The sequence below is a fragment of the Oerskovia sp. USHLN155 genome (assembly GCF_037145535.1).
Lineage (GTDB): Bacteria > Actinomycetota > Actinomycetes > Actinomycetales > Cellulomonadaceae > Oerskovia > Oerskovia rustica.
In genome coordinates this window covers 55902-113195 of the sequence record NZ_JBBCXG010000002.1, presented here as the reverse complement: position 1 = coordinate 113195, position 57294 = coordinate 55902, and the positions used below count along the sequence as shown (strand labels likewise).

Annotated in this window: 48 protein-coding genes and 1 other RNA gene (1 of these 49 cut by a window edge); 32 read left to right on the top strand and 17 right to left on the bottom strand. The window is 72.8% G+C overall.

What is annotated here, in order from left to right:
• The first annotated feature begins 5 nt into the window (after nt 1–5).
• The 5 genes from WFH32_RS03430 to WFH32_RS03410 all read left to right on the top strand — a co-directional run bounded on the left by WFH32_RS03430 (nt 6) and on the right by WFH32_RS03410 (nt 9136).
• Complete coding sequence (locus WFH32_RS03430; RefSeq protein WP_336706244.1) at nt 6–2621, top strand: DUF5682 family protein; 2616 nt, start codon at nt 6–8, stop codon at nt 2619–2621.
• A complete protein-coding gene (locus WFH32_RS03425; protein ID WP_191795431.1) occupies nt 2618–3784 on the top strand; it encodes a VWA domain-containing protein in 1167 nt (388 codons plus the stop codon). The genes WFH32_RS03430 and WFH32_RS03425 overlap by 4 nt, the downstream gene beginning before the upstream one ends.
• A complete protein-coding gene (locus WFH32_RS03420) occupies nt 3781–5988 on the top strand; it encodes a hypothetical protein (RefSeq protein ID WP_336706243.1) in 2208 nt (735 codons plus the stop codon). Before WFH32_RS03425 ends, WFH32_RS03420 begins: the two co-directional genes overlap by 4 nt.
• 286 nt (nt 5989–6274) lie before the next feature.
• Nucleotides 6275–7129, top strand: coding sequence for a carbonic anhydrase (locus WFH32_RS03415; RefSeq protein WP_336706242.1), 855 nt, complete (start codon nt 6275–6277; stop codon nt 7127–7129).
• A 393-nt stretch (nt 7130–7522) separates the two neighbouring features.
• Complete coding sequence (locus tag WFH32_RS03410; protein ID WP_442946302.1) at nt 7523–9136, top strand: bifunctional 3'-5' exonuclease/DNA polymerase; 1614 nt, start codon at nt 7523–7525, stop codon at nt 9134–9136.
• A gap of 9 nt (nt 9137–9145) precedes the next feature.
• On the opposite strand, the gene WFH32_RS03405 is transcribed toward WFH32_RS03410, so the two are convergent.
• Both WFH32_RS03405 and WFH32_RS03400 read right to left on the bottom strand, forming a co-directional pair.
• Nucleotides 9146–9568: a VOC family protein gene (locus tag WFH32_RS03405; protein WP_336706240.1), complete on the bottom strand. Its 423-nt coding sequence runs from the start codon at nt 9566–9568 to the stop codon at nt 9146–9148.
• Nucleotides 9569–9572: 4 nt separating this feature from the next.
• A complete protein-coding gene (locus WFH32_RS03400; RefSeq protein ID WP_191795435.1) occupies nt 9573–10421 on the bottom strand; it encodes a helix-turn-helix domain-containing protein in 849 nt (282 codons plus the stop codon).
• Nucleotides 10422–10491: 70 nt separating this feature from the next.
• Here WFH32_RS03400 and WFH32_RS03395 point away from each other — a divergent pair, with 70 nt between their 5' ends.
• The 5 genes from WFH32_RS03395 to WFH32_RS03375 all read left to right on the top strand — a co-directional run bounded on the left by WFH32_RS03395 (nt 10492) and on the right by WFH32_RS03375 (nt 16013).
• A complete protein-coding gene (locus WFH32_RS03395) occupies nt 10492–11367 on the top strand; it encodes a Nif3-like dinuclear metal center hexameric protein (protein WP_336706239.1) in 876 nt (291 codons plus the stop codon).
• A 38-nt stretch (nt 11368–11405) separates the two neighbouring features.
• Complete coding sequence (locus tag WFH32_RS03390; protein WP_336706238.1) at nt 11406–12140, top strand: zinc ribbon domain-containing protein; 735 nt, start codon at nt 11406–11408, stop codon at nt 12138–12140.
• A gap of 750 nt (nt 12141–12890) precedes the next feature.
• Nucleotides 12891–13460, top strand: a complete 570-nt coding sequence (locus WFH32_RS03385; RefSeq protein ID WP_336706362.1) for a DUF6318 family protein — start codon at nt 12891–12893, stop codon at nt 13458–13460.
• A complete protein-coding gene (locus tag WFH32_RS03380) occupies nt 13457–14422 on the top strand; it encodes a hypothetical protein (protein ID WP_336706237.1) in 966 nt (321 codons plus the stop codon). Before WFH32_RS03385 ends, WFH32_RS03380 begins: the two co-directional genes overlap by 4 nt.
• A 361-nt stretch (nt 14423–14783) precedes the next feature.
• Entirely contained in the window at nt 14784–16013 is a 1230-nt protein-coding gene (locus WFH32_RS03375) for a bifunctional RNase H/acid phosphatase (RefSeq protein ID WP_336706236.1), read from the top strand.
• Nucleotides 16014–16120: 107 nt separating this feature from the next.
• Here the strand turns inward: WFH32_RS03375 and WFH32_RS03370 are convergent, their stop codons facing one another.
• Entirely contained in the window at nt 16121–16894 is a 774-nt protein-coding gene (locus tag WFH32_RS03370; RefSeq protein WP_191795441.1) for a YaaA family protein, read from the bottom strand.
• A gap of 99 nt (nt 16895–16993) precedes the next feature.
• On the opposite strand from WFH32_RS03370, the gene WFH32_RS03365 reads away from it, so the two are divergent.
• From WFH32_RS03365 to WFH32_RS03355, 3 genes are all read left to right on the top strand, one after another.
• Complete coding sequence (locus WFH32_RS03365; protein WP_336706235.1) at nt 16994–17380, top strand: tautomerase family protein; 387 nt, start codon at nt 16994–16996, stop codon at nt 17378–17380.
• Between the two features lie 14 nt (nt 17381–17394).
• Nucleotides 17395–17796: RNase P RNA component class A (gene rnpB, locus WFH32_RS03360), an RNA gene on the top strand.
• A 38-nt stretch (nt 17797–17834) separates the two neighbouring features.
• Nucleotides 17835–18296 (top strand): DUF1579 family protein, encoded by a 462-nt coding sequence (locus WFH32_RS03355; protein ID WP_336706234.1) that lies wholly within the window; start codon nt 17835–17837, stop codon nt 18294–18296.
• A 13-nt stretch (nt 18297–18309) separates the two neighbouring features.
• Here the strand turns inward: WFH32_RS03355 and WFH32_RS03350 are convergent, their stop codons facing one another.
• Nucleotides 18310–18882: a DUF6328 family protein gene (locus tag WFH32_RS03350; protein ID WP_336706233.1), complete on the bottom strand. Its 573-nt coding sequence runs from the start codon at nt 18880–18882 to the stop codon at nt 18310–18312.
• A gap of 13 nt (nt 18883–18895) precedes the next feature.
• Nucleotides 18896–19165, bottom strand: a complete 270-nt coding sequence (locus WFH32_RS03345; RefSeq protein WP_336706232.1) for a DUF7218 family protein — start codon at nt 19163–19165, stop codon at nt 18896–18898.
• A gap of 271 nt (nt 19166–19436) precedes the next feature.
• Between WFH32_RS03345 and WFH32_RS03340 the strand changes: the two genes are divergently transcribed.
• Nucleotides 19437–19814 (top strand): STAS domain-containing protein, encoded by a 378-nt coding sequence (locus tag WFH32_RS03340; protein ID WP_191795445.1) that lies wholly within the window; start codon nt 19437–19439, stop codon nt 19812–19814.
• Nucleotides 19815–19883: 69 nt separating this feature from the next.
• Here WFH32_RS03340 and ppgK read toward each other — a convergent pair whose 3' ends face one another.
• Both ppgK and map read right to left on the bottom strand, forming a co-directional pair.
• Nucleotides 19884–20663 carry a polyphosphate--glucose phosphotransferase gene (ppgK, locus tag WFH32_RS03335; RefSeq protein ID WP_138824164.1) on the bottom strand — a complete coding sequence of 260 codons (780 nt, stop codon included), beginning with the start codon at nt 20661–20663 and terminating at the stop codon, nt 19884–19886.
• Nucleotides 20660–21541 (bottom strand): type I methionyl aminopeptidase, encoded by an 882-nt coding sequence (map, locus tag WFH32_RS03330; protein WP_336706231.1) that lies wholly within the window; start codon nt 21539–21541, stop codon nt 20660–20662. The genes ppgK and map overlap by 4 nt, the downstream gene beginning before the upstream one ends.
• 99 nt (nt 21542–21640) lie before the next feature.
• On the opposite strand from map, the gene WFH32_RS03325 reads away from it, so the two are divergent.
• Together WFH32_RS03325 and WFH32_RS03320 are read left to right on the top strand one after the other, a co-directional pair.
• Complete coding sequence (locus WFH32_RS03325) at nt 21641–21862, top strand: SPOR domain-containing protein (RefSeq protein ID WP_191795447.1); 222 nt, start codon at nt 21641–21643, stop codon at nt 21860–21862.
• Entirely contained in the window at nt 21859–22779 is a 921-nt protein-coding gene (locus tag WFH32_RS03320; protein ID WP_336706230.1) for an N-acetylmuramoyl-L-alanine amidase, read from the top strand. The genes WFH32_RS03325 and WFH32_RS03320 overlap by 4 nt, the downstream gene beginning before the upstream one ends.
• Before the next feature lie 91 nt (nt 22780–22870).
• On the opposite strand, the gene panB is transcribed toward WFH32_RS03320, so the two are convergent.
• Nucleotides 22871–23713, bottom strand: coding sequence for a 3-methyl-2-oxobutanoate hydroxymethyltransferase (gene panB, locus WFH32_RS03315; protein ID WP_138824168.1), 843 nt, complete (start codon nt 23711–23713; stop codon nt 22871–22873).
• A 104-nt stretch (nt 23714–23817) separates the two neighbouring features.
• Nucleotides 23818–25560 carry an NAD+ synthase gene (locus WFH32_RS03310; RefSeq protein ID WP_336706229.1) on the bottom strand — a complete coding sequence of 581 codons (1743 nt, stop codon included), beginning with the start codon at nt 25558–25560 and terminating at the stop codon, nt 23818–23820.
• Between the two features lie 141 nt (nt 25561–25701).
• Between WFH32_RS03310 and WFH32_RS03305 the strand changes: the two genes are divergently transcribed.
• Together WFH32_RS03305 and WFH32_RS03300 are read left to right on the top strand one after the other, a co-directional pair.
• On the top strand, nt 25702–27039 hold the full coding sequence (locus WFH32_RS03305) for a glutamine synthetase family protein (protein WP_138824170.1): 1338 nt from the start codon (nt 25702–25704) through the stop codon (nt 27037–27039).
• A gap of 40 nt (nt 27040–27079) precedes the next feature.
• Nucleotides 27080–30268: a bifunctional [glutamine synthetase] adenylyltransferase/[glutamine synthetase]-adenylyl-L-tyrosine phosphorylase gene (locus WFH32_RS03300; RefSeq protein ID WP_336706228.1), complete on the top strand. Its 3189-nt coding sequence runs from the start codon at nt 27080–27082 to the stop codon at nt 30266–30268.
• On the opposite strand, the gene WFH32_RS03295 is transcribed toward WFH32_RS03300, so the two are convergent.
• From WFH32_RS03295 to WFH32_RS03275, 5 genes are read right to left on the bottom strand one after another with little or no spacing between them, the layout of a single operon-like run.
• Nucleotides 30253–31086 (bottom strand): bestrophin-like domain, encoded by an 834-nt coding sequence (locus WFH32_RS03295; RefSeq protein ID WP_336706227.1) that lies wholly within the window; start codon nt 31084–31086, stop codon nt 30253–30255. The two genes, WFH32_RS03300 and WFH32_RS03295, sit on opposite strands and share 16 nt — an antisense overlap.
• Nucleotides 31087–31090: 4 nt before the next feature.
• Complete coding sequence (locus WFH32_RS03290) at nt 31091–31822, bottom strand: hypothetical protein (RefSeq protein ID WP_191795451.1); 732 nt, start codon at nt 31820–31822, stop codon at nt 31091–31093.
• Between the two features lie 37 nt (nt 31823–31859).
• Entirely contained in the window at nt 31860–32243 is a 384-nt protein-coding gene (locus WFH32_RS03285; RefSeq protein WP_191795452.1) for an SHOCT domain-containing protein, read from the bottom strand.
• 27 nt (nt 32244–32270) lie between these two features.
• Nucleotides 32271–32564: an SHOCT domain-containing protein gene (locus WFH32_RS03280; RefSeq protein WP_191795453.1), complete on the bottom strand. Its 294-nt coding sequence runs from the start codon at nt 32562–32564 to the stop codon at nt 32271–32273.
• Nucleotides 32565–32591: 27 nt separating this feature from the next.
• On the bottom strand, nt 32592–33041 hold the full coding sequence (locus WFH32_RS03275) for a DUF6325 family protein (protein ID WP_191795454.1): 450 nt from the start codon (nt 33039–33041) through the stop codon (nt 32592–32594).
• A 259-nt stretch (nt 33042–33300) separates the two neighbouring features.
• Here WFH32_RS03275 and WFH32_RS03270 point away from each other — a divergent pair, with 259 nt between their 5' ends.
• A complete protein-coding gene (locus WFH32_RS03270) occupies nt 33301–33621 on the top strand; it encodes a carboxymuconolactone decarboxylase family protein (RefSeq protein WP_030153209.1) in 321 nt (106 codons plus the stop codon).
• A gap of 4 nt (nt 33622–33625) precedes the next feature.
• Here WFH32_RS03270 and WFH32_RS03265 read toward each other — a convergent pair whose 3' ends face one another.
• Nucleotides 33626–35881, bottom strand: coding sequence for a LuxR C-terminal-related transcriptional regulator (locus WFH32_RS03265; RefSeq protein WP_336706226.1), 2256 nt, complete (start codon nt 35879–35881; stop codon nt 33626–33628).
• A gap of 138 nt (nt 35882–36019) precedes the next feature.
• Here WFH32_RS03265 and WFH32_RS03260 point away from each other — a divergent pair, with 138 nt between their 5' ends.
• From WFH32_RS03260 to WFH32_RS03220, 9 genes are all read left to right on the top strand, one after another.
• Nucleotides 36020–38386: an arylsulfatase gene (locus WFH32_RS03260; protein WP_336706225.1), complete on the top strand. Its 2367-nt coding sequence runs from the start codon at nt 36020–36022 to the stop codon at nt 38384–38386.
• A gap of 244 nt (nt 38387–38630) precedes the next feature.
• Nucleotides 38631–39464 carry an alpha/beta hydrolase gene (locus tag WFH32_RS03255; protein ID WP_336706224.1) on the top strand — a complete coding sequence of 278 codons (834 nt, stop codon included), beginning with the start codon at nt 38631–38633 and terminating at the stop codon, nt 39462–39464.
• 1 nt (nt 39465) lies between these two features.
• Nucleotides 39466–40287, top strand: coding sequence for an alpha/beta fold hydrolase (locus tag WFH32_RS03250; protein WP_191796468.1), 822 nt, complete (start codon nt 39466–39468; stop codon nt 40285–40287).
• A gap of 260 nt (nt 40288–40547) precedes the next feature.
• Complete coding sequence (locus WFH32_RS03245) at nt 40548–40883, top strand: carboxymuconolactone decarboxylase family protein (protein WP_191796469.1); 336 nt, start codon at nt 40548–40550, stop codon at nt 40881–40883.
• Nucleotides 40884–40994: 111 nt separating this feature from the next.
• Nucleotides 40995–41603 (top strand): potassium channel family protein, encoded by a 609-nt coding sequence (locus tag WFH32_RS03240; RefSeq protein WP_336706223.1) that lies wholly within the window; start codon nt 40995–40997, stop codon nt 41601–41603.
• Between the two features lie 123 nt (nt 41604–41726).
• Nucleotides 41727–42239, top strand: coding sequence for a histidine kinase (locus WFH32_RS03235; RefSeq protein WP_336706222.1), 513 nt, complete (start codon nt 41727–41729; stop codon nt 42237–42239).
• A 79-nt stretch (nt 42240–42318) separates the two neighbouring features.
• On the top strand, nt 42319–43167 hold the full coding sequence (locus WFH32_RS03230; RefSeq protein WP_336706221.1) for a DUF4097 family beta strand repeat-containing protein: 849 nt from the start codon (nt 42319–42321) through the stop codon (nt 43165–43167).
• Nucleotides 43168–43257: 90 nt separating this feature from the next.
• Entirely contained in the window at nt 43258–44082 is an 825-nt protein-coding gene (locus WFH32_RS03225) for an ABC transporter ATP-binding protein (RefSeq protein WP_336706220.1), read from the top strand.
• On the top strand, nt 44079–44918 hold the full coding sequence (locus WFH32_RS03220) for an ABC transporter permease (RefSeq protein ID WP_191796473.1): 840 nt from the start codon (nt 44079–44081) through the stop codon (nt 44916–44918). The genes WFH32_RS03225 and WFH32_RS03220 overlap by 4 nt, the downstream gene beginning before the upstream one ends.
• Before the next feature lie 117 nt (nt 44919–45035).
• Here WFH32_RS03220 and WFH32_RS03215 read toward each other — a convergent pair whose 3' ends face one another.
• A complete protein-coding gene (locus tag WFH32_RS03215; RefSeq protein WP_336706219.1) occupies nt 45036–45533 on the bottom strand; it encodes a GNAT family N-acetyltransferase in 498 nt (165 codons plus the stop codon).
• A 107-nt stretch (nt 45534–45640) separates the two neighbouring features.
• Between WFH32_RS03215 and WFH32_RS03210 the strand changes: the two genes are divergently transcribed.
• Nucleotides 45641–46582 (top strand): 1-phosphofructokinase family hexose kinase, encoded by a 942-nt coding sequence (locus tag WFH32_RS03210; protein ID WP_138824187.1) that lies wholly within the window; start codon nt 45641–45643, stop codon nt 46580–46582.
• A 27-nt stretch (nt 46583–46609) separates the two neighbouring features.
• On the top strand, nt 46610–47368 hold the full coding sequence (gene surE / locus WFH32_RS03205; RefSeq protein ID WP_336706218.1) for a 5'/3'-nucleotidase SurE: 759 nt from the start codon (nt 46610–46612) through the stop codon (nt 47366–47368).
• 9 nt (nt 47369–47377) lie between these two features.
• On the opposite strand, the gene WFH32_RS03200 is transcribed toward surE, so the two are convergent.
• Entirely contained in the window at nt 47378–49150 is a 1773-nt protein-coding gene (locus WFH32_RS03200) for a SulP family inorganic anion transporter (protein WP_336706217.1), read from the bottom strand.
• A 198-nt stretch (nt 49151–49348) separates the two neighbouring features.
• Here WFH32_RS03200 and WFH32_RS03195 point away from each other — a divergent pair, with 198 nt between their 5' ends.
• Nucleotides 49349–51238 carry an alkyl/aryl-sulfatase gene (locus WFH32_RS03195; protein ID WP_336706216.1) on the top strand — a complete coding sequence of 630 codons (1890 nt, stop codon included), beginning with the start codon at nt 49349–49351 and terminating at the stop codon, nt 51236–51238.
• Nucleotides 51239–51434: 196 nt separating this feature from the next.
• Nucleotides 51435–57294 carry the 5' portion of a DUF5979 domain-containing protein gene (locus tag WFH32_RS03190; protein ID WP_336706215.1) on the top strand. It continues 1652 nt past the right edge of the window, so 5860 of the gene's 7512 nt are visible here — the first part of the coding sequence; the start codon lies at nt 51435–51437; the stop codon falls past the right edge of the window.

Here is a 57294-nt window from a genome sequence, read left to right as displayed (position 1 = left end):
CGCGCATGCAACGTGCCGCCGCTGCGGTCGAGCGCCTGCGGGCCGACGGGATCTACCTCGCGCCGGTCCGCCACCACAGCCCGGCGTGCGCGCTCGCGGTCGGGGCGCTCGTCGAGGAGGTGCGGCCCGCCGTCGTGCTCGTCGAGGGGCCCGAGGAGTACGGGCGACTGCTGCCCGCGCTGCTCGACCCCCGCACGCGCCCGCCCGTCGCGGTCCTGAGCCTGGGCACCGAGGGCGGCGGCGCGGGCTTCTACCCGCTCGCCGAGTTCTCGCCCGAGTGGGTGGCCCTGCGCACCGGGTCCCGTCTGGGCGCGGAGGTCGCGTTCGTCGACCGGTCGTGGGTCGCGCGTGCGGGCGACGAGCGGTCCGGCGACGCGCCCGGACGAGGTGTGCCCGACGACGGCGCGAGCGTCGAGGACGCGCCCGGCGGAGCCGACGACGCCCCGGGAGCCGACGACGACGCGTTCGCCCGTACGCTCCAGTCCGAGCGCAACCTCGCGCACTCGCGGACGATCGCCGCGGTCGCCGAGCGCCTGGGGTGCCGCGACCACGACGAGGTGTGGGACCACCTCTTCGAGGCGCGCACGAGCGAGCGGCTCGCGGACTGGCGCGAGCTCTTCGACGACGTGTTCGCATGGGCGGGGCTCGCACGCCTCGACTACGAGGAGGAGGTGCTCGACGCCGACGGGTCGCTCGCGCGCGAGGCCCTCATGTCGGCCCGGGTCGCCGAGCACCGGGCCCGGGTCGAGGGGCCCGTGGTCGTGGTGACCGGCGCGTTCCACACGCTCGCGCTCGTCGAGGCGCTCACGGGCGCGCCCGAGGGCGAGGCGGTCGTGCGCCGCCGTCCCGCCGGGGGCTACGGCCCGCCGACGTCGGCCGACGCCTGGCTCATCCGCTACGACCACGAGCGGCTCGACGGGCTGCGGGGCTACGGGGCGGGCATGCCGTCGCCCGGCTTCTACGAGCGTCTCTGGGCCGCGCACCGGGAGCCGGGTGGGCCGAGCGCGCTGGGTACGTCGCTGCTGGTCGACGTCGCCGCGGAGGCCACCGCGCGGGGGGCGCAGGTGAGCCTGGCCGAGATCGCGTCGGCGGCCGAGCAGGCGACCAGGCTCGCGGACCTGCGCGAGCGCCCGTGGCCTGGACGCACGGACCTCCTCGACGCGCTCACGTCGTGCTTCGTCAAGGACGACGGCGGGCTCGACGTGGGCATCGGGCGCCCGCTCGGGCAGGCGGTCGCCGAGGTGTTCGGAGGGCGTGCGCTCGGCGAGGTACCGCCCGGCACCGCGTCACCGCCGCTCGTGCAGCGCGCGAGGGAACGGGCCGAGGAGCTGCGTCTCGTGGTGACGGACTCGACGCCGCGTCGCACGCGTCTCGACGCCCGCCGCACGCCCCGCCACCGGGAGCGCCGGGCGTTCCTGGCGCTCATGGACTTCGTCGGGAGCGGGTTCGCGCACCAGGTCTCGGGGCCCGACCACGTCGCGGGGCGCGGCATGGGCCTCCTGATCGAGGAGTGGGAGTACGCCTGGACCCCCCTCGTCGAGGCGTCGCTGGTCGAGCTGTCGCACCAGGGTGCGACCCTCGAGGCCGTCGCGGTGCACCGCCTCCACCGCCTCGAGCACGAGCTCGCGACGACGGGTCGCTCGGCGCTCGGCGTGGCCCGCCTCGTGGCCCAGGCCGTCGTCGCGGGACTGTCGGAGCATCTCGACCGCCTGGTAGCGCTCCTGCGCTCGACGCTCGACGTCGACCCGTCGCTCGAGTCCGTCGTGGGCGGGCTGCACCGCCTCGTGGACCTGTGGGACGCGCGCGTCGAGCTGGGCCTGGAGGATCACGCGGACGACCTGCTGGACCTGCTCGACCACGGCCTCGCAACGGTCGCCTACCTCGTCCCGGGCCTCGGTGCGGTCGACGCGGACGCGGAACCTGCCGCCGTCGGGACGCTCGTCGCCCTGCGCGACCTCCTGCGGGAGGCGGGCCGCGCCACGCCCGCACCCGTGCCCGACGGCGGTGCACACCCCCGCGGGGACGCGCCCCCGCCCGGCGGCGCCCTCACGCGCACGACGGGTCGGGCCGAACCCGTGCTCCGCGAGCTCGCCCGGCTCCGCGAGGACCGCGGCGCGGCCCCCGGCGTCCGGGGTGCGCTCGTGGCGCTCGCTGCGACCGAGGACGCTCTCGACGACGACGTCCTGGTCGCCGAGGTGCGTGCCCAGCTCAGCCCGGGCGCTGACCCGGTCGCCGTCGTCCGCTTCCTGGGCGGCCTGCTGCGCGTCGCCCCGGACCTCCTGCTGCACACCCCCGAGCTCTTCGACGCCGTCCACACCGGTCTCCGTGACCTCGACGGGGACGCGTTCCTGGCCGTGCTGCCGGACCTGCGCCGCGCGTTCACGTGGCTCAAGCCCGCCGAGACGCACCGGCTCGCGCAGCAGGTCGCGACGCGCACCGGCTCCCGGGCAGAGAGGATCGACGTGCACCTGGCCGCGACCGAGCAGGACCTCCGTGCGGGGCTCGCGCTCGAACGCGAGCTCGCCGCGATGCTCACGCGCGACGGGCTGGGCGCCTGGGGCTTCGGCGCGTCGCGGCACACCCCTGCCAACCCTCTGTCGGACCAGGAGAACCAGCCGTGACCGTCCCGACCGCCCGCCCGGCGGCGACCGCCGATGAGCTCGAGGCCGCACGCCGCTGGCGGCTCGTCCTGGGCCGCTACGCCGCGCAGGAGCTTCCGCAGGACCCGTCCGACGCCGGAGTCGAGCGCGCGCTGCAGTACCTCTACGACCGCGAGTACGTCGAGCGCGGGCACCGCCTGGGCAAGGGGCCGGGCGGGCGTGGTGGTGGCGGGAGCCTCGACCCGTCGGCGCTCAAGGCGCTCGACTGGCTCGGCCAGGCTCGCACGCTGTTCCCGCGCGAGACGTTCGAGCGCATGCAGGTCGACGCCGTCAGCCGGTACCAGCTCACGGACCTGCTCGCCGACCCGGAAGCGGCCGAGGCCCTCGAACCCAGCCGGGAGCTCGCGACCGCGCTGCTGCAGGTGCGCGGTCGCCTCGACGAGCGTGCCGCCGCCGGTCTCCGCACGGTCATCGCGCGCGTCGTGGAGGACATCGTGCGACGGCTGCGCCCGCAGTTCGCGACCGCGCTCACCGGCCGCAAGGACAGGTCGCGACGCTCGATGCACAAGGTCAGCCAGAACTTCGACGGCAAGCGCACCCTCCGGGCCAACCTCTCGCGCTACGACCCGGAGTCCGGGCGACTGATCGTGCAGGACGTGCGGTTCGTGTCGCGGGCGCGGCGCACGCTCACCTGGGAGGTCGTCCTGCTCGTCGACCAGTCGGGCTCCATGGCAGCCTCGCTGCTCTACAGCGCGGTGTGTGCGGGGATCATGTCGGCGCTGCCGGGGATCACGGTCCGGCTCGCGGTCTTCGACACGAACGTCGTCGACCTCTCGCACCTCGCGCACGACCCGGTCGCGGTCCTGCTGACGGCACAGCTGGGCGGAGGCACCGACATCGCGAAGGCGGTGCGCTACGCCGAGCAGCAGGTCACGAACCCGAGCCGCACGGTCGTGGTGCTCGTGAGCGACTTCGAGGAGGGCGGCTCGGTCACCCAGCTCCTCGCGGGCGTTCGCCGCCTCGCGGAGTCGGGCGTCCGGATGCTGGGGCTGGCGGCGCTCGACGAGGCCGCCGAGCCCGTCTACGACCACGGGACGGCCCGCCGCCTCGCCGAGTGCGGCATGCACGTCGCAGCCCTCACGCCCGACCGGTTCGCCGAGTGGCTCGGGGAGGTGCTCGTATGACGCCGGGCTGGCTCGCGGTCTTCGCGGGATACGACGACGCCGCGCTCGTCGCGCTCGCCAACACCGGTCTGCTGCGGCGCGCCCGCAAGGACCTTGCGGCAGGCGACGTGTCGCTCACGTCGGAGTCCACGGTCGAGGTCGTGGTCGCGTGCGGGAGCGCGGTGGTGCGGCTCGGGCCCAAGGGGCCGGTGGCGGCGTCGTGCTCGTGCCCGACGGCGGGCGTGTGCCAGCACGTCGTCGCGGCGTGCCTGTGGGCCCGTGAGCGGGTGACGGGCGGGACGTCGGGGGAGCCGGGATCGACCGCTGCGGTCGTGGACGGGCCGCACTCCACGACCGCAGGCCGCGGTGCCGAGGACGCGGGCCCGCGCGACCCCGCCGGCCCGCACGGGCCCGCCAAGCCCGCGCCGACCAGTGCCGACGCCGGTCGCGCCGTGGGCCCCGGCGCCACCGATCGTGCGACTGCCCCGGACGTCCTGGCCGACCTCCTCGCGCTCGAACCCGTCGCCGTGTGCCGGGCCGCGGGCAGGCCCGCGCTGCGCCGGGTCGTCGAACGGCTCCCGGCCGCGCTGCTCGCCGGGCTCGCGCAGGAAGGCCCGGTGGCACCGACCGCGTGCGAGGTCACGGCCGACGGCGCGCGGCTCACGATCATGTGGACCGACGGCAGCGGCACCCCGACCCACGTCGTGTTCGTGGCCCCCGCGGGGTTCGCGGGCATGGTCGTCGCCGGTGCGCGCTCGGCCGGCGACCAGGCCGCAGCACGGCTCGAGGCCGTCGTCCGGGTCTTCGCCCGCGAGGGCAGGCCGTGGACGTGGCCCCACGAGATCGAGGTCGAACGCTCGGGCGAGCTGACCACCGCCCAGCGCGCGGGGATCGAAGAGGTGAGCGCCGTCGTCGGGCACGTGGTCGACGCCGGGCTGTCCCACCTCGGTGCCGACGCCGCAGACACGCTGCGCGGGGCCGCGGCCCGCGCGCGGCTCGTCGGCCTGCTGCTGCTCCACCGGCTGCTGCTCGTCGCCGCAGGCCTCGTCGCGGGTCTCGCGTCGCGCGACGACGACGTGAGCGAGGCCGACGCGCTCGGTGCCCTCGCCGAGGCGTGGGCGCTCGCGGCGGCGCTGCGGGACGCTCCCGTCGGGGCGCTCCCCGCCCTCCTGGGGGCACCGGTGCGCCGGACCACCGACGCGGAACCCGGCGACGACCTTCCCGGCCGCCTCGTCCCGCTCGGCGTGCGGTGGTGGCGGGCACCGAGCGGCGCCCGCGGCCTGACGCTCACGGCCTGGGACACGCGTCACGGGACGCTGAGGACCGCGACGGTCGCGCGGCCCTCGGGCGCGGACCCGACCTTCCGCCGCGACGTCGACCTGCCGCTGCTCTGGAAGGCGTCGGTCGCCGCGGCGTGCGCGGGTCCGTTCGAGCTCGCCGACGCCGAGATGCGGCCCGACGGGTCGATCAGCACGACCGCGCGCACGAGCCTCGTCCCCGGCGGGGGCTTCGACGTCGGTGAGCTGCGGGAGATCGCGCAGCACCTGGACGGGGTGACCACCGGGACGGTCGGGTTCGGACGGGCTCGGCGTCGCGTCCGGCTCGTGATGGTGCGCGAGACCGGGGCCGTCGGGGTCGACGAGGTCCGCCGCGACGTCACCTGGCCGGTCACGGCCGCCGACGGCGTCACGCACGTCCTGCGCGTGGGCGTCGAGCACGAGCGCAGCGTCGAGGCGCTGCTGTCGGTCGTGGCGTCGCGCAAGCAGGTGGTCGCGGTCCTCGTCGAGCGCGACGCCTCGACGGGGGCGGACGAGCCCGTCGGAGTGTTCCTGCGGACGGGCCAGGGGAGCGTCGAGCTCTTCTCGCCGTCGATGTCCCCCGTGTTCCGCGCGGTGAGCTGGACCGCGCTGCGCCGACTGAGGGCCCGGATCGCGGCGCTGCACCGGGGCTCGACCGTCCATGTGGCCGAACCGGTCGCCCGTGGCCCGGTGGCACGCGTGTGCGAACCCGCGCTCGAGGTCGTGGACTCGCTCGGCGCGACCGGACGCCGCAGGCTCACCGCGCACCAGCAGAGCGTGCTCGGCGACCGTGCGCGGCTCGCCCACGACCTCGGGATGGCGACCGTGGGCCGCACGATCGAGGCGCTGACGACGGACGTGTCGACCTTCACGCTCCTGCGCGCACGTTTCGTGCTCGGACGAGCGGCGGCGCTCGCGGACGCCTAGCGCAGGGCGGTCACCGTCAGGGGCGAGGGTGGTGAATCCGCACCTCGCAGAGTTCTGGTCATTTTCGTCACAGCATTTTCGGTGCCGTGAAGTGCATTCTTCGTTGCCCGAGGCGATGTGAAGATGGCGTGGTGGACCTGTCGATGTTCTGTTTGCACCTCAAAGGTCGACGAATTGTGCGCATAGTGTCCTGCGGGCCGGACGGGGGAAGACGTATCCGGCCGGGAGGATTCGGTACGCCGATTCTTCTGCCATGTGTGACCGATACCTGTGATCGGAGTTCCGTATGACGAAGTACGCAGCTTTCTACGTTCCCTTGACCGCCGCGGCGCTCGCCCTGACGGGCGGCGTCTCCGCGTGGGCGGCGCCCGCGAGCGCACCCACGAGCGCGATCGCCGCGGCGAGCATCTCGACGGGCGCTCTCGAGCTCGCGGCGCCCGGTGGCGGATGGTCCTACGAAGGGGCCACCGGCCCTGAGCACTGGGGCGAGATCGCCTCGACGTGCGCCTCGACGCCGACGAGCAAGCAGTCGCCCGTCGACATCCCGCTGCGCTCCCTCACGGAGAGCCGCAAGGTCAAGGCTCCCGTGCTCGACTACGAGCGCGCCGCGTTCACGGTCCGCGACACCGGGGAGACCATCCAGGCCGACCTGACCACGGTCGGCCCCAACGCCATCACGCTCGACGGGACCCGCTACGAGCTCCGGCAGTTCCACCTGCATACCCCGAGCGAGCACACGATCGACGGCGAGCCGGCTGCGATGGAGCTCCATCTGGTGCACCAGAGCGCGGAGGGCAAGCTTGCGGCGCTCGGGGTGCTGTTCGAGCTCGGCCGGGAGAACGCGGCTCTCGCCGGCTTCTTCGACGCGATCCCGGCGGCCGCCGGGGCGACGTCGTCGGTCGCGCCCCAGCCGGTCCAGATCAACCCGGCTCACCTGGTGCCCGCGTGGTCGGACCTGATCCGCTACGACGGGTCGCTGACGACGCCGCCGTGCAGCGAGGGCGTGCTCTGGAGCGTCTACGAGCGTCCTCGGACGATCTCGAAGTCGCAGCTCGGCGCCTTCACCGCGGTGCACCCGGAGAACAGTCGTCCGGTGCAGCCGCTCAACGGCAGGAGCCTGTTCGAGGTCGACGTGGACTGACGCCTCGTCCGGCTGAGAAGGCGTCCGGTCTCCGACTTCTTGTCGGCGGCCGGACGCTTTTTTCGTCGGATCCGAAGGTGGAGATGAGAGCTCTCTCGTGAGGGGGCCGGATTTCTGGTTCCGCCGTTCAGGAATTGCCGACAATACCTGTGATGATGACGGCGCGTATCGGTGGCCCCGGCAGGCGGGCTGCGAGACGCCCCGATGTCAGACCCTCACGGCAGACTCCGGGGCGTGTACTCGGTCCCGCTCCGCACGTCGTCCGCCGACCCTGGCGTCGTCGACGTCGAGGACCTCGACCCCCACGGCAGTCGGCTGCACCCCGCCTCGCGCCGCACGACCTGGCCGGGTGCCGTCCTCGAGCAGCCCGTCCCCCCGGACCCGAGCCCCGCGGTGGACACGGCCACCCCCGGCGCACCGCAGGTCGCGACGCCCACGACCCGCTGGGTGCTCGACGACACCAACCTCTGGTACCCGGCCGCCCTCGCAGGGGGCCTGCGCGTCGAGCGCGCGCACGACCTGCGCCTGACCCGGGCCATCCTGCGGCGATCGGTCCTCACGACGGGCACGCGCCTGGCGCAGGGGCCGCGCGACGCCTGGGACGACATGCACCCGGTCCCCACGGCCCCCGTCCCGGGCATCGAACGCCCGGACGCGCTCTTCGACCTCGGCGACCGGCGGGCCGTCACCCCACCCGACCCCGTGGGGGAGCTGCGCCGACAGCTCGAGGCGGTCGCGACGTCGTCGGGCCCGGGGCGGCTGCGGCTGCTGATCGCCGCCGAGTCCGCGGGCGCACTCGTGGCCGCCGAGATGAGCCACGCCGGACTGCCCTGGCGCGAGGACCTCCACGACGCGATGCTCACCGGCATCCTGGGCGCGCGGCCGCCGCTCGGGCTGAGGCCCGCGCGGCTCGAGGCCCTCGCCGAGCGCGTGCGGTCGGCGCTCGACGCGCCTGCGCTCAACCCCGACTCGGCCCCCGAGCTCCTCAAGGCCCTCGAGTACGCGGGCGTCGGCGTGAAGTCGACCCGCAAGTGGGACCTCGAACGCGTCGACCACCCCGTCGTCGCGCCGCTTCTCGAGTACAAGAAGCTCAGCCGCCTCCTGACCGCCAACGGCTGGAACTGGCTCGACACGTGGGTGCGGGACGGCCGCTTCCGGCCCGAGTACGTCGTCGGGGGAGTCGTGACCGGGCGCTGGGCCGCGAACGGCGGGGGAGCGCTCCAGCTCCCGCACCAGGTCCGCTCCGCCGTGGTCGCGGACCCCGGGTGGAAGCTCGTCGTCGCCGACGCCGCACAGCTCGAGCCCCGCGTGCTCGCAGGGCTCTCGGGCGACCTCGTCATGGCCGAGGCGGGGCGCGGGGGTGACATGTACCAGGGCATCGTCGACACGGGTGCGGTCGAGACGCGTGCCCAGGCCAAGATCGGCATGCTCGGCGCCATGTACGGCGGGACGACGGGCGAGAGCGGGCGCATGCTCCCACGGCTCGCGAAGGCGTTCCCACGCGCGCTCGACCTCGTCGAGCAGGCCGCACGGGCGGGCGAGCGCGGAGAGATCGTCACCACGCGCCTCGGCCGGAGCTCGCCCCCGCCCGGATCAGGCTGGGACGAGACGCAGGGCAGCGCGTACGACGAGTCCGCGTCGAGCGACGCACAGTCCCGCGCCCGCAGCCAGACCCGTGCCTGGGGCCGGTTCACCCGGAACTTCGTGGTGCAGGGGACGGCCGCCGAGTGGGCGCTGTGCTGGATGGCGTCGCTGCGCGGGCGCCTCGCCGCGATGCCCCGGGCGGCGACACCCGGGCTGGCCCCCGCCCCTTTCACCGAGCAGCCGCACATGGTCTTCTTCCTGCACGACGAGATCATCGTGCACGCTCCCACCGAGCTCGCCGAGCAGGTCGCGGGCGAGATCCGGGCCGCGGGCACCGAGGCCGGGAAGCTCCTCTTCGGCGACTTCCCGGTCGACTTCCCGCTCACGGTCGCGATCGTCGACGACTACTCGCAGGCGAAGTAGCGCGGTCGGTCACGCGTCCCGTGGCTCGCCGCGGTAGGTCCCCACCGACCAGAGGTTTCCCTCGGGGTCCGCCAGCACCAGCTCACGACTGCCGTAGTCGGTCTCGTGCAGCGGAGCGACGACCGCGCCGACGTGCTCCGCCCGGTCCGCGATCTCCTCGATCCCGGTCCCGCTGCCGGGCTCGCCGGCGACCACATACCCGCCGAACGTGCCCGGCGGACGCGACCACTCGCCGTCGGGCTTGAACGAGCCCAGCATGATGCCGCCGCCCGGCGGCCAGTCGAGCTGCGCGTGCGCGACGCCTCCGTCACTCGTCATGACGGTGTTGCGCCGGAAGCCCACCACGTCGACGAGGAAGTCGATCAGCCCGGACGCGTCCTGCGCCTGGAGGGTGGGCCAGACCTGTGCCTGGGGAGTCGTGTGCGTGTCCATGACCTCAGCCTGCGCGCGGTGCACCGCCCCCAGCTTGGATGTTTGCGCGCTCCTCGGCGAGCCACGCCGTCGGGCTCACGCCCGCGAACGCATGGAAGTCGCGCACCAGGTGGGAGTGGTCGGCGTAGCCGGTGCGGGCCGCGACGTCCGCGAGGTTCGGCCCCGACGGTGCCAGGGACCTCGCGCGCACCGCGTACCGAGCGGCGTCGAAACGGGCCAGGCGACAGGCCGCGCCCGGACTCAGACCGAGCTCGGCCGAGAAGAGCGACGTGAGCTGGCGAGGGCTGAGCCAGACGTGCGCGGCGACGTCGGGCACGGTCACCCTGCCGTTGCTGCGGAGGATGTGGCGCCAGGCTTCGGCGACCTCGACCCGGACCCGTCCGAGGCCAGGCCTGCGGCCCTCGGCCTGGCGTCGCAACGCCTCGGCGACGAGCGTGAGTCGCTCGTCCCACGACGTCGCCTCACCGACCCGCTCCCGCAGGTCGCGCGAGAGAGGGCCGAGCACGTCGTCGGCGTCGGTCACCATGCCCAGCTCGCCGGGTGGGACGCCGAGCAGCTCGCGGCTCGCGAGCGGGTCGAGCGCGAGCTGGACGCCCTCCTGGTGCGCGGGCTGATGGATGTACGCGGGGGACGTGTGCAGACCCCCGACGAGCGACGCGTACCGGTGCAGGGGCGCGTCCCCGGGCCCCGTCGCCGTGGGTACAGGGCCGTCGAGGCTGATGACGACGGTCAGCCACGGTGACGGCAGCCCGCGGTGCACCGAGGGGGAGCCCGTGATCTCGTAGCCCAGGACCGAGCCGACCGCAGACTCCAGCGGTCCGGTCGGGAAGGCGCGCACGTAGTGCTGTCCCATGTCTCCACGGTAGGTCGCGGGAGTCACTCGGCGCGCGTCGTCGCCGGCCCGCGGCGGATAGCCTGGTCCCGTGACCGCACACCCCACGCTCGCCGACGTCGTCCGGACCCTCGAGGCGCTCTACCCGCCGTCGACTGCGGAGGGGTGGGACGCCGTCGGGCTGGTCACCGGGGACCCTGCCCAGCCCGTGCGCAAGGTCCTCTTCGCGGTCGACCCCGTCGCGACCGTCGCCGACGAGGCGATCGAGTGGGGCGCCGACCTGATCGTGACCCACCACCCGCTCTTCCTGCGGCCCGTGCACTCGATCGCCGCGACGACGTTCAAGGGCTCGCTCGTGCACCGCCTCGTGCGGGCCGGGATCGGGTTGTACGTCGCGCACACCAACGCCGACGCCGCGCCGCGCGGTGTCGCCGACGCGCTCGCGGACGCGATCGGCCTCGTGGACCGGACGCCCCTCGTCCCGTCCGCACCCGACGGCGCCGCGCACCTCGCGGAGACCGGCATCGGCCGTGTGGGCCGCCTCGAGGAGCCCACGACGTTGCGCGCCTTCGCCGAGCGCGTCGCCGCCGCGCTGCCCGCGACCGAGCAGGGAGTACGTGTCGCAGGCGACCTGGAGGTGACCGTGAGCACCGTGGCCGTCGTCGGCGGCTCGGGCGACTCGTTGTTCGACGCCGTCCGCAGCGCGGGTGCCGACGTCTACGTCACCGCGGACCTGCGCCACCACCCCGCCTCCGAGCTGCGCGAGCGCGCCGAGTTCGAGGGCGGCACCGCGGGAGGTCCATTCCTCGTGGACGTCGCACACTTCGCGAGCGAGTGGCCCTGGCTGCACTACGCGGCCGCCGACCTGACCGGGCGGCTCGCAGATACGGGTACGGTGGATACCCGCGTGAGCGTCCGCCGGACCGACCCCTGGACCGCCCGGATCGGCTCCGCGCACCGCGCCTGACACGGCGCCCCACAACTGCATCGAAAGGAACGCACCCTGTGAGCACTGCACCCCCCGAGGACCAGCGACGACTGCTGGAGGTCCAGGCACTCGACACCCGCCTGCAGCAGCTCACGCACAAGCGCGCCTCCCTGCCCTCGATCGCCCGCATCGCGGAGCTCGACGCGCAGATCTCCGACCTCAGCACCTCCCTCGTCGCGTCCCGCACCGCCGTGAGCGACCTCAAGCGAGAGCTCACCAAGGCCGAGGGTGACGTCGAGCAGGTCCGCAACCGTGCGGCACGCGACCAGACCCGCCTCGACTCCGGCCAGGTCGGCGCCAAGGACGCCCAGGCGCTCGTCGGCGAGCTCGAGTCGCTGTCCCGTCGCCAGGAGGTCCTCGAGGAGATCGAGCTCGGTGTCATGGAGCGCCTCGAAGCCCACGAGGAGGCCCTCGCCAAGCTCGACGCCGCCAACGACGAGCTCGTCGCCGCCAAGCGCGAGGTCGAGGCCGAGCGCGACGCCCAGCTCGCCGAGATCGACGCCGAGGTCGAGTCCGTGACCGCCGCACGCGCCAAGGCCGTCGACGGGATCGACGCCGGTCTCGTCACCCTCTACGACCGCCTGCGCAACCAGCTCGGAGGCCTGGGCGCCGCCGTGCTCAACGGCCGCCGTTGCGAAGGCTGCCGCCTCGAGCTCAACCCGTCCGACGTCGCAGCGATCAAGGCCAAGGGGCCCGAGCAGGTCGCGCGCTGCGAGGAGTGCTCGCGCATCCTGGTGCGGCTCGACGCCTGACGTCGTCCTTTCCTGGCCCGAGGCCCTGCTCCCGACCGTTCGGGGGTGGGGCCTCGGTGGTTTCCGGGGCGGGGTCGGTGCCGAGAACGAGGTTGAGGTCGTCTGGGGGTCGTTGGCGGCCTCAAGGTCGTGCTCGACGGCGCGGAAGGTCGTGGTCGGGGTTTCCCGTTCCAGGGGTCCTGGTGCTGCGCGGGCGGTGGGTCGATGGGTGGTGCGGTGGCTGCGGGGTGGCGTCGTGGCGTCGAGGCGCCGAGTGTGCAGTTTGGGCGGTCGGGATGGGGGTATGGACGACCCGAACTGCACACTCGGCGATCGCGATCGCGATCGCGATCGCGATCGTGATCGTGGACGTGTCCGGTCTCGGGTCCGTGGGTCCTTGGTGCCGAGGATGCGGTGGCGTCGGTTTTCGGGGGGATCAGGACGCCAACCGCATGGTCGTGCGGCGGTAACCGCATGTTCGGCGCGTGCTGGGTGCTGGTCCGTGGGATGCGGGTGTCGGGTATGGGCGGGTGATGTTGGTGGTTGTCCACAGCCTGGGACGAGGGGTTCCGGTGGGGTGGTTTGACCCGTTAGGTTCCTGGGGAGGTAGGGGGCGGTGTGGCCCTGTGCCGGGTACCTACCGAGGGGGCAGGGATGGGTTCGCAGGGGTTGGTCGGGCGGGGTGCCGCACGGGGCGTCGGTTGGGAGAGGCCGGGAAGCAGTCCTGTCTCTGGTTCAGGTGCACGACGGCGTAAGGGTGCGCTGGTGCTGATGGCGTGGGCGGTGCTTGTGGGTGTGGTGGTGGGGTGTTCGCCGACGGAGCCGGTGGTCGAGTCTCCGTCGCCGGTGGTGAGCGAGGAACCGAGCCCGACGCCTGTTCCGACTCCGACGCCGACGGGCCCGGTCAAGCCTGAGCGGCCGGCTGACATGGACCGCACCGATGAGGTCGGAGCCGCTGCGGCGGCGACGTACTTCCTGGAGCTGTACCCCTACGTCATGGCTACCGGAGACCTGACAGAATGGGACGCCATGACCTGGGCGGAGACGTGCGATTTCTGCTCCAAATCGAGGGAGAGCGCGCTGGCCTTCGATTCGCCCGACTTTGAGTACGTCGGTGGGGCGGTGAAGGCGGAACTCCTGAAGGCATACGCGCTGGACACGCTAATCGGTGGCTACCCGCTCGACTTCCGCCTGTCCCAGGAGGAGGCGGCCACTATCGGTCTCGGGGGTGAGGTCCTCGAGTCGCTGCCTGCGGAATCAGACGAGTTGCGTGTCGAGATGATGCACGACGGGTCCACCTGGCGCGTGATCGCAGTCGCTGTCCTCAAGGAGGTCCAATGAATGCGCGGAGTGGTCGACAGGCTTTGGCGTTCTGCGCTCTGGCGGGACTCCTGGGTACCTTGACCCTGTTGGCTTCTCCAGGCTTCGCGTTCGGAGTTGAACAACCGAAGCCGACCCCCAAGCCCACCTCAACAACGCCACCAAAACTGTCGGGTGTGGTCGGGCAGGCAGTAGGGAGCGGGATCAACCTCCAGGCAATCGACGTCTCGGCCGACGGGTCGGTGCATCGGCCGCGGAATGCGGATGGGTCGCCGGCGTCGGTCGAGTTTCGGCGGATGCCCGCGTCGATCTGTTTCACGCAGGACTTCCCCACGACCAAGGGGCAGGTGGGGGCGTGCGGGCCGGGGGAGCGCGAGGGGGCACTGGTCGTGGCGTGTGAGGCAGAGCAGGTCGCGTTGGACCCGATCTTCAAGCAGACCTGGGTCAACAACCCGGACGGCACGATCAGCGATCTGTCCCGGTGGGAGCTGCAGAACCCGGCCAGTCCCGGCGACTGTCTGGCCGCCGTTGACCTGGCGCCCCTGGCCGAGGCCGAGTTCCAGCGTCTGACGATTACCCCGTCTCCCGTGACGATCCAACCGCCCGACGGGTGGACCCTGGTCAACGTCGACACGATCACCTACACCAGCCCCGCGCCCCAGACGTTCACGACCACTCTGCTGGGCATCCCCGTCACGATCGAGGCGACCCCGGACACCTTCACCTGGGACTACGACGACGGCACGACCCCCATGACCACCACGGACCCGGGCCGGGCATACCCGCACCACACCGTCGCGCACGTCTACGAGGAAGAGGCGGTCGCGACCATCACCTTGGCCACGACCTGGCAGGGCCGCTTCCAGATCACCGGCACTGCCACGTGGACCCCCATCACCGGCACCGCCACGACCACCACCGCCGCCCCACCCCTGACCATCCACGAAGCCCGGGCCCGCCTCGTCACCGAACCCCTCGACTGAAGACGCTGCCCGATGTCGCCCGGTCGCACCCACGAGCGACAACGAGCAGCATCTCGGTGCCAGCCAGCGTCCCAGCCGCCGCAGGGAGCGCCATGAACGCCGTCGGTTCGACGCCGGCAGCCCGCGCGAGGAACACTGAGGCGACCGCGCGGTGCGGGCCCCGGCCCTGATCTGGGACGCAACGGGGATCCGGAGAGCGACGTTCGCTCGGGACGGACGACCGGGCAGACCGAACGACCGGGCAGACCGAACGACCGGGCAGACCGAACGACCGGGCAGACCGGACGACCGGGCAGATCGGACGACCGGGCAGACCGATCGAGCGGATCGACAGGACGATGGCAGACGTGGAGGACGAGGCATGGGTAGGACGTTGATCGTCGAGGCCGACGGCGGATCGCGCGGCAACCCCGGACCTGCGGGCTACGGCGCACTCGTGCGCGACGCCGCGACGGGGACGGTGTTGGCCGAACGCGCTCGGTACCTCGGCGTCGTGTCGAACAACGTCGCCGAGTACTCGGGGCTCGTCGCGGGGCTCGAGGCCGCGCGGTCGATCGACCCCGAGGCGCGCGTGCTCGTCCGCATGGACTCCAAGCTCGTCGTCGAGCAGATGTCGGGGCGCTGGAAGATCAAGCACGAGGACATGCGCCGGCTCGCGGCCGAGGCGGCGCAGGTGCTGCCGCCGTCACAGGTCACCTACGAGTGGGTGCCGCGTGCCGACAACTCCGCGGCCGACGCCCTCGCGAACCAGGTCATGGACTCGCGCGGCGAGATCGCCCACGACCACTGGGCGGCCGACATCACACCTGTGACCGACCAGGGGCAGGCGGACACGGACCCGGCAGCCGACGAGCCGGCCGACCCGAGCGGTGCGCCCGGCGCCGACGCCGCCGGCCCTGGTTTCGACACACCCACGCGCCCCTCGGGCGCCCGTGCCCGGTTCGACGGTGCCGAGCCGTTGACCGTCGTCCTGGTCCGGCACGGCCAGACGCCGCTCACCGTCGCGGGCGCGTACTCGGGCTCGTCGGTCCCTGGCCCGTCGCTCACCGCGCGGGGCCGGGTGCAGGCCGCCCAGGCCGCCGACCTGGTCTACCGTATCGGCCGGGACCGCTGGACCGACGTGCCGAGGCCGACCGAGATCGTCGCGTCGCCCATGGTCCGTGCGCAGGAGACCGCGCGGGCCGTGAGCCGCCGTCTGGGTCTGCACGTCGCGACCGACGAGCGCTTCGCGGAGGTCCACTTCGGCGAGTGGGAGGGGCTGACGGCCGACCAGATCGCCGAGCGCTGGGACGGGCATCCCGAGCAGTGGCTCGTCTCGGGCACCGAGGCCGCCCCGGGCGGTGAGTCGATGGCCGACGTCGGCGACCGCGTCTGGGCCGGGCTGCAGGACCTTCTCGCGCAGGGCACCGGCCGGACCGTCGTCGTGGTGGGTCATGCGGTGCAGGTGCGTGCCGCCGTCGGGCGGGCCATCGAGGCGCCGCCCTCGCGCTGGGCTGGCTTTCGCGTGCCGCCGGGGTCGGTGAGCATCGTGCGGTTGTGGGCCGACGGGGCGACCGAGCTGACCGTCGTCGGGTGCCCGAGCGAGCCCTGATCCCGCCGTTCACCAGTGCCCGCTCGGCGCCGAGAAAGACCTTGAGGCCGCCAGGAGGTCCCAGACGACCTCCACCTCGTTCTCGACCGCCGGGCTTCGAGAGAACGTCAGGAGACGACGAGCTCCAGCGTCGACGCACCGCGTGCCCCGGGCAGCAGCGTCGCGTCGAGCAGCGCGGTCCCGACGAGCTCGTACGCGGCCTTGAGCAGCTCCTCGGCCGTGTGCACGGGTTCGGCGCGAGTCAGCAGGTGTCCGGTGAGGACGCCGCGCGTGTGCTTGGCGTTGTGCGACACGACGCTGCGCTTGCCGTCGAGCTCGCGGAGCACGCGCACCGCGACGTGCTCGGCCCCGGCGGGCACCTTCCACGCGGCCGCGTAGGGCGCCGAGCGGCAGTCGATCACGACGTCACCGGTCGCCCGCACGTCCAGGGCTGCGGCGAGGTGGGGCCGCCACGACGGGGCGAGCGCCCCGAGCGGCGGGAGCTGGGTGCCCATCGACAGCCGGTAGGCGGGGATGGGGTCGGCGGGGGAGACCGCGCCCCACAGCGCCGACACGATCCGTACCGAGTCCTCGGCCCGGGCCGCAGCGGCCGGCGGCAGGTCGGCCAGGCCGGCGGCGGCGTACAGCACCCCGCTGTAGATCTCCGCGGCGGGAGCCGTCGGTGCCGTGGCCAGCGACACGTTGCGCGCCACCTCGTCGGCGAGCCCGCTGCTGACACCCAGGACGTCGAGCGCATCTCGTCGCCTGCTCGCGGCGACGAGCGCCTTGAGCACGGCCTTGCGGTGTCGGGTGAGCGACGGCGAGCTGAGGGACGCGAGGTCGAGGGGAGCGCCGTCGTCGGGCACGGACTTTCCCTCGGAGGGCGGCAGGAGCAGAAGCACACCGCCACTCTAGGACGGTGCGGCGGCCGTCCCGCCCGTCGCCCGCGTGGCGATGGTCACCCGTGGCACACCCCCGGCTGCGGCACTAGGTTGTGCCGCATGGTCCAGGTCAAGATCTACGGCACCCGCACGGTCTGGGAGATGAAGCGCGAGGACATCTCCGACGCGATCCACCGGGCGGTCGTCGGCGCCTGGGGGCTGCCCGAGGACAAGCGGTTCCACCGCTTCCTCCTCATGGAGGACGGCGACCTGGTCGCGCCGCAGCGCAGCGACGCGTACCTCGTGATCGAGGTCGTGTGCTTCACGGGCCGCTCGCGCGAGGCCAAGCGGGCGCTCATCGCCGCGATGTTCGACGACGTCGCTCCCTTCCTGGGGCTGACGGCCGACGACCTCGAGGTCGTCATCCTGGAGAGCCCGCCCGAGAGCTGGGGCATCCGCGGCAGGAGCGGCGACGAGCTCGCGCTGGGCTACCGCGTGGACGTGTAGGCTGCGGGAGCGGATGAGTCGGTCAGACGGCCGCGTCGGCGCCCTCGTGGCGTCGCCGAGGAACGTCCGGGCTCCACAGGGCAAGGTGGTGGGTAACGCCCACCCGGGGTGACCCGCGGGACAGTGCCACAGAGAACAGACCGCCTCCCACGACTCCGGTCGTGGGCGGTAAGGGTGAAACGGTGGTGTAAGAGACCACCAGCGGGCCAGGTGACTGGTCCGGCTAGGTAAACCCCACCTGGAGCAAGGTCAGACAGACTGTGTTGGAGGGCGGCCCGCCCGATTCTCTGGTGAGAAGCACAGTCGGGTAGACCGCTGGAGGCGTGCGGCAACGTACGTCGTAGATGGATGGCCGTCACCCGCGCGGGGGCAACCGCGCGCGGGGACAGAACCCGGCGTACCGACCGACTCATCCGCCCTGTCGTCCGTCCCGTCCCCTGCGTAGGCTGGCGGGATGAGGATCGTCGAGTGCTTGGCCCCCCTCGTGGGGCAGTGGCAGGGCGTCCACCGGCAGCGCCTCCTCCCGACCGACGAGTTCGTCGCGTCGGCCGCGACCGCGTCGGTCACGGTCACCGCGGGCGAGTTCGTGTCCCTCGCCTACACGTGGTCCGACGGCGACGCGCCCCAGGAGGGTCTCCTCCTTCTGAGCGGCGGCTCGGGCGACGAAGGGGTGTCGGCGGTGTGGCTCGACTCGTGGCACTCGTCGCCGGCGTGGATGCTCTTCGACGGGACGGTGGGGGACGACGGTGTCGTGCGGCTCACTGGGAGCTACGCGGCACCGGAGGGCCCCGACTGGGGCTGGCAGATCTTCGTCGCACCGGTCGAGGGCGGCGGTGGGCGCATGACCATGCTCAACCTGGTGCCGGGCGAGGCCGCGTACGAGGCGGTCGAGGCCGTCTACGACCACCGGGTCTGAATGCCGCGGCCGACTACTCGCCGCCCGCCCGCGCCCGCCGCATCAGCCCGAGCGGCAGCGCGACCCACAGCAGCGCGAACAGCACGAGCGCGCCGACCGCCGCGATCACCGCGGCCGTCCACCCGACGACGACGTCGAAGATCAGCAGCACCGTGCCCGTGACGACGAGGGCGAGGACCACGAGCCCTACTCGCGCCAACCGGTCGGCCGACGTCACGAGCCGCGCCTTGAGGTGCTTGCGGAACAGCATGCGGTGCAGCGACACGGGCGCCACGAGCAGCCCGGTCGCGATGACGGAGAGCACCACGAGGCACAGGTAGACGTTGCGCTGCGCGGTGTCGAGCTCCCCGAACCGCTGCTGGAAGGGCAGGGTCAGCAGGAAGCCGGTGAGGATCTGCACGCCCATCTGTGTGACGCGCAGCTCCTGGAGGAGCTCGGCCCAGTTCCGGTCGGCCCTCTCGTCGGCGCTCTCGTCCCGCGAGTCGTCGATCGGTCCGTCCTGCGCGCCGTCGGGCTGCCGGTTGCCGGCCCCGTCGCCCGACGAGCTCGATCCCGCGGGGCCGCCGGCGTCGGCGCCCTTGTTCATCCGGCTGCCCCGCTCAGTGGTTCCGCAGCGCGGAGATGAGCTCGCCCTTGCGCATGGTCGAGCGGCCCTCGATGCCGACCTCGCGGGCGCGCTGCCGCAGCTCGGCGACGCTCCACTCCTCGTAGGCCGGCGACGAGCCGCCCTTGGCCCCGACCTCGCTCCGGGACGAGGCCGCGGCCGCGTTCGCGATCCGCGCCGACTTCTCCTTCGAGTTCCCCTCGTCGCGCAGCGACTCGTACAGCTCCTTGTCCTTGACGGACGGGCCGGGGTCTCGCCTGGGCATGGTGACCACCTCTCGGGTCGTGTCTCGGTAGGTGGTCCGACCGTACGACGGCGTCGCGCCACTCGCGCGAGAAAGTGCACCCAGGTGGTGCAGACCCGGTCGAAGCACCACGAGCACGAGGAGGATTCGCCCTAAAATGCACCTGATGGCCGCCCCAGGTAAAGCAATCCCCAGAATGCTGTCATGCGGGCGCCTGTTGGGGGTACCCTTGCTCTGTTGGCGGCACTGCAGGCGTCGGGTGCCGAGAACGCGACGAGCGGGGGCTCACGTCATGACTGCGAGCAGGACGACGACGACAGGCGGGATCACGCTCTTCGAGCTGCCCGACACGAGCGTGGTGGACATGTGGGGCGAGATCGACGTCGCCCTTCGTAGCGAGGCGAGTGCGGCCCTGGCGAATGCCCTGGACCGCGACGTCCCCGTGGTGATCGACACCTCGAAGGTGACGTTCATGGACTCGACCGGGATCGCGTTCCTGGTGCAGTTCTACACGATCGGCAGCGAGGAAGGGCTCCAGGTGAGCCTGCGCAACCCGCCGACCGTCGTGACCGACGTCCTGGAGATGCTGGGCGTGATCGACATCTTCCCGTCGCTGCCGCACCACCAGATCGAGCATCCGGTCGAGGACAGGCATCCCAGCGCGGTCTGAGCCCGGACGACCGGTCGGCCTGGCCCGCCGCGGCGGGCCAGGCCGAGCCCGCCCCGCGCGCGACGACGACTACGCGAGCCCGGCCCCTTCGGCGGCCAGCGCCGCGGCTCCGACGATCCCGGCTGCGTTGCGCAGCTTCGCGGGGATGATCGGTGCCTTGAGGTCGAGCAGCGGCAGGAAGTTCTCGTGGTGCTTGGAGATGCCCCCACCGACCACGATGAGGTCGGGAGAGAACAGCATCTCGACGACGTCGAAGTAGCGCTGGAGCCGCGCGGCCCACTCCTCCCACGAGAGGTCCTCACGGCTGCGCGCCGACTCCGCGGCCCGGGACTCGGCGTCGAACCCGTCGATCTCGAGGTGACCCAGCTCGGTGTTGGGCACGAGGACCCCGTCGACGACGAGCGCGCTGCCGATGCCCGTCCCGAGCGTCGCGAGCAGCACGGTGCCGCGTGCGTCCTTCGCGGCGCCGTAACGGACCTCGCCGATCCCGGCGGCGTCGGCGTCGTTGACGGCGACGACGTGCCGCCCGGTCTCCTTCTTGATCAGCGCCGGCAGGTCGACGCCCTTCCACGACTTGTCGAGGTTCGCGATGAACCCGATCACGCCGTGGCGGATGGGCCCGGGGAACGCGACCCCGATGGGCACGTCGTGGGGCAGGTCGTACTCGTCGACGAGCTCGGCGATGACCGTGGCGACGGCCTCGGGGGTCGAGGGCTGCGGCGTCGGGATGCGGTGGCGCTCCTGGGCGAACTCGCCCGTCGAGAGGTCGACCGGCGCGCCCTTGATGCCGCTGCCGCCGACGTCGATCCCGAACGCGAGGCCGTGGTGGTGGTGTGAGTGCTTGCTCATGGCAGGGTCAGGATCTCCGCTCCGTCTTCGGTGACGACAAGGGTGTGCTCGAACTGGGCGGTCAGTGACCGGTCCGCGGTGACTACGGTCCACCCGTCGTCCCACATCTGCCACTCGGGGCCGCCCAGCGTCAGCATGGGTTCGATGGTGAAGACCATCCCTGGTTCGATGATGGTGTCGTGGTCGGGGGCCGCGTCGTAGTGCGGGATCACGAGGCCCGAGTGGAAGGCCTCCCCGACGCCGTGACCGGTGTACTCGCGCACCACGCCGTACCCGTGGCGGTGCGCGTACTTCTCGACGACGCGGCCCAGGACGTTGACCTCGCGCCCGGGGCGCACGGCCTTGATGGCGCGGTCGAGGGACTCGCGCGTGCGCTGGACGAGCAGCGCGGCCTCCTCGCTGATCTCGCCGACCGCGAAGGTCGCGTTGTTGTCGCCGTGGACACCGCCGACGTAGGCGGTGATGTCGACGTTGACGATGTCGCCCTCGACCATCTCGGTCGAGTCGGGGATCCCGTGGCACACGACCTCGTTGAGGGACGTGCACAACGACTTGGGAAACCCGCGGTAGCCGAGCGTCGACGGGTAGGCGCCGTGGTCGAGGAGGAACTCGTGCCCGATCCGGTCGAGCTCGTCGGTGGTCACCCCGGGGGCGACGTGCATCCCGACCTCGGCGAGGGCCTGGGCGGCGATGCGGCTCGCGACGCGGATCCGCTCGATCGTCTCGGGGTCCACGACGTCGTCGCCCGTGAAGGGCTGCGGGCCGGGCCGCCCGACGTACTCGGGCCGCGCGATCGAGCGCGGCACGGCGCGTGGCGGTGAGATCGTCCCGGGGACCAGAGGTCCGCGCGGGGCGGTCAGGACGGGTGAACCGGGCATCCTGCCAGTCTACGGAGGTGAGCGCCGCCGAGACGTCCATCGGCCCCGCGCGCGTCCGCCGTCGCGCGCGGGGACGCGTCGGTACGGCAGGATCGACCCATGACGAAGGAACGATTCTCCGACGACGGTGACCCGGCCACCGAGGACCAGTACTACTTCGACACGCGCACGGGCGAGGTGTCGAGGGGCCCGCAGTCGACGTGGTCGTCGCGCATGGGTCCGTACCCGACGCGTGAGGCGGCGGCCAAGGCGCTCGAGCTCGCTCGTGCCCGCTCCGAGGCGTGGGACGAGGAGGAGCGCGAGCGCGAGCAGGACCGGTGACTCCTCCCACCGGGCGGGCCGGGCGGTGGGTCGCGGTCCTCGCGGTCCTGCTGGCGGGCCTGACGGTGGGCTGGTTGTCGTGGCTCGCGTTCGGCAGCGGCGACGCCCGCCCGGGCTCCTCGGCGAGCCCGACGGCGGCGCTCACCCCGGGTGCGCCCGGCAGGTCGTCGCCGCCCGACCCCGCGGTGCCCGGGGGACCCTCGGCCGCGTCGACGGCACCAGGCGGCACCCCGCTCGCCGGCCTCACGGTCGCGCTCGACCCGGGGCACAACGGTGCCAACGCGACCGCCCCGCGCCAGGTCGGGGCTCCGGTCCCGGACGGGCGGGGTGGGACCAAGGCGTGCAACACGGCGGGGACGTCGACCGACGACGGCTACCCGGAGCACGCGTTCGCGTGGGACGTCGCGGCACGCACGGCCGCCTCGCTCGAGGCGTTGGGGGCTCGCGTCGTGCTGACGCGGCCCGACGACGAGGGCGTGGGCCCGTGCGTCGACGTGCGCGGGGCGTTCGCCCAGGAGGCGGGGGCGGACGTCCTGGTGTCGGTGCACGCCAACGGCACGGAGGACCGGTCGGTCCGGGGGTTCTTCGTGATCGTCGCGGACCCGCCGCCCGTGGTCGAGCAGGACCCCGCGGCGCGGGAGGCGAACGCCGCCGAGAGCGACGCCCTGGCCGGTGACATGGTCGAGGCGTTGGTCGCGGCGGGCTTCGCGCCCTCGCCGCTCTTCCCGGACGGGGTCTCGCGGCGTGCAGACCTCGCGACGCTCAACCTCGCGGAGCGTCCCGCGGTGCTGCTCGAGCTGGGAGAGATGCGCAACGCCGAGGAGGCGGCGGTCATGACGAGCGACGAGGGGCGTCAGCGGTACGCGGACGCGGTCGCCGCGGGACTCGTCGCGTGGGTCGCGGGCGCGGCCCGGTAGCGCGAGCGCCTCGCGACCGGTGCCCGACGACGCCACGCGCCCGGGTGCACCAGGGCACCCGGGCGCGCGACGCCGTCGGGGCGGGGGAGCGCTACTTCTCGAAGCTGTGCGCGGCGTCCGGGAACGTCCCGCCCTTGACCTCGGCCGCGTAGTCCTGCGCGGCCCGGCCCAGGGCCTCGCCGATCTCGGCGAATCGCTTGGCGAAGCGCGGCGACCACTCGGTCATGCCCGCGAGGTCGGTCCAGACGAGGACCTGGCCGTCACAGTCAGGGCCGGCGCCGATGCCGATGGTCGGGATGCGCACGATCTCGGTGACGCGTGCGGCGACCTCGACCGGGACCATCTCCAGGACGAGGGCCACTGCCCCGGCGTCCGTGACCGCGAGGGCGTCCTCGCACAGGATCTCCGCGGCCTCGTCCCCGCGGCCCTGCACGCGCGGCCCGCCCAGGATGTTCTCCGACTGGGGCGTGAAGCCCAGGTGCGCGACGACGGGGATGCCCGCGTCGGTCAGCGCACGGATCTGGGCGGCCGAGCGGCGCCCGCCCTCGAGCTTGACCGCGTGCGCGCCGGTCTCCTTCATGATGCGCACGCCGGTCGCGAGGGCTTGCTCGGGCCCGGCCTCGTACGACCCGAACGGCAGGTCGACGATCACGAGGGCACGACGGGCGGCCCGGGCGACGCCGCGCGCGGCCGGGATCATGTCGTCGACCGTGACGGGCAGCGTGGTCTGGTGACCGTGCATCGTGTTCCCGATCGAGTCCCCGACGAGGAGCATGTCGATGCCCGCCTCGTCGAAGATGCGGGCGGTCACCGCGTCGTACGCGGTGAGCATGGTCAGCTTCTCGTGCCGCGCCTTGGCCTCCGCGAGGTGGTGGACGCGGAAGCGCTTGACGGGCGTGGCCGGGGTCTGGCCGGGCTGGGTGTGTGCGGACATGCTCTCGTCTCTCCAGGTCGTGCGGCCCGTCGATGGTCGGTGGGCCGGTCGTTCGGGAAGCGGGTGGGTGGCGTGCGGCGGGAGCGCGGGCACGCCGGTCGGAGCTACTCGACCGGCTCGCGCCAGCGCGACGTGACGGGCAGGCGCCGGTCGCGGCCGAAGGCCAGCGACGTGACCTTGGGGCCGAGCGGGTACTGGCGTCGCTTCCACTCGGCGCGGTCGACGAGCGTCACGACCTTGTCGACGACCTCCGGGTCGAACCCGCGCGCGAGCAGCTCGGCGCGCCCCTCGGCGTGCTCGATGTACGCGTCGAGGACCTCGTCGAGCAGGTCGTAGGGCGGCAGGGAGTCCTGGTCGGTCTGGCCGGGGCGCAGCTCGGCCGAGGGCGGCTTGGTGATCGAGGACTCGGGGATCGGGGGGATCTCGCCCGCGTCGAGGGCGGCGTTGTTGCGCCAGCGGGCGAGGGCCCACACGCGCGACTTGTCGACGTCCTTGAGCGGGGCGTACCCGCCGATGCTGCCCGCGTCGTAGATGGTCGCGTACCCGACGGCGAGCTCGGACTTGTTGCCCGGCGCGATGACGAGGTGGCCCTCGCGGTTGGAGATCCCCATGAGGACCACGCCGCGCACGCGCGCCTGGAGGTTCTCCTCGGCGACGCCCTCGAGCGCGAGCTCGCCCTGGAAGGCGTCCACCATGGGGGCGATGGGCTGCACGCGGTAGTCGGCGCCGAGCCGCTTGGCGAGGTCGGCGGCGTCGTCCTTGCTGTGCTCCGAGGAGTACGTCGAGGGCATCGAGACGCCCACGACGTTCTGCCCGCCGATCGCGTCGGCCGCGATCGTCGCGGACAGCGCCGAGTCGATCCCGCCCGACAGCCCCAGGACGATCGACCGGAAGCCGTTCTTGCGCACGTACCCGGCCAGGCCCGTGACGCACGCCCGGTACACCTCCTCGTCGGGGTGCAGCGGGGCGGCGACGCGGCCCGTCGGGTAGGTGGTCGCCACGGCGTCGCCGGCCGCGGACGAGGTCCGCTCGGGCAGGTCCCAGACCAGCAGGTCCTCGACGAACTGCGGCGCCGAGGTGAGCACCGCCCCGTCGGGCCCGACGACGAACGAGCCCCCGTCGAACACCAGGTCGTCCTGGCCGCCGACCATGTTGACGTACGCGACCGGGGCGGCCGTCTCGCGCGCCCTGCGCGCGGCGAGGTCGGTGCGGACGTGCCCCTTGCCCTCCTCGTAGGGCGAGCCGTTGAGCACGAGGAGCAGGTCGATCCCGTGCCCCGCCTCGTCGAGCGCGCCGAGCGTCGCGACGGGGCCGCCGTCCTGCCAGATGTCCTCGCAGATCACGATGCCCACCGAGCGGCCCGCGATCTCCAGGACGAGGGGCTCGGTGCCGGGCGCGAAGATGCGGAACTCGTCGAACACGCCGTAGTTCGGCAGGTGGTGCTTGTCGTAGGACGCGACGACCTTCCCGTGCTGGATCGCGACCGCACGGTTGGTCGGGAGGTCGGCGGGAGACCCCGACGCAGCACGCTCGGCGGCGCCCGCACCGCGCGGGAGCGCGGTCTCGGAGGTGCCCACGGTGCCCAGGACGACCGTCACGTGACCGAGGCCCTCGCGCTCGAGCTGCGCGGCGACGTCGGCCGCCGCGTCCCAGGCCGCGCGGCGGAACGAGGCCCGCAGCGCGAGGTCCTCGATGGGGTAGCCAGTGAGTGTCATCTCGGGGAAGGCCACGAGGTCGGCGCCCTCGCCGGCCGCACGCCTGGTCCACTCGAGGATCGCCGCCGTGTTCTGGTCGATCGCTCCCACGCACGTGTCGATCTGTGCGAGGGCGATCCGCAGGTCTGCCATGCCCGCCAGCCTATGCGAACCCGCCGGTCAGGTGCCCACCCGCCCCCGACCGACGCCTCGTCGTGGCAGGCTGGTGACACGTCGGCCGCGTCAGGACGCGACGTAACCCGCTCGTCACACTCTTCAGGCAGGATGTAGCCCATGGACAGGCAGCAGGAGTTCGTGCTCCGCACGGTCGAGGAGCGCGACATCCGCTTCATCCGTCTCTGGTTCACCGACGTGCTGGGGATGCTCAAGTCGGTCGCCGTGGCTCCCGCGGAGCTCGAGTCCGCGTTCGCGGAGGGCATCGGCTTCGACGGCAGCTCGATCGAGGGCCTCACTCGTGTCTACGAGGCCGACATGATCGCGCGCCCCGACCCCACCACGTTCCAGGTGCTCCCGTGGCGCGGGGAGCGGCACGGGACAGCGCGGATGTTCTGCGACATCCTCACCCCGGACGGCGAGCCCTCGCTCGCGGACTCGCGCAACGTGCTCAAGCGCGCGCTCGCGAAGGCGAGCGACAAGGGCTTCACGTTCTACACGCACCCCGAGGTCGAGTTCTACCTCTTCAACCACCCGGCCGACGCCTCGGCGCCGCTCGTGCCGGTCGACCAGGGCGGGTACTTCGACCACCTGGCCCGGGGGTCGACGCACGACTTCCGCCGCGCCGCGATCACGATGCTCGAGTCGATGGGCATCTCGGTCGAGTTCTCCCACCACGAGGCGGGCCCCGGCCAGAACGAGATCGACCTGCGCTACGCCGACGCCCTGACGACGGCCGACAACCTCATGACGTTCCGCACGGTCGTCAAGGAGGTCGCCCTGGAGCAGGGGGTCTTCGCGTCGTTCATGCCCAAGCCCATGGCGGACCAGCCCGGCTCCGGGATGCACACGCACCTGTCGCTGTTCGAGGGCGACCGCAACGCGTTCCACGAGCCCGGCGCGCAGTTCGAGCTGTCGAAGACGGCGCGCTCGTTCATCGCGGGCCTGCTGGTCCACGCGGCGGAGATCACCGCGATCACGAACCAGTACGTCAACTCGTACAAGCGCCTGTGGGGCGGGGCCGAGGCCCCGAGCTACGTGTGCTGGGGCCACAACAACCGCTCGGCGCTCGTGCGCGTGCCCATGTACAAGCCGGGCAAGGGCAACTCGAGCCGCATCGAGTACCGCGCGCTCGACTCCGCGACCAACCCGTACCTCGCGTACGCGGTGATCCTCGCGGCGGGCCTCAAGGGCATCGAGGAGGGCTACGAGCTCCCCGAGGCGACCGAGGACGACGTGTGGGAGCTGACCGACGCCGAGCGCCGCGCGCTCGGCATCAAGCCGCTGCCGCAGTCGCTCGACGCCGCGATCCAGATCATGGAGACGTCCGAGCTCGTCGCCGAGACCCTGGGCGAGCACGTGTTCGACTTCGTGCTGCGCAACAAGCGCCAGGAGTGGGACGCCTACCGGTCCCAGGTGACGCCGTTCGAGCTGAAGCGGTTCCTCCAGGTCCTGTGAGCCAGTCCTCCCGTCGGTCGGTCGGGTCCCGGTGGTCGTCATGACCTCGGGGCCCGACGACGTCACGCCCCTCGGGCGCATCGGCGCACCCAACGGGTCGCGCCGCCCGACCCTGACCTCGCGCCTGCGCCGGCTCGGGTTCGCCGACGTGACCCGCTCGGCGTCGCTGCTCGACGACAAGGACCTCGTGGGCGTCCTCGGGCCGCTGCCCGAGGACGTGCTGGTCGCGCTCGGCGCGACCGCGGACCCCGACCTGGCCCTGCTCCAGCTCGCGCGGCTGTCGTCCGCTGCGGCCGGGGACGAGGCGTCGTGCCGGACGTTCCGCGACCTGCTCACGGGGGCAGGGGAGCGGGCGGTGACGGAGGCCGCCGTGGTCGAGGACGGGGGCACCAGCGCCGGTGGGTCCGGCACGTCCAGCACCAAGGACGCCCCCGTCCCCTCGGGCCGCGACCGCCTGCTCGCGGTGCTCGGCGCGTCGGTCGCGCTGGGCGACGAGCTCGTGTCCCACCCGGACCTGCTGGCCGTCGTCGCCGACCCGGCGTCCAGGACGGGGGTCGACGCGGGCGCCGTCCGCGCCGAGCTGCTGCGCGCGGTCGAGGCAGACCCCGAGGCGCACCAGCCCGTCGCGGCGCTGCCGGCCCCCGTCGCGACCGACGCCATGCGCCGCGCCTACCGGTCCCGCCTCCTGCGCATCGCCGCGACCGACCTCACGTCGAGCGAACCGCTCACGCGGTTGCCGGCCGTCGCGGCGGCGCTCGCCGACCTCGCGGCCGCCGCGCTCGAGGCCTCGCTCGCGATCGCGCGCTCCGAGCTCGACGACCACGGGGCGGGCGTGCGGCTCGCGGTCATGGGCATGGGCAAGTGCGGCGGCCGTGAGCTCAACTACGTCTCGGACGTCGACGTGATCTACGTGGCCGAGCCGGCCGAGGGGTACGACGAGGCCTACGCGACGAGCGTCGGCGCGCGGCTCGCGACGGGCCTCGCACGCGCCTGCCAGGGGACGTCGTCGGAGCCGCCGCTGTGGCCCGTCGACGCGGCGCTGCGCCCCGAGGGCAAGAACGGCCCGCTCGTGCGCACGCTCGCGAGCCACCTCGCGTACTACGAGCGCTGGGCCAAGACGTGGGAGTTCCAGGCGCTGCTCAAGGCGCGCCTGGTCGCGGGCGACCGCGAGCTCGGGGCGGCGTACCACGACGCGATCAACCCGTTCGTGTGGTCGGCCGTGACGCGTGAGAACTTCGTCGAGGACTCCCAGGCGATGCGCCGCCGGGTCGAGGACCACGTGCCCGCCGCCGAGGCCGACCGCCAGCTCAAGCTCGGCAAGGGTGGCCTGCGCGACGTCGAGTTCACGGTGCAGCTCCTGCAGCTCGTGCACGGGCGGGCCGACGACTCGATCCGCAGCCCCAGCACCCTCACGGCGCTCGCGTCCCTGGCGGCGGGCGGCTACGTCGGGCGCGAGCACGCAGCGCGTCTCGCGGTCTGCTACCGCTTCCTGCGCTCGCTCGAGCACCGCATCCAGCTCTTCCGGCTGCGCCGCACGCACCTGGTGCCGACGGGCGAGGACGACCTGCGTCGTCTGGCACGGTCGTTGGGCATGCGGGCCGAGGGCGCCGAGGGCCTGCTCGACCGGTGGCGCTCCACGCGCCGCGAGGTGCGCGCGCTGCACGAGGAGCTCTTCTACCGGCCCCTGCTCCCGGCCACGGCCCAGCTCTCGGCCGAGGAGGCGAGCCTCGCGCCCGAGGCGGCCAAGGCGCGCTTCCAGGCGATCGGCTACCGGGACCCGGCGGGCGCGATGCGGCACGTGCTCGCGCTGACCGAGGGCGTGAGCCGCCGTGCCGCGATCCAGCGCCAGCTCCTGCCGGTCATGCTCGGCTGGTTCGCCGAGGGCGCGGACCCGGACGCGGGGCTGCTCAACTTCCGCAAGCTGTCCGAGGAGCTCGGCTCGACGCACTGGTACCTCAAGCTGCTGCGGGACTCGGGCTCGGCCGCGTACCGGCTCGCGACGCTCCTCTCGAGCTCGCGGTACATGGCCGACGCGCTGTCCCGTTCGCCCGAGTCGGTGGCCTGGCTCGCCGACGACGCCGACCTCGTCCCGCGCGGGGCCGAGCGTCTCGCGAAGGAGGCCGACGCGATCCTCACGCGCGCCGACGTCGCTGCCCCTGCCGCCACGGCGCTGCGGGCCGTGCGCCGTCGCGAGCTCGCACGCACCGGGGCCGCGGAGATCCTCGGCGTCGTGGACCCGGTCGACGCCGCGCGCGCGATCTCCGACGCCGCAGACCTCGCCCTCGTGGGCGGGCTGCGGGTCGCGCAGTTCGTCGCCCGGGGAGAGCTCGGCGTCGCGGGCCCGGACGACGACCCGGCACGGTGCGCGATCATCGCCATGGGTCGCTTGGGCGGGCGCGAGATGGGCTACGGCTCGGACGCCGACGTCATGTTCGTGCACGAGCCCACCGAGGGCGCGAGCGACCGCGACGCACAGGCGTTCGCGCTCGTCGTCGCGACCCGGTTGCGCTCGCTGCTCGGCGACATGGGCCCCGAGCCCGGGCTGCCCGTCGACGCCGACCTGCGCCCCGAGGGACGCAACGGCCCGCTCGTGCGCTCGTTCGACTCCTACGCCGAGTACTACGACCGCTGGTCGGCCGCGTGGGAGTCCCAGGCGCTGCTGCGCGCCCGACCGGCCGCGGGCGACGCGGGGCTCGGCGAGCGGTTCATGATGCTCGTCGACCCGCTGCGCTACCCGGCGGGCGGGCTCGACGCCGCGACCGTGCGCGAGGTGCGGCGCATCAAGGCCCGTGTCGAGTCGGAGCGGCTGCCGCGCGGCGTCGACCCGTCGCGGCACCTCAAGCTCGGCCGGGGCGGCGTCTCGGACGTCGAGTGGACGGTCCAGCTCCTGCAGCTCCAGCACGCTCACGAGGTCGCCGGCCTGCGCACGACGTCGACCATCGACGCGCTCGAGGCCGCGGCGCACGCGGGCATCGTCACGCCCGACGACGCCGCGACCCTGGGGGAGTCGTGGCACCTCGCGTCGCGGCTGCGCAGCGCCCTCGTGCTCTGGTCCGGTCGCTCGGGCGGCCCGACGGCCGACGTCCTGCCGCACGAGATCCGGGCGCTGTCCGGGCTCGCGCGCGTCATCGGCGACGAGGAGTCCGGGGCCGAGCTCGAGGAGCGCTACCTGCGGACCGCGCGACGGGCCCGGGCCGTCATGGAACGCGTGTTCTACGGCGAGGACTGAGCCCCGCCCTGCTCGTCGCACGGCGCGTCGACCGTCAGGCCCGCCGCGCTCACCTGCTGGTCGATCAGCACGAGCGTGCGCTGCATCGCGACCGGCTGCAGCTTGCCCACCTGGTGCCCGTGCGGATGGTCGAAGAACACGAGCAGGCTCAGCATCAGGGCGATCACGAGCGTCACGCTGCCCATGAGGACCGACTGCGTGACGGCGCCCTCGCCCGAGTCGGCGAAGAACAGCATGAACACGAAGATCGTCGCCGAGATGACGAACAGGACGAGCCACAAGGGCAGCGGGATCAGGCCCTCGGCGCCGTGGACACGCGCTTGGCGCGCCTGCTCCCGGTCGGAGGTCTGGTCCATCCACCGGTCGTACGCGGACTGCTCGGTGTCGGTCGCGGGCTCGACGCCGCGGATCGTGCGGAACATCTCGACGCCCCACGGGTTCACGGCCTCCCCGAGCCTGCCGTCGGCCATGGCCTCCCACTCGGTCGTCGCGACCGACCGGGCGTAGCAGACGAGCTGCCCCGAGAGCTCGGCCGCGGCGTCGGGCGGGAGGAACTGCGCGGTCTGGAACTGCTGCGCGACGACCTGGGCCTCCTCCTCGGCACCGCTGCGGGCGTCGTCGTAGGACTCGAAGGCCAGGAAGATGATGAAGCCGAGCAGCACCGAGAAGCCCGTCGCGAGCACCCCGAAGACCCCCGACGCCCGGTCACCGTCGTGGAACCGGCTGCCCTCGGGCGCCCGGGAGCGCACGAGCAGCATCGCGGTGACGGTGATCGCGGTCGCGCCGACCGTGACCAGGGTGGCGATCAGGATGTTCATGGCCTCACACCTTGATCGGGTAGGCGAGGAGGACTCCGAGCGTGGCCAGCAGCACCACCGTGCCGAGCCCGACCATGGCGAGCCGCAGCCGGGGGGACGAGAGCTTGGCGCCGATCCCGCCGAAGAAGAGCACCGACGCGCACATGACCGTGGCCAGGACGTAGTTGTCCTTGACGCCGTTCGCCTGGTGCGCTCGTGCGGCCAGCACGTCGGCCTTCTTCTCGAGCCGTTGCGACTCCTGTGACGAGGCCAGGACGTACTCGTCCATCGCGAACGGGCTGGGCGGTGCGGCCGGGTTGGTCGAGGGGTCCTGCGCGACCCACGCCTCGACCGCGGGCTGGAACTCCTCGCGGAAGCGCGCGTAGAGGAACCCCGAGTAGGTCGACGGGTCCGGCTCGTAGCCGGGGGCCGGGCCGACCCTGCCCTGCTCGGCGTCGAGCGCGCTGAGCCAGTCGGTGAAGAGCTGGACGTCGATGATCGTCTCCTGACCGGCGCGCGTCGAGGCCCGGTTGCTCTCGGTGCGCGCCGCGCCGGCCGCGCTGTACGCCGTCGCCATCTCACCGCCCCAGCGGGCGCTCTGGAACGCCGACCACGCCGTCATGACGGTCGCGATCGCGAGCAGCACCGCGGCGACGAGCTCGAGGTGCCGATGCACCGACGCCGCCGGGCCGCGGGAGTCGCTGCTCCCGCGGTCGGCGGCGTCGGTCGGGCCGTCCGGGGCGGCCGTGCCGGTCACGTCGGTCCTGCGACGTGGTCCTGTGGTGTTCCGCCCCTCAGGCCAGGGCTTTCGCCTTGAGCGTGGCGAACTCGTTCTCGTCGATCACACCTGAGTCGAGCAGGGCCTTGGCGTCGGCGATCTGTGTGACCGGCGAGGAGTCGGTGCCTGCGACACCCCTGATGTAGGCGTCGGTCTGCACCTTGGCCTGCGACATGTCCTGCATCTGGCGCTCGGCCATCCCGCGCCCGCGGGCGATGATGTAGATCAGCGCGGAGACGAACGGGACGACGATGAGGGCGACGACCCACAGCGCCTTCCACCAGCCGTTCAGCGTGTGGTCACGGAAGAGGTCGGCGAGGATCCGGAACAGGATCATCAGGTACATGAAGAAGAAGAACCACCAGACCATCAGCCAGAACCAGTCCATGAAGCTGTCCATGCGAATTCCTCCTCAGGTGGGTGCCGGTCATCCGGCGAGGATCTGAGCCTTCTGCGCCTCGAACTCGGCAGGGCTCAGCACACCCTGGTCGCGCAGCGCGGCGAGCTGCGTGAGCTGGGCGATCTTGGCGTCCATGCCGGCCGGTGCGGGTGCGGGGGCAGGCGGCGGCGCGGCGTAGGTCGGCTGCGGCGCCTGCTGCGGAGGCGGTTCCTCCTGGGCGGCCCAGCGGCCTGCCTGTCGGCGGGAGACGCGGTTGGAGACGGCGGTCGCGGTACCGGCGACGACGGCGGTTCGCGCGACGCCTCGGATCAGTCCGGGCATGGTGTTCCTCCTCTGTCGGGACGTGGGTCAGGTGGCGTTCTCGGCGGCGTCGAGCGCGGCGAGCACGGCCTGCACCGGGATGCGCCCGCTCGCGACGAGCTGGGCGCCGCCGCGGCGCAGGGCGGACGCGAAGGGTGCCGCCCAGACGTTCTCGTAGACCAGGACCGCCGCCGTCCGCCCGGGCTCGACCGCCTCGGCGGCCTCGGTCAGGTCCTCGTGCCCCAGGAGCCCCGACGAGGCACCCGCGAAGATCTCGAGGCCCGTCGATCCGTCGGCGAGCTCGTCGAGCTCGACGCCCACCACGCTCCCGTCCTCCTCCTTGCGCAGCACGAGCAGGTCGAGGACACGGATGGTCCCGCGTTCGACGAGGTCGACGAGCAGGGGGAAGGCCTCGCCCGTCATGGCGTCGGACTCGAACTCGACGACGAGGTAGTCGATCGGTCCGGTGTCCTGCAGGTCGTTCGGGTCCTGGGTCATGGGTCGTCGGTCCTCTCCTCCGGGACCTCTCCGCCGTCCCCCGGACGTCCAGGTGCCCGGTGCGGGGAGAGGTCGCACGTGTCGTGTCGCTCCTGCCCAGGATCCGGCGCCAGGCGGTCTGCGTCGTCATGCGAACCGCATGAACTTGGTCGCGAGGCCCCGGGACGGCGCGACCGGATCATGTGATCGGGGTGATGCGAGCCCCCCGGAGGGCGTGCGGCAATGGGAGGACGTGACCGGGCGAGAGGATGGCCAGACCGTGGACTACACCGACCGACTTCGGCGCTTCGCGATCAACGACGCGCGCCTCGAGGAGGACCTGGAGCTCGAGTCGACCGTCCTCGAGCCCAAGACGCTCGCGCTGATCCGACTCGCCGCGCTCGTCGCGGTCGGCGGGGCGGAGCCGACGTACGGCAGCGAGGTCGACGAAGCGGTGACGGCAGGTGCGACCACCGCGGAGATCGTCGACGTCCTCGCCGCGACCATTCCCATCGTCGGGCTGCCCGCCGTCGTGGCCGCGGCTCCCAAGCTCGCGCTCGCGCTCGGCTACGACCCGTTCGACGCGCGCGAGCCGGGGTGAGCGCTCACGCGCCCAGCAGACCCCTGTCGAGCGCACGCTTCACGGCCTCGCTCCGGCTCGAGACGCCGAGCTTGCGGTAGATCGAACCGATCTCCGAGCTGGCGGTGTTCCGCGACACGAAGAGTCGCTCGCCGATCTCCCGGATCGTGAGGTGGGTCTGGAGATAGGGCAGGAGCCGCAGCTCCGCGGGCGTGAGCGGCGGCCCGGCGCCGACGGCAGTGCTCGTGTGCTCGGCCGCGTCGAAGGACTTGCGCAGGTCCGCGACCTCGTCGGTCAGCACGCCGAGCAAGGGCCGGCGGAGCAGCACGTCGTCGATCTCGCGCAGGAGGTGGCGGACCGCGGCGACGTCCGCCGTCGCCCAGCTCGTCCGCGCGAGGCGGAGACGTACGCGCACGGCGAGCGTGGGGAACGCGTACGTGCAGAACGTCCTGGTGCGCATCCCGCGGGTCAGGAGGTCGTTCGTCCGAGCGGGGTCGTGGTCGTGGTGGGCCAGGCGAGCGGCCACGGCGTAGCCGAGCGCGCTCGTGGGGTAGTCGCCCAGCCGATGGGTCTCGATGATGGTGAGGACCCGCTGGACCCGGGTCCTGGCGCTCTCCCACCGACGGTGGTCCATGTCGAGGTCGGCGAGCTGCGACTCGGCGTACACGAGCGTGTCGGCGTCGCCCAGGGCGCTCGCGGCCTCGGCGCCGAGCTCGAGGTGTCGGACGGCGGACTCGTCGTCGCCGGTCAGGCGGAGCGCGTCGGCGCTCATCACGAGCGCGGTGTCGCGCCACGAGCTCCACTCGGGCTCGGCCGTCAGGGCGACCCCGGCGTCGTCGAGCATCCGTTGCGGGCCGTCCGGGCACCGCAGGGCCCGGAACATGGCCCGCGCCGAGTCGAACGAGGCCGACCCGTCCCCGGGGGCGCCGTCGAACGTGGCCGCGTCGGCGACCGCTCCCCAGTGCTCGGCGACCCCGGCGCGCCCCTCGTACACCGCGACGTAGCCGGCGAGCACCGCGAGCGGCGGGTGGCTGCGGATCGCGTCGTCGCCCAGGACGCCCAACCACCGGTCGATCGTGGAGATCTGGCCGCCCTGGAAGAGGGACATGACGATCCGGGTGACGAGCCTGGCGGCGCGCTCGCGCTCGCCCGTCGCGAGGAGCTGCTCGACGGCACGCGCCGGGGAGCCGTTCGCCTCGTACCAGTCGGCCGCCCGGACCCGGAGGTCGTCGGCGAGGTCCGGCTCTGCCGTCAGGAGGTCGTCGAGCAGCAGCTCGCGGAACAGGGCGTGGTACCGGAACCAGCGGCGGTGCCGGTCGAGCGGCACGAGGAAGAGGTGCGCGGACTCGAGCTCTCGCAGGTGCCGCAGCGACGAGCTCTCTCCGAGGACGGCGTCGCACAGGGGGGCGGTGAGGTCGTCGAGGATCGCGGTGCGGCGCAGGAACTGCCGCGTCTCGTCGGGCAGCCGTCGGAGCGCCTCCCGCTGGAGGTAGTCCGCGACGTACCGGTCGGTGCCCGTGACGGCCGCCGCGTCCGCGCCGTCCCCGCCGTCGCGTGCGACGAGCGCCGCGAGGTGCACCCCCACGGGCCACCCCTCGGTCCGCGTCCGGACGGCGTCCGCGACGTCGGGCGTGAGGGGCACGTCCGACGCGGCGAACACCTGAGCGGTGCCCTCGGCGTCGAGCGCGAGCTCGTGCACCCCGACCTCGACCGTCTCGTCCGTCGCGCGCAGCCGCGCCAGGTGGGGTTGCTCGTCGCGGCTCGCGGCGACGAGCTGCGACCCGTCGGGGATGCCACCGACCACGATGCCCAGCACGTCGTGGCAGGCCGCGGACCGGACCTCGTGCAGGTCGTCGAGCACCAGGACGAAGGCGGCAGGGCTCGTCCGGAGGACCGACGCCAGGTGGGGGGCAGCCCGCCCCAGCAGCGAGGCGTCGGGGCCGGCCATGTCCGCGCCGAGGTCCGGCAGCCCGATCCCGTGGCGGGCGACGGCGGCGGCCAGCACGGACAGCAGGGTCAGGGGGGCGTCGTCGAACCGGTCGAGCGTGATCCACACGACCGTCCTCGGGTCGCTCGCTGCCCACTCGGCGAGAAGCGTGGACTTGCCGTAGCCCGGAGGAGCGGTGACCCCCACCACGCGCCGTCCGCTCGCGCGCGCCGCGTCGATCAGGGGCGCCCGGCTCACGACCGGCGCGCCCGTCCCGGGCACGGTGAACTTGGCGTCGAGGAGCTGGCGGTCGAGCTCCACAGTCGTCGGTGCCGTCCACGGCTCTCCGTTCACGTCTTTCACGATAGGGCGCCGACCCCCGGAGCGCCCGGGGGAGCCGGGGGATCACCTGGTCTGGGGGATGCCCCGGGGCGTTGCCGTTCCTAGCGTGGGACGCATCCACGTCTCGTCGCCGACCGAGCGGAGTCCCTCATGCGTCCCGACCAGCACGCTCGCACGATGCTGCCCATCCCGGACCGGCCTGCTCCTGGGCTCACGACGTACGACGCGAAGGATCCCGACACGTCGTACCCGCCCATCGAGCCGCTGCTGCCCCCTGAAGGGGCTCCGAACGTCCTGGTGATCCTGCTCGACGACGTGGGCTTCGGGGCGTCGAGCGCGTTCGGCGGCCCGTGCCGGACCCCGACCGCGGAGCGGCTCGCGGCCGGCGGGCTGCGCTTCAACCGGTTCCACACGACCGCGCTGTGCGCGCCGACCCGGCAGGCGTTGCTGACGGGCCGCAACCACCACTCGGTCGGCATGGGCAGCATCACCGAGACCGCGACGTCGGCCCCCGGCAACAGCTCGGTGCGCCCCAACACCAAGGCGCCGCTCGCGATGACCCTCAAGCTCAACGGGTACTCGACGGCCCAGTTCGGCAAGTGCCACGAGGTGCCCGTCTGGCAGACCTCACCCCTGGGGCCGTTCGACGCCTGGCCCTCGGGCGGCGGCGGGTTCGAGACGTTCTACGGGTTCATCGGCGGGGAGAACAACCAGTGGGACCCCGCGCTGTACGACGGGACGACCCCCGTCGAGCCGCCCGCCACGCCCGAGGAGGGGTACCACCTGACCGAGGACCTCACGGATCGTGCGGTCGGCTGGGTGCGCCAGCAGAAGGCGCTCATGCCCGACCGGCCGTTCTTCGTGTACTTCGCGCCCGGCGCGACGCACGCCCCGCACCACGTCCCCAAGGAGTGGGCAGACCGCTACGCGGGCCAGTTCGACGACGGCTGGGACGTGCAGCGCGAGCGCACGTTCGCGCGCCAGCAGGAGCTCGGCGTGGTCCCGGCCGAGGCCGAGCTCACGGTGCGCAACCCGCAGATCCCGGCGTGGGACGAGATGCCCGACGACCTCAAGCCCGTGCTCGTGCGGGAGATGGAGGTCTACGCGGGGTTCCTCGAGCACACCGACCACCACGTGGGTCGGCTCGTCGACGCCCTCGACGACCTCGGGATCCTCGACGACACGCTGATCTACTACATCATCGGCGACAACGGGGCCTCGGCCGAGGGGACCCTGAACGGCGCGTTCAACGAGATGGCGAACTTCAACGGCATGGCGGCGCTCGAGACGCCGGAGTTCCTTCGCTCCAAGGTCGACGAGTTCGGGTCGCCGTCGTCGTACAACCACTACGCGGTCGGCTGGGCGTGGGCCATGGACACGCCGTTCCAGTGGACCAAGCAGGTCGCCTCGCACTGGGGCGGGACCCGCAACGGCACGATCGTGCACTGGCCCGAGCGCATCACGCAGGGCGACGGCCTGCGCTCGCAGTTCACGCACGTCATCGACGTGGCCCCCACGATCCTCGAGGCCGCGGGGCTGCCCGAGCCGACGAGCGTCAACGGGGTCCAGCAGTCGCCCATGGAGGGCACGAGCATGCTCTACGCGTTCGACGACGCGCAGAGCCCCGAGCGGCACGACCTGCAGTACTTCGAGATGTTCGCGAACCGCGGGATCTACTTCAAGGGCTGGAGCGCCGTGACCAAGCACCGCACCCCGTGGCTCCTGGTCGGCGGCGAGGTGCCCGCGTTCGACGACGACGTCTGGGAGCTCTACGACGGGCGCACCGACTTCAGCCAGGCGCACGACCTCGCGGCCGAGCAGCCCGAGAGGCTCGCGGGGCTCCAGCGGCTGTGGCTCATCGAGGCGACCAAGTACGGCGTGCTCCCCATGGACGACCGCACGGGCGAACGGCTGGACCCCGCGTCCGCAGGGCGCCCCACGCTCGTCCACGGCACGTCGCAGCAGTTCTTCGCCGGGATGGGGAGGCTCTCGGAGAGCAGCGTGGTCAGCATCAAGAACCGCTCGTTCTCGGTCACGGCCGAGGTCGAGGTCCCGGCCGCGGGCGTCGAGGGCGTGATCATCGCCCAGGGCGGCCGGTTCGGCGGGTGGTCGCTGTACGCCAAGGAGGGGCGGGCGAAGTTCGTCTACAACGTCCTGGGCATCCAGGAGTTCGTGGTCACCGCTGACCACGCTGTCCCCGCGGGTACGCACCAGGTCCGCATGGAGTTCGCGTACGACGGCGGCGGCCTCGCCAAGGGCGGCGACGTCACCCTCTACTACGACGGCGAGGTCGCAGGAGCAGGGCGCGTCGGGGCGACGCAGCCCATGATCTTCTCCGCGGACGAGACGACCGACGTCGGGTACGAGTCGGGCACCCCGGTCACGTCCGACTACACGACCCGGGGGAGCCGCTTCACGGGCAGGATCGGCTGGGTCCAGATCGACCTGGGCACCGACGACCACGACCACTTCATCGACCCGGACGAGCGCCTGCGGATCGCGATGGCGCGCCAGTGACGGGTGGGCGAGGGGCTTCCCCACCCGCGCACGGCCCGACGGCGCCGCTCACCTCGCAGGGGGAGCGGCGCCGTCGGGCGGGATGCTCGCCGGGCGCGACCCGTGCAAGTGGTCCGGTGGACGTGCGCATGGCGTCGCGCGGGCGCACGCTGAGATCTCCATCCGGTGCGATCACGACGGGACCCCTGCGCGAGGCGAGCGGATGCTCGACGGTGCGCGGCGCCGTCGGGCAAGGAGCTGGACCATGACCACTGAAGGAACCGCGCGGACCCCCGAAGGAACCACCCCCACCCCCGTGGTGTTCGTCCACGGGCTGTGGCTGCACGCCGACTCCTGGGCGCCCTGGGTCGAGCGGTACGCCGCCGCCGGGTACGACGCCCACGCGCCCGGCTGGCCGGGCGACGGCGCGACCGTCGAGGAGACCCGGGCGAACCCCGACGCCGTCGGCGGGTACGGGATCGACGAGGTCGTCGCGCACTACGTCGAGGTCCTCGACGGGCTGGCGGCCCAGGCCGTCGTCGTCGGGCACTCGTTCGGCGGGCTGATCGTCCAGCGCCTGCTCACCGCGGGGCACGCGCGTGCGGGGATCGCGATCGACCCCGCACCCATGCGCGGCAACATCCTGCTGCCGCCCAGCTCGCTCAAGGTCGCGGCGGTCGCGCTCAAGAACCCCGCCCACTACAAGGGCTCGGTCTCCCTGACGCCCGAGGAGTTCCGCTACGGCTTCGCCAACGAGCTGTCCGACGAGGAGGCCGCCGAGCTGTACGAGCGGTGGACCATCCCCTCGCCCGGGCGCCCCCTCTTCGAGGACGCCGCGGCGAACCTGTTCCCGCACTCGGCCGCGAAGGTCGACTCGAAGAACGCCGACCGCGGTCCGCTGCTGTTCGTCGCGGGCGGCATGGACCACACCGCGCCCGCCTCGCTCACCAAGACCTCGGCCAAGATCTACCGGCGCCACTCCGACGCCGTGACCGACCTCCACGAGTTCCCCGACCGCGGGCACTCGCTCACCATCGACCACGGCTGGGCCGAGGTCGCCGACACGACCCTCACGTGGCTCAAGGAACAGGGGATCTGACATGCCGTTCATCACCACCGCCGACGAGACCCGGATCTTCTACAAGGACTGGGGGAGCGGGCAGCCCGTCGTCTTCAGCCACGGCTGGCCCCTGAACGCCGACGCCTGGGACCGGCAGCTCAACCTGGTCGCCTCGCACGGCTTCCGCGGGATCGCGCACGACCGGCGCGGGCACGGCCGCTCGACCCAGACGTGGGACGGCAACGACATGGACACCTACGCGGACGACCTTGCCGCGCTCATCGAGGCCCTCGACCTGACCGACGTCGTCCTCGTCGGCCACTCCACGGGCGGGGGCGAGGTGACCCGCTACCTGGGCCGGCACGGCACGGGCCGTGTCGCGAAGGCCGTGCTGCTCGGGGCCGTGCCGCCGCTCATGCTCCGCACACCGGACAACCCCGACGGCGTCCCGATCGAGGCGTTGGACCAGATCCGCGCCGGGCTCCTCGCCGACCGGTCGCAGTTCTACCAGGACCTGTCGGTCGCGTTCTACGGCGGGAACCGGGACGGCTCGACGCTGACGCAGGGTGTGCGCGACCAGTTCTGGCGCCTGTCGATGCAGGCCGGCCTCAAGGCCGCCTACGACTGCGTCGAGCAGTTCTCCGAGACCGACTTCACCGCGGACCTGCGCTCGATCGACGTCCCGGTGCTCGTCGTGCACGGCGACGACGACCAGATGGTGCCCATCGGGCCCTCCGCGCTCAGGACGGTCGAGCTGCTCCCGGACGCGACGCTCGTCGTGCACGAGGGGCGCCCGCACGGGCTGTTCGGCGACTACGAGACCGAGTTCGACGAGGACCTGCTCGCGTTCCTGGGCTCCTGACCCCGCGTCCCCGGCGAACCGGGGCGCTCGCCGGACCACCGCCGTCCTGCCCGACGGCGCCGCTCACCTTCGCGGTGAGCGGCGCCGTCGCGCTCGCACGTCGTGCGTCGGGCGTCGGCGAGACGGGAACTGGCGTCGGCGACGCCTCGCGCCGAGGGGGATCACCCGATCTGCGTGACGCGCCACCTGACGTCCCAGGCGCTCAATGAGAGGGGTGCTCGGTCGAGCACCGCGAGCGGTACGGCACCGAGAGGAACATCATGAGCGAACCGACCGAGGACACCCCCGTGCTCGACCTGCTGGTGGAGATGACCGCGGACTCCGTCGAGGCGTCGAGCCTCGACCTCGAGACCGTGATGCTCGTCCGGCTCGCGGCCCTCGTGGCGGTCGACGCGCCACCGGTGTCGTACCTGATGAACCTCGAGGCCGCAGGCGAGGTCGGCGTCGACGCCGACAAGGTCGCCGGCGTGCTCGCCGCGGTCGCACCGATCGTCGGGACGCCTCGGGTGGTCGCGGCCTCGGCCGGGATCGCCGAGTCGCTCGCCTTCGAGATCGCGGTCGCGGTCGCCGACCTCGCGGAGCAGAGCGAGGAGTAGACGTGTGACTGCCGAGCCCGGCGACGGGGTGCGCGACTCCGAAGCCGCCGACCCGGTCGCCGTGGGGCGCGGAAGCCCGGCCGCCGTGACCTGGGGCGCCAGGAGGGCGACGTGACAGCAGAGGGATCCGACGGGAGCGGCGGCAAAGGTCCGGCCGAGCCGGCCGGTGCCCCGACGGCGAGCATGAGCGACCTCTCGACGAGGCGCCGGTGGACCTTGATCAGCCTCGGGCTGCTCCGGGCCGGGGGGATCGCGATCCTGCTGGTCGCGCTCTACTACCTGCTGCCGCTCGACCGCCCCTCGCCGTCGTCCCTGACCGTCGGGCTCCTCGTCGGTCTGCTGGTGCTCGTGGCGACGATGTACTGGGAGGTCCGTGCGATCGTCCGCGCCAGGTTCCCGGGCATCCGGGCGACGCAGGCGCTGGCGACGACGGTCCCGCTCTTCCTGCTCGTGTTCGCGGCCACCTACTTCATGATCGCCTTCCACGACCCGGCGACGTTCAGCGAGCCGCTGAGCCGCTCCGACGCCCTCTACTTCACGATCACGACGTTCGCGACGGTGGGGCTCGGGGACATCGCTCCTCGCTCCGAAGCCGTGCGGCTGCTCGTGGCGGTGCAGGTGCTGCTCGACCTGGTCGTCCTCGGTCTGGGGATCCAGGTCATCGTGGGGGCCGTCAAGAAGAGCCGGGTGCGTGAGGTTCCTGGTGTCGACACGGCGTGACACCAGTTGAGGAACCCTCTGACCTGCGTCTTTGCCATGCAGAAGCCGTTGTGACACCACTTTCTGAGATAGATGACGCCACATCTCTTGCGATGACACCATGGATGGTGTCATAGTGGCGTCATGGAACTTACGAGATACGTCGACGAGCTGCAGCACCAGCTCGCCACCGCAGCCGCCGCAGGCGGGGACGAGGCCCGTGAGCTCGCCGGCCGTCTGTCGGCCCCGCTCGACGCCGCCGTCCGGCTCGTCCTGCTCGAAGCCCTCTCGACCGCGGCCAGCGAGATCACGGCCGAGCTCGCGCCGGGTGCGGTCGACGTCCGGCTGCGAGGCCGCGACCCCGAGTTCATCGTGACCCCCGCACCCGCCTCGGCCTTCGACGACGACGCCACCCCGGCGGCCGAGCCCGCCCGCCCGGCGGTGCTCGACCCTGACGACGTCAGCACGTCCCGCACCACGCTCCGCCTGCCCGACCAGCTCAAGGCACAGGTCGAGGAAGCGGCATCCCGTGAGGGCATGTCCGTCAACACGTGGCTCGTGCGCGCGGTCGCCGCCGCGCTCGCCCCCACCGCCCCCTCCCGCCCGGTTCCCCGGGCCACGAGCACCTCCGGTCGCGTGACCGGCTGGGTGCGCTGACCCACCACCCCCGACACCACCACATCCCCGCGCCCCGCCACCCCGGGGCGGACACGCTCACCCCTCTGGAGGATCCGTCATGCCCACTTTCGCCGCCCCCACGCCCGTCCCGGTCGTCATCGACGTCCCCTTCGGCAACCTGTACGTCGTCGCCGGCGAACGGGACGACGTCGTCGTGACCGTCCTCCCGGCCGACCCGAGCAAGTCCGGCTCGGTCCGCGCCGCCGAGGAGACCCGCGTCGAGCGCGACGGCGACGCCATCGCGATCGTCTACCCCAACGCCTGGAAGCAGTACGTCCTGCCGTTCGCCTCCGGTGGCGCGAAGGTCACCATCGAGGTTCCCGCCGGGTCGGACCTGCGCGGCAAGGCAGGCTCCCTCTACGCGGAGGGCCGGCTCGGGACCGTCGACCTCAACCTCAACGGCGGCAACGCCCGGCTCGACGACGTCGACCGCCTCGACATCAAGGTCTCGGCCGGGTCGCTCAGCGTCGGCCGGGTCTCCGGCACCGTCGACGCCGTGGTCTCGGCGGGCGGCCTGCGCGTCCGCGCGCTCGACGGCGACGCGACCGTCAAGGTGCCCAACGGCACCACCGAGATCGGGCGGACCACCGGGAGCCTGCGCGTCAACGGCGCGCACGGGGACATCTCGATCGACCGGTCCCACGGCGACACGGTCGTCAGGTGCGCGCACGGCGGGATCCGTGTCGAGCAGGCCGTGAACGGTCGCGTCCAGCTCGAGAGCTCGTACGGCTCGATCGAGGTCGGCGTGCCCGAGGGCACGGCCGCCTGGCTCGACGCGACCTCGCAGCACGGCCAGGTCCGCAACCTCCTGCAGGACGCGGCCGGTCCCGGCGAGTCCGACCTGACGGTCGAGGTCCGCGCAGGCACCAGCTACGGCGACGTGATCGTGCGCCGCCCGCACGCCTGAGGCCGCCTCTCCTCCCTGCCCCCACCAGAAGTGCTCTCACCGCTCGTCCCTGCTCCACCCGCTCGTCCACCACCCTCGAAGGAGAAGCTCATGAGCACCACAGTCCGCGGACCCGCGATCGAGGTCGCCGGCCTGCGCAAGTCCTACCGCTCGAAGTCCGGCACCCAGCTCGTGCTCGACGGCGTCGACCTCGTCGTCCCGGCCGGGACGATCACCGCGCTGCTCGGTCCCAACGGCTCGGGCAAGACCACGACCGTAGGCGTCCTGTCGACCCTGCTCGCCGCCGACGCCGGCACGGTCCGCATCGCGGGTCACGACATCGCCCGTGAGCCGGACGCCGTCCGCGCCTCGATCGGCGTGACCGGCCAGATCACGGCCGTCGACGAGCTGCTCACCGGCACCGAGAACCTGCGGCTCATGGCCGACCTGAACCACCTCGGGAAGTCCGCCGGACGCCGTCGGGCGACCGCGCTGCTCGAGCAGTTCGGCCTCGCCGAGGCCGCCGGCAAGCCCGTGGCCACCTACTCGGGCGGCATGAAGCGCAAGCTCGACCTCGCGATGACGCTCGTCGGCACGCCGTCGGTCGTCTTCCTCGACGAGCCGACGACGGGTCTCGACCCCCGCAGCCGTCGCACCCTGTGGGACGAGGTGCGTGCGCTCGTCGAGGGGGGCACCACGATCCTGCTCACCACGCAGTACCTCGAGGAGGCGGACCGGCTCGCCGACTCCGTCGCGGTCCTCCACGGCGGCCGCATCGTCGCCGAGGGCACGCCCGCAGAGCTCAAGTCCGTGCACGACGCAGGCTCGCTCGACGAGGTCTTCCTCGCGCTGACCGAACCGCCCACCGAGGAGGAGGCCGGCACCGACTCCGCTGCCGCCACCGGTCCGACACAGGACAAGGAGAACGTCCGATGACTGCCATCGCCACCACCGCCCCCACCACCACGGCTCGGCCCCGTCCGGTCGCCGACGTCCTGACCATGCTGCGCCGCAGCCTGCTGCGCGCCGTGCGCTACCCCGGCCTGACGGTCTTCATCGTCGGCGGCCCGATGGTCATGCTGCTGCTGTTCGTCTACGTCTTCGGCGGGGCCTTCGGTGCCGGCGTGGCTCCCGGGATCACGCCGGGCGCCGACGGCCGGGCCGCCTACCTGGACTACATCACGCCGACCCTCCTGGTCATCACCGTCGTGGGGGGAGCGACGTCGGTCGCGGTGAGCGCCGCGATGGACGCCGCGAGCGGCATCATGTCCCGGTTCAAGACCATGGCGATCTCGCCGGGGTCCATCCTCTCGGGGCACGTCCTCGGGTTCGCCGTGCAGGCCATGATCGCCGTGGTCCTCGTGCTGGGCGCCGCGATCGCCATGGGCTACCGCCCCGAGGCCGACGCGCTCGACTGGCTCGCCCTCCTGGGCCTGTTCGTCCTGCTCGGGATCTGCCTCAACTGGCTGTGCGTCGCCATGGGTCTGGGCGCCCGCAGCGTCGAGACCGCGAGCAACACGCCCATGCTCCTGCTGCTCCTGCCGTTCCTGGGCAGCGGGTTCGTGCCCGTCGAGACCATGCCGACGGCCGTGCGCTGGTTCGCCGAGCACCAGCCCTTCACGCCCATCATCGACACCGTGCGCGGGCTGCTCGCCGGGGGAGCGGGGCTCGAGGGATCGACCGCGGTGCAGGCCGTGGCCTGGTCCGTCGTGATCGGCGTCGCGGGCTACGTCTGGGCTCGTGCGCTCTTCCGTCGCGAGCGTCGCGTCTGAGACGGACGCCGCCCCGCATCGCCGGGCGTGCTCCAGAGGCCTCCGGGCCGAGCCGTCACGGCTCGGCCCGGAGGCCCTCGGCGTTCGCGGTCCCTCGTCGTGGCGGACGGCCTGGACTCACAGGTCGCGGTACATGATGTGGAGCCCGACGAGACCGGCCGTCGGGTGCCGGAACGCCTCGGGCACGGTCGCCAGGATCTCGAACCCGAAGGACTCCCAGAGCCGCACGGCACGCTCGTTGGTCTCGACGACGGCGTTGAACTGCATCGCGAGGTAGCCCTCGGCGCGGGCGCCGTCGAGCACCGCGTTCGCGAGGGCGCGTCCGACGCCGCGACCACCGCTGCCCGGCCCGACGACGAAGCTCGCGTTCGCGACGTGGGCGCCCGCGCCGGGAAGGTTGGGCAGGTACTTCGCCGTGCCGACCACCCCGTCCGTGCCCACCGCGACGAGCACGCGGGCTCCCGGAGCGGCCGTCCACGCCGCGCGGGCCTCCGCCTCGCCGATGTCGCGAGGGTAGGTGTAGGTCTCACCCGCGCGGAAGGCAGGCTCGAGCACACGCCAGATCCCGGACCAGTCGTCGGACGTCGCTGTGCGGATCTCGATCTCTGGGCTCACGCTGCCGAGCCTATCCGCGCCCTGGGCGGGGCCGGGTGTGACCAGCCGCACACCTGGGCGACGCCCCTCGCCGGGTGACTGCCGACCGCCCGACCTAGGCTCGGTCGATGACGACGGACCCCCGTGAACCGACCGTGTGCGTGCTCGCGCTCACGCCTCTCCTCGCGATCGAGATCGAGCCCGCCGGGCCGCACGAGACGTCGCCCGAGATCCACGTGCACCCCGGTGGGCAGGGGCTGTGGCTCGCGCGCATGGCGTACTCGCTCGGTGCGCACGCGATCGTGTGCGGGCCGTTCGGCGGGGAGACCGGGTCGGTGGCCGCGCACCTGGCCCGCGCCGAGAACCTCGACCTGCGGGTGACCTCGACAGGGGCCAACGGCGCCTTCGTGCACGACCGGCGCAGCGGTGAGCGTGCCGAGGTCGTGGCCATGGAGCCCTTCCCCCTGAACCGGCACGAGGTCGACGACCTGTACGGGACGGTGCTCGTCGCGGCGCTCGACGCCGCGGTCACGATCCTCACCGGGTCCAGCACGCCCGTCGGCGTCCCGCCGGACTTCTTCGGCCGGTTGACCAAGGACCTGCACGCTGCCGAGCGCCAGGTCGTCGCGGACCTGTCGGGGGCCGAGGCCCACGCGGTCGCCCAGGAGCCCGGCGCGGTCCTGAAGATCAGCCACGAGGAGATGGTCGAGGGCGGCTTCGCGCCCGACGACGGCGAGCGGTCGCTGCGCACGGCGGCGGACGAGATGGTGGCCGCGGGCCCGCGTGCCGTGATCGTCTCGCGCGCCGAGGCGCCGTCGCTCCTGGTGACGCGGGAGCGCAGCTACACCGTGCAGAGCCCGTCCGTCACGACCGTGGACCACCGCGGGGCGGGCGACTCGATGACGGCGGGGATCGCCGTCGGGCTCGCGCGGGGCATGGACCTGCCCGACGCCGTGCGCCTGGGCGCCGCCGCCGGAGCCCTCAACGTGACCCGCCGCGGTCTGGGCACGGGGCACCGCGACCAGATCGAACGCTTCGCGCACCGCGTGACGGTGCGCGAGACCCGCTGACCACCCCGGACGAACAAGGAGGCCATGATGCGCGCACTCATCACCAACGACGACGGGATCGACTCCCCGGGCCTGGCGGTGCTCGCCGGGGCGGCGCTCGACGCCGGGTACGAGGTCGTGGTCGCGGCCCCCGCGCGCGAGTCCTCGGGCGCGAGCGCAGCCCTGCTGGGGGCTGAGGAGGACGGCCGCCTGGTCGTCGAGCCGCACAGGGCCCCTGGCCTGCCCGACGGCGTGACGTCCCTCGCCGTGCGTGCCGCCCCCGCGCTCATCGCCTTCGTCGCGGCGTACGGCGGCTTCGGCGCGAGGCCGGACCTGGTCCTGTCGGGCGTGAACAAGGGCGCGAACACGGGCAACGCGATCCTGCACTCGGGGACCGTGGGCGCGGCGATGTCCGCGACGACCCACGGCATCGCGTCGGTCGCGGTGTCGATGGACGCCTCCGAGCCCCGCCACTGGGAGACCGCGCGCCTCGTGACGGACCACGTCGTGGAGTGGGTGGGCCGCACCCCGCTCGGCCGCCGGGTCGTGAACGTCAACGTCCCCGACCGCGCCCCGGGGGACCTCCTGGGTCTGCGCCAGGCACCGCTCGCGAGCTTCGGGCTGGTCCAGGCGCGCATCCACGAGAACGACGACCGCAACCTGACGCTCCAGTACTCGGGGACCGAGCGGCACTCCGAGCCGGACTCCGACACGGGTCTCCTCACGCGGGGCTGGGCGACCGTGACGCTGCTGCTCGCGCCGTACGCCGACGTGAGCCTCGAGGTGCCCGGGCTGCCCGTGCCGTGAACCGCCCGCTCAGGTGCGCTGCCCCCTGTGCCACAGCCGGTCCCAGAGCCGTCGGAGCGGGCTGCCCTTCTGCTCGGGGGGAGGCGGCACGGCCTGCGCGCCGTGCACGAGCCACGCCTGCGCGTGCCGTGCGGCGTCGGCCGTCGACTCGCCGATCACCGGCCGGGCAGGGAAGACCTCGATGCGTTCGTGCAGCCGCAGGTCGATGACCTGCTCGAACTTCGCCGCCAACGCCGGGTCCACGCCGCTCACGTAGAGGCGCCCGCCGTGGTCGCCGAGCTGGTCCGCGTAGCGGGCCAGGACGGTGAAGGCCGTCGCGCCGAGGCTCGCCCGCCCGCGCAGCCGCAGGACGACGACGGCGTCACGTGCGTCGGCCGGCTCGGGGAGCGTGGCCTCGAGCGAGCGGGCCCCCGCGTAGAACAGGCTGCCGTAGACGTCGAGCACCGTGACGGTCCCGCCGTCGAGGTGACGGGGCGCTGGCTCCTCGCGATAGCGCCCCTCCTCGACGGGGACGAGCCGCACGATGCGCAGGTCCTGGGACTCGCGGTTGGCCTGGAGCAGGATCGACAGGGCCGCGCCGATCCCGACCGCGGCCGCGACAGGCAGCAGCAACGTCGCGAGGAACGTCGTCGCCATGGCCACCTGGGACTGGCTGCCCGTGTGCCAGGCCGTGGCCATGGCGGACAGACGGATCGACCCGACCGACGCGACCGCGAGCAGGGCCGCGAGGGTCGCCGAGGGGACGGCCCCCACCGGCCCCGACAGCAGGACGAGCACGACGAGCACCCACACTCCCGACATGACCCCGGCCCATCGGTCGCGTGCTCCCGCGGCGGTGCTGACCGCCGTCTGGCCCACCGACCCGCCGACGGGTATCCCTCGGAAGAAGCCCGCCGCGAGGTTCGCCACCCCCTGGCCGACGAAGTTCCGGTCCGGGTCCGCGCGCCGCCCCGGGTTCGGGACCGACTCGGCGACGCCCGCCCCCTGGACGAGCACGATCGCCGCTACGGCGAAGGCTCCCACGGCCACGTCCAGCGAGAACACCGTGAGGTCGGGGATCGCGGGGACGGGCAGGCCGACGGGTATCGCGCCCGCGTCGCCCACGAGCTCCACCGAGCCCGCACCGACGAGCCAGACGCCGACCGACGACACGACGAGGGCGACCACCGCGGCGAAGGGCGCCAGCCGGGTCCGGGCGAGGACCAGCAGCAGGAGGATCGACCCGGCGCCGACGACGACCGTCGGCACGTCCCACGAGCCGGGGGACCGCAGCACCTGGTACGCCTGCCCGATCGCGAGCGACGCCGTCGGCTCGCTGCCCGTGAGCGCGTCGAGCTGCCCGAGCAGGATGTTGACCGAGACCCCCGTGAGGAAGCCGGTCATGACCGAGTGCGACACGAAACCGGTCAGTCGGCCCAGTCCCGAGAGTCCCGCGACGACCATCACGGCGCCCGCGAGCGTCGTGAGGAGGATCAGGGCACCGAGGCGGTCGTCCGCGTCGATCCCGGCCAGCGCCGACCCGGCAGCGAGCGCGGCGGCGCTCGTGGTCGTGACGACCATGAGCTGGGAGTCGACCGTCAGGCCGCCGGCGATCCGGCCGACGGCCGTCGCGTAGAGGCCGTGGATCGGGTTGACCCCCACGAGCGTCGCGGCCGCCATGCCGTCCGGGACGCCGCCGACGGCCCCGGGGACCCCTGTCCCGGCCGAGCGCCAGAACGTTCCAGGAGCCGGGCGGACGCCGGCCCACCAGGCCTTCGCCGCCCGCAAAGGGCCACCCCTCATCTCGGTGACCTCCGCGCCTGTGCTCGCGCCCACGACGCACGAGAAGGTGCGCCTCCGTCGCGTCGAGGCTGCCACACGACCGCGACGACGGCGCGCCGAGGGACGGGCGCGACTGCGCACGGGCCGCTCGTCTCGCCGTCGAGACCCACGTCACACTTTGCGGGTGCGCAGTCCGTGAGTGGCTGTAATGCTGCCAACATGTCATCAGCCAAGCCCGCTTCCCCCGCCATCGTCCGGCAGCAGCAGGTGTTGCGAGACAGCCTGCCCTTCCACGACACACAGGACTTCGACGACGTCTCCCGCGGCCTCCTCGGCCGACGAACACCGAACGCGGTCACGGCCGCGGACGGTCGCGTCGTCTGGGACAACGACACCTACGACTTCCTCCAGGGCGAGGCCCCGGACACGGTCAACCCGAGCCTGTGGCGCCAGTCGCGGCTCGTCGCGACCCAGGGGCTGTTCGAGGTCGTCGAGGGCATCTACCAGGTGCGCGGCTTCGACCTCTCCAACGTCACCTTCATCGAGGGCGAGACCGGCGTGATCGTGCTGGACCCCCTCATCTCGACGGAGACGGCCGCGGCGGCGCTCGCGCTGTACCGCGAGCACCGCGGGGAGCGTCCCGTCACGGGGGTCATCTACACCCACTCGCACGTCGACCACTTCGGCGGGGTCAAGGGGGTCACGACCCAGGAGGACGTCGACGCCGGGCGTGTCCCGGTCCTCGCCCCCGAGGGGTTCACCGAGCACGCCGTCTCCGAGAACGTCTACGCGGGCACGGCCATGGGACGCAGGTCGGGCTACATGTACGGTGCCGCGCTCGCGCGCGGTCCCCAGGGACAGGTCGGGGCAGGGCTCGGACAGACCACGTCGACGGGTACCGTCACCCTCATCGCCCCGACCGTGGACATCACCACGACCGGCGAGGAGAGGACCGTCGACGGCGTCCGGATGGTCTTCCAGATGGCCCCCGACACCGAGGCGCCGTCCGAGATGCTCGTCTGGTTCCCGGACCACCGCGCCCTGTGCGCTGCCGAGGACGCGACGCACAACCTGCACAACCTGCTGACGCTGCGCGGCGCCGTCGTGCGCGACCCCCACGCCTGGGCGCGCTATCTCACCGAGTCGATCGAGCTCTTCGGAGACGACCTCGAGGTCGTCTTCGCGTCCCACCACTGGCCCACGTGGGGCAACGAACGCATCCACGAGTACCTGGGCATCCAGCGCGACCTCTACGCGTACCTCCACGACCAGACCCTGAGGCTCCTCAACCAGGGACTGACCGGGATCGAGATCGCCGAGGTGCTCACGCTGCCCCCGGCGCTCGAGACCGCGTGGAGCACCCGCGGCTACTACGGCTCCGTGAGTCACAACGTCAAGGCCATCTACCAGCGGTTCATGGGCTGGTACGACGGGAACCCGTCGAGCCTGTGGCGGCACACCCCGGTCGAGGCGGGCAAGCGCTACGTGGAGCTGGGCGGTGGCGCGGACTCCGTGGTCGCCAAGGCCCGGGTCGCGTTCGACGAGGGCGACTATCGCTGGGTCGCGGAGGTCCTGAACCACGTCGTCTTCGCCCAGCCCGACCACGCCGGGGCGCGCGAGCTGCTGGCCGACGCGTACGAGCAGCTCGGCTACGGGGCGGAGAACGGTACGTGGCGCAACGTCTACCTCTCGGGGGTGACGGAGCTGCGCGACGGCCCGTTCGGGACCCCCATCGTCACGGTGTCTCCCGACATGGTCGCGCAGCTCTCGCCGGAGATGCTCTTCGACGCTCTCGCGGTCCAGGTCGACGGGCCCCGGGCGTGGGACGAGAAGCTGTCGATCGACATCGCCCTGACCGACGTCGACACCAGGTACCGCCTGCGCCTGGCCAACGGGGTGCTCACCTACAGCTCCGCCCCGCAGAAGGGCGCCGCGGACCTCACGCTCACCGGGACCAAGCGCGCCCTCCCGGTCCTGGCCAGCGGGAACGTCACACCGGACACGCTCGCTCAGGCGGGCATCGAGCTCAGCGGCGATCCCTCCGTGCTCGGCCGGCTCGCCGCCGTCCTGGACCCGGGTGACAGGGACTTCGCGATCGTCACCCCCTGACGGTCGGACGGGTCGGGGGGGGGGGGGCCCCCCGCCCCCCGCCCCCCCCCCCCCCCCGACCCAGCCGGCCTCGCGGACCAGGACCCGCGGAGCCGGCAGGACGACGACCGGGGCGACCGAGGTACCTGCCGGCAGGACGGGATCGGACGGCGCACGAGGGCGTGCGCCGCTCTGACGGACGAGCGGAGGAACAGGGATGGGGAACGAGCGATCGAGGCATCGTCGGACCGGTCGGGTCGGGCAGCGCTGGTCCGTACGGGCCCGCCGGGCCTGGGCGGCCACCGGCGCCGTCCTGCTGGCCCTGCCGCTGGCCCTCGTCCCCGCGATCCCGGCGGCTGCCGCCGACTGGGGCATCAGCAAGCAGGAGGTCTCGCAAGGCCCCTACGAGCCCGGCGACGACGTCCAGTGGATCATCACGGTCTCCTGCTCGGACCCCAACGCCGACCCGTGCACCGACGCGGTGCTCACCGACCCGCTGCCCGACGGCCTCGAGCTCGTCTCCGCGTCGATCCAGAGCGGCCCGACGGGCGGCGAGATCGACGCCGACGCCGACACCGACACGGTCACCTACACGAACCCCCAGGTCCCGAACGGCGCACAGGCCCAGATCATCGTCAACGCCCGGGTGTCCCCGGACCTGCCGTACAGCGCGAACGGGGTACCGATCACCAACACCGCCACGGTCGTCGCCGACAACGCGGCGCAGCAGCCCGCGTCGGACTCGATCACCCCGGTCGTCCCGCTCGTCCTCGGCTCGACGACGACCAAGTCGATCGACCCGCCGGGGGCGCTCGCAGCCCCGGGGACGACCGCGACCATGACGATCGGCGCGACGAACACCTCGAACGACCCCGTCGACACCCTGGTCCTCCAGGACCCGGTCGACCCGACCGCGACCCCCAACCCGTTCACGTACCTCGAGTACACGGGGGCGGGCACGGTCGTGCTCCCCCCGAACGCCGACACCGTGACCACGCAGTACTGGGACGGCGACTCGTGGGAGACGCTCGACGACTCGGTCGACCCCGCGACCGTGCAGGGCGTGCGCTACACGTTCAGCGGCGACATCCAGCCGGGCGCGACCGCGAGCGTGCCCGTGCAGGTGCAGCAGAGCGACGCGGTCGACGACCTCACGGACGCCGCCACGATCACCAACGACGCGTCGTCGTACGTCACGCACACGGACGAGCAGTCCACTCCCACGACGGCGAGCGACACGTACGTCATCACCCCGCCGGACAACAGCGTCACGGCGTCGAAGAGCTTCTCGCCGACGACCGTCTCTGCGGGCGACCCGACGACCGTCACGATCGGGGCCACCAACACCGGGACCGCCGTCGACTCCCTGACGATCACCGAGCCCGCCCCCGGGACCGACAACCCGTTCGAGGGCGACGATCCCTTGACCTTCACCGGGTTCGGACCGACGGGGGACGGCACGGGCGTGCAGTGGCCCTCGGGCGCGAACGGCGCGACCGTGACGTTCACGTGCGCCGGCGGCTCGACCCCCCAGGTCGACGCGACGGCCCCCAACACGCTCCCGAACCCCCCGGACGGGTGCGTCGTGGTCGGTTTCACGGTGGTCTTCACGGGCGACCTGCCGACCGGGGGCGCCGCCTCGATCCCGTTCACGGCCGGCACCGACCCCGACCAGACGACCGACGACGTCTCGCACACCAACACCATCGAGGCCACGGTGCCGAGCGCCGACCCGGCCACGGCCCCCGCGGACCTCGTGACCCTGGTCGACCGGTTGGCGACGAGCACGACCAAGCTCATGTCGCCCTCGACGATCCCCGCCGTCCCGGGGCAGTCCGTGATCGTGCAGCTCCCCACCCAGCTCCTGCCGTTCGGACCGGACGGGTCGACGGCGAACGCCGACCAGGTCGTCGTCCAGGACCCGGTCGACCCGGCGAACCCCGGCGAGTTCTGGTCGAACTTCACCGCGACCGCGGTGCGCACGACCGACGTGCCGGCTGGCTCGACCCTGACGGTCAACTACTGGAACGGCAGCGCCTGGGTGCCTGCGCCGGCCTGCGGGCCGTACACCGGCCCGGCGACCGTGAGCTGCGAGCTCCCCGCAGGCGCCCAGGGCGTCCAGTTCGTCTACGACTCGACCGGCGACGGCTTCCCGCCCGGCACGCAGTTCCAGCCCAACTTCACGGCCGACTACACGGGCCCGGCCGACCGTGACACCCCGATCGAGAACTGCGGTGCGTCGAGCGCGTCGTCGGGCACGGTGGCCCCGACCCCGCCCGCGCAGGGCTGCGCCTCGGTCGACCCCTTCCCCGTGGACGGGCCGGGTGCGCTCGAGTTCGTCACCAAGGACTTCCTCGGCGGCACCCCGCCCAGCGTCCTCGCCCGCTCGGACGACCAGGTCACGGCGCAGATCACCTGGTCGACCAACGGCTTCTCGGGCGTGGACCCGATGGTGATCTCCGACATCGCCGACCCGCAGAGCACCCCGATCGCGGGCTCGTTCTATGACGCGTTCGACCTCGTGCGGGTCGAGGCGATCGACACCGCGACCGACCCGCTGATCTCCTACGACCAGGTGACGGGCGTCGAGCTCTCCATCGGGGGTACGTGGGTCCCCGCGAGCGGGGACCCGTGCCCGTGCGTGGGGTCGTTCCCGGGGTACACCCTGTCTCCCGAGGAGCAGGCGTCGGCGACGTCGGTGCGCCTGACCTACGAGGAGTCGCCCGACCGCACCACGACGGGTGACCCGACGGCTCCGCAGCCCGGCGACGGCGTGGCGCGCTCGACGCTCGCGGACGGTCGCCACCTCGACCTGACCTTCCAGGTGCGCGACGTCAAGCGCTCCGACCCGAACGCCCCGGTGCTGGGCTCGACCCAGGGCACGCTCTACAACTCGACGGACCCTGGGATCGTCCTGGACACCGTGCGCGCCACCGGCACGTTCGACTCGAACCAGTACACGGACACCGACACGGCCGACGTGCTGATCATCGACCAGCCCCTCAACGTGACCGTCGCCAAGGACTGGACCGGCGGTCCCATCTCGGTCCCGCCGTCGGACACGCCGGCGCAGTTCTACCCGACGACCGACGTGACCATCGCAGGCACCAACGCCTCGGCCGCGAAGGTGAGCCAGCTCCGGTTGGTCGAGCCGGGCATCGCGACCTCGGGCGACGTGCAGACGGCGCCCGGGACCAAGCCGTTCGACGCGTTCACGCTGCGGGCGATCGCCCTGGAGCCCCCGGAGGGCGCGGAGACGACGACCGTCACGCTCACCTACCTGGGAGGCTCGACCGCGAGCTTCACCGAGGCCGAGGCCGAGGCGCTCGGCACGGGCGACCTGGCCGACGTCGTCGGTGTCGTGACGTCGTTCGACGGTCTCGTGGCGCCAGGAGCGTCCGGCAGCATGGACCTCACGCTGCAGCTGCGCGAGAACGACCGCTACACCTCGGCGCCCGTCACGGTCGCCGGGTACAGCCCGGTGCCGGACGGGGCGGTCGCGACGATCGCCGACCCCGGCGGCACGGACCAGGACGTCCGGCTCGCGTACGACGACGCGAGCATGGAACTGCAGGACGCGGGGATCACGCTCGACGTCGGCAAGACCTTCGACCCGACGCAGGTCGTCGAGCCGGGCACCGGCCCCGTGACGATGACGCTCAGCGGTCAGCCCCTCGGGCCGTCGCGCACGGTCGAGATGGTGCTCGTCGACGACGACCCCCGGTTCTGGAACCAGTACGACTTCGACGCGTTCGCCGGCGCCGCGCTCACCGCGCCCATCCAGCAGGTGCGCGTCGACGCCTTCACCGGTGGCGAGTTCGTGACGGGACCCGGTGGCGTCGTGGTGAACGGCGGCTCGTGGGTCCTGGGCGACGAGGTCGCCACGTTCGAGCTGCCCGACGGCGTGTCCCCGGCCGACGTGCAGGGGCTGCGGTTCACGTTCAGCCGGGCCGACGGGTCGATCTGGGAGAACCCCGCGAACCCGACGCAGACCGTCCCGATCTCGGTCGAACGTCGGGACCAGATGCGCACGGGCGGGCCGGTCCTGACGGACCTCGCGGCCAACGCGCCGGCCCCGGGGGAGAGCGCCCCGGGCGTCGCGACCAACACCGTGGACGGCACCGTGACGGGGGCGGACCTCGTCGTCGACCCGGGGTCCGGCGACCTGGTCCCGGTCTCCGCGACCGACGCCGCGACGGCCCCGCTCGTCTACGCCCACGCGACCAACGGGGTGCAGGTGGTCAAGGCGTTCGACGGTGTCGTGACCGGCGGCACCCAGCCGCCCGACGGGACCTTCCCGATGAGCATCGCCGTGACGAACACCGGCAACCGGGCGATCGGTGAGCTCGTGGTCGAGGACGCCCCGATGCCGACCGACGCCCAGGGCGCCCAGCTCCGGCTGGCCGACGTGGACGATCCCTACTCCTACCTGCTGACCGGACCGCCCCTGGACCCTGCGGAGGGCGACCCCCTGCCCGTCGACCCCGACGAGGTGACGGTCACCCAGACCGGGGACCTGCTCGGGCTCCGGTTCGCCTTCCCCGAGGGGACCGTGCTCGGGGTCGGTCAGACCTACACGATCACCGTCCTGGTGCAGTTCCGTGTGGGGCTCGCCCCGCAGACCCTGGTGACGAACATCGCGGGCGCGACGGCCGACCGGCCGTGGGACCAGTGCCTGACCCGGCTCGACGCGCAGACGGGGGCGTGCGAGGCGGACGCCGACGTCACGCCGATCCCCGCGGGGGTCCTCGCGCAGTCCAAGCTCGTGCGGGCGACGAACGACGACGCGCTCGACGTCATCGTGGACCCCGCGTACACCGGACCGCCGGTCGAGTGCACGCCGCTCCCGACGGGGCTCTACGCCTACCCGTGCACGCCGGTCATCGCGCCGGGGCACGAGGAGACGTGGCACGTGCGCATCGACAACGTCGGCAACCTGCCGATGAGCAAGATCGTGGCGTACGACCGGCTCCCCGCGGTGGGGGACACCGGGTCCTCCTCGTCCACGTCGCCGCGTGGGTCGCAGTGGTCGCCGATCCTCACGAACGACCCGCCGCCCGCGCTCGTCAACGCACCGGACGGCAGCACCGCGTCGTTCTACTACACGACGGCCGTCGACTACTGCATGGACGACCTCACGAATCCCCTGGCCGAGCCGGTCTGCCCGACGGACGACCCAGCGACGGGCTGGGTCCAGCTGACAGGCACCGAGGACGCGGCGCTGCTCGCGACGGTCACGGCGCTGAAGTTCGTCGTCACCTTCCCCGAGGCCGACCCCTTCCAGCCCGGGGAGTACATCGCGATCGAGGGCACGACCCTGACCCCGGCCCTCGCGCCCGAGGCCGGCGACCGGTCGATCGCGTGGAACTCGGCCGCGGCGTCAGCGGTCGTCGTGACGCCGCAGGGCAGCCTCAACCTGCTGCCCACCGAGGGCACCAAGGTCGGTGTGGCCACGGCGACCGGGTCGCTCGAGGTGACCAAGCGGGTCGCCGGAGCAGGAGCGGCGAACGCCCCGGCCACGTTCGACCTGTTCGTCCAGTGCACGTCGGCGCCCGGCACGCCGGTCGAGACGGTGCGGGAACCGATCCCGATCACGGTGGCTCGTGACACGCCGTCCACCGTGCCGAACCTGCCGTACGGGGCCGAGTGCACCCTCACGGAGGACGGGACGGGCGGCCAGACCGAGCTGATCGTCGGCACCGTGACGATCGGCGAGACTCCCGACGTCACCGCGATCACGGCGACCAACCGCTACGACCTCGCGAGCATCGAGGTGTCCAAGGACGTCGTGACGGACGCCGAGGACCAGGACGGTCAGGCGGTACCGTTCGGCCCGTTCGAGGTCACGGTCGACTGCACCTTCCTCGGCGAGCCGGTCTACGCGACCGGCTACGGTCCCGACGACCCGATGGTCGTCGACATCGAGGACGGCCAGACGGTCGAGCTCGACGGGCTGCCCGTAGGGGCCGTCTGCGCGGTCGAGGAGACCGGGACCGGCAACGCCTCGTCCGTCACCATCACGGTGACGCAGCAGGCGAGCCCGCCCGTGACCACGCCCGGGGCGTCCACGACGCTCA

Coding starts and splice junctions, on each gene's coding strand:
- ppgK (WP_138824164.1), bottom strand. CDS start 20,663: ATGAGCAAGCACTCACACCACCACCACGGCCTCGCGTTCGGGATCGAC.
- WFH32_RS03355 (WP_336706234.1), top strand. CDS start 17,835: ATGAGGATCGTCGAGTGCTTGGCCCCCCTCGTGGGGCAGTGGCAGGGC.
- map (WP_336706231.1), bottom strand. CDS start 21,541: ATGCCCGGTTCACCCGTCCTGACCGCCCCGCGCGGACCTCTGGTCCCC.
- WFH32_RS03310 (WP_336706229.1), bottom strand. CDS start 25,560: ATGGCAGACCTGCGGATCGCCCTCGCACAGATCGACACGTGCGTGGGA.
- WFH32_RS03210 (WP_138824187.1), top strand. CDS start 45,641: ATGACGACGGACCCCCGTGAACCGACCGTGTGCGTGCTCGCGCTCACG.
- WFH32_RS03260 (WP_336706225.1), top strand. CDS start 36,020: ATGCGTCCCGACCAGCACGCTCGCACGATGCTGCCCATCCCGGACCGG.
- panB (WP_138824168.1), bottom strand. CDS start 23,713: ATGTCCGCACACACCCAGCCCGGCCAGACCCCGGCCACGCCCGTCAAG.
- WFH32_RS03305 (WP_138824170.1), top strand. CDS start 25,702: ATGGACAGGCAGCAGGAGTTCGTGCTCCGCACGGTCGAGGAGCGCGAC.
- WFH32_RS03235 (WP_336706222.1), top strand. CDS start 41,727: ATGGAACTTACGAGATACGTCGACGAGCTGCAGCACCAGCTCGCCACC.
- WFH32_RS03430 (WP_336706244.1), top strand. CDS start 6: ATGCAACGTGCCGCCGCTGCGGTCGAGCGCCTGCGGGCCGACGGGATC.
- WFH32_RS03400 (WP_191795435.1), bottom strand. CDS start 10,421: ATGGGACAGCACTACGTGCGCGCCTTCCCGACCGGACCGCTGGAGTCT.
- WFH32_RS03280 (WP_191795453.1), bottom strand. CDS start 32,564: ATGCCCGGACTGATCCGAGGCGTCGCGCGAACCGCCGTCGTCGCCGGT.
- WFH32_RS03350 (WP_336706233.1), bottom strand. CDS start 18,882: ATGAACAAGGGCGCCGACGCCGGCGGCCCCGCGGGATCGAGCTCGTCG.
- WFH32_RS03325 (WP_191795447.1), top strand. CDS start 21,641: ATGACGAAGGAACGATTCTCCGACGACGGTGACCCGGCCACCGAGGAC.
- WFH32_RS03230 (WP_336706221.1), top strand. CDS start 42,319: ATGCCCACTTTCGCCGCCCCCACGCCCGTCCCGGTCGTCATCGACGTC.
- WFH32_RS03285 (WP_191795452.1), bottom strand. CDS start 32,243: ATGGACAGCTTCATGGACTGGTTCTGGCTGATGGTCTGGTGGTTCTTC.
- WFH32_RS03225 (WP_336706220.1), top strand. CDS start 43,258: ATGAGCACCACAGTCCGCGGACCCGCGATCGAGGTCGCCGGCCTGCGC.
- surE (WP_336706218.1), top strand. CDS start 46,610: ATGCGCGCACTCATCACCAACGACGACGGGATCGACTCCCCGGGCCTG.
- WFH32_RS03200 (WP_336706217.1), bottom strand. CDS start 49,150: ATGAGGGGTGGCCCTTTGCGGGCGGCGAAGGCCTGGTGGGCCGGCGTC.
- WFH32_RS03295 (WP_336706227.1), bottom strand. CDS start 31,086: ATGAACATCCTGATCGCCACCCTGGTCACGGTCGGCGCGACCGCGATC.
- WFH32_RS03250 (WP_191796468.1), top strand. CDS start 39,466: ATGCCGTTCATCACCACCGCCGACGAGACCCGGATCTTCTACAAGGAC.
- WFH32_RS03345 (WP_336706232.1), bottom strand. CDS start 19,165: ATGCCCAGGCGAGACCCCGGCCCGTCCGTCAAGGACAAGGAGCTGTAC.
- WFH32_RS03385 (WP_336706362.1), top strand. CDS start 12,891: ATGGCGTGGGCGGTGCTTGTGGGTGTGGTGGTGGGGTGTTCGCCGACG.
- WFH32_RS03375 (WP_336706236.1), top strand. CDS start 14,784: ATGGGTAGGACGTTGATCGTCGAGGCCGACGGCGGATCGCGCGGCAAC.
- WFH32_RS03405 (WP_336706240.1), bottom strand. CDS start 9,568: ATGGACACGCACACGACTCCCCAGGCACAGGTCTGGCCCACCCTCCAG.
- WFH32_RS03300 (WP_336706228.1), top strand. CDS start 27,080: ATGACCTCGGGGCCCGACGACGTCACGCCCCTCGGGCGCATCGGCGCA.
- WFH32_RS03245 (WP_191796469.1), top strand. CDS start 40,548: ATGAGCGAACCGACCGAGGACACCCCCGTGCTCGACCTGCTGGTGGAG.
- WFH32_RS03415 (WP_336706242.1), top strand. CDS start 6,275: ATGACGAAGTACGCAGCTTTCTACGTTCCCTTGACCGCCGCGGCGCTC.
- WFH32_RS03420 (WP_336706243.1), top strand. CDS start 3,781: ATGACGCCGGGCTGGCTCGCGGTCTTCGCGGGATACGACGACGCCGCG.
- WFH32_RS03275 (WP_191795454.1), bottom strand. CDS start 33,041: ATGACCCAGGACCCGAACGACCTGCAGGACACCGGACCGATCGACTAC.
- WFH32_RS03255 (WP_336706224.1), top strand. CDS start 38,631: ATGACCACTGAAGGAACCGCGCGGACCCCCGAAGGAACCACCCCCACC.
- WFH32_RS03195 (WP_336706216.1), top strand. CDS start 49,349: ATGTCATCAGCCAAGCCCGCTTCCCCCGCCATCGTCCGGCAGCAGCAG.
- WFH32_RS03340 (WP_191795445.1), top strand. CDS start 19,437: ATGACTGCGAGCAGGACGACGACGACAGGCGGGATCACGCTCTTCGAG.
- WFH32_RS03365 (WP_336706235.1), top strand. CDS start 16,994: ATGGTCCAGGTCAAGATCTACGGCACCCGCACGGTCTGGGAGATGAAG.
- WFH32_RS03380 (WP_336706237.1), top strand. CDS start 13,457: ATGAATGCGCGGAGTGGTCGACAGGCTTTGGCGTTCTGCGCTCTGGCG.
- WFH32_RS03220 (WP_191796473.1), top strand. CDS start 44,079: ATGACTGCCATCGCCACCACCGCCCCCACCACCACGGCTCGGCCCCGT.